At 67.2% G+C, this 56,493-nt stretch carries 50 protein-coding genes (2 of these 50 running past the window's edge); 22 read left to right on the top strand and 28 right to left on the bottom strand.

Translation table 11 applies throughout. The features are described from left to right. From AC3WR5_RS02445 to AC3WR5_RS02430, 4 genes are all read left to right on the top strand, one after another. A protein-coding gene (locus AC3WR5_RS02445) for a hydantoinase B/oxoprolinase family protein (RefSeq protein WP_492481570.1) crosses the window boundary here: on the top strand, nt 1-2,632 show its 3' portion. The gene continues 1,040 nt to the left of window position 1, outside the view; only the last 2,632 of its 3,672 coding nucleotides appear in the window; its start codon lies off the left edge, out of view; it ends in the stop codon at nt 2,630-2,632. A 110-nt stretch (nt 2,633-2,742) separates the two neighbouring features. Further along, nucleotides 2,743-3,315 (top strand): heme NO-binding domain-containing protein, encoded by a 573-nt coding sequence (locus AC3WR5_RS02440; RefSeq protein WP_141286140.1) that lies wholly within the window; start codon nt 2,743-2,745, stop codon nt 3,313-3,315. Further along, on the top strand, nt 3,315-4,961 hold the full coding sequence (locus AC3WR5_RS02435; RefSeq protein WP_492481568.1) for an ATP-binding protein: 1,647 nt from the start codon (nt 3,315-3,317) through the stop codon (nt 4,959-4,961). The genes AC3WR5_RS02440 and AC3WR5_RS02435 overlap by 1 nt, the downstream gene beginning before the upstream one ends. 249 nt (nt 4,962-5,210) lie before the next feature. Beyond that, nucleotides 5,211-5,717 carry a hypothetical protein gene (locus tag AC3WR5_RS02430; protein WP_492481566.1) on the top strand — a complete coding sequence of 169 codons (507 nt, stop codon included), beginning with the start codon at nt 5,211-5,213 and terminating at the stop codon, nt 5,715-5,717. 12 nt (nt 5,718-5,729) lie between these two features. Here AC3WR5_RS02430 and AC3WR5_RS02425 read toward each other — a convergent pair whose 3' ends face one another. Beyond that, nucleotides 5,730-6,029: a type II toxin-antitoxin system RelE/ParE family toxin gene (locus AC3WR5_RS02425; protein ID WP_141286146.1), complete on the bottom strand. Its 300-nt coding sequence runs from the start codon at nt 6,027-6,029 to the stop codon at nt 5,730-5,732. Continuing rightward, nucleotides 6,026-6,301, bottom strand: coding sequence for a CopG family ribbon-helix-helix protein (locus AC3WR5_RS02420; protein ID WP_492481564.1), 276 nt, complete (start codon nt 6,299-6,301; stop codon nt 6,026-6,028). Before AC3WR5_RS02420 ends, AC3WR5_RS02425 begins: the two co-directional genes overlap by 4 nt. Nucleotides 6,302-6,500: 199 nt before the next feature. Here AC3WR5_RS02420 and AC3WR5_RS02415 point away from each other — a divergent pair, with 199 nt between their 5' ends. Continuing rightward, a complete protein-coding gene (locus AC3WR5_RS02415) occupies nt 6,501-10,208 on the top strand; it encodes a leucine-rich repeat domain-containing protein (protein WP_492481562.1) in 3,708 nt (1,235 codons plus the stop codon). 81 nt (nt 10,209-10,289) lie between these two features. Here AC3WR5_RS02415 and acnB read toward each other — a convergent pair whose 3' ends face one another. The 6 genes from acnB to AC3WR5_RS02385 form a co-directional block, all read right to left on the bottom strand. Beyond that, complete coding sequence (gene acnB, locus AC3WR5_RS02410; RefSeq protein ID WP_492481560.1) at nt 10,290-12,887, bottom strand: bifunctional aconitate hydratase 2/2-methylisocitrate dehydratase; 2,598 nt, start codon at nt 12,885-12,887, stop codon at nt 10,290-10,292. 77 nt (nt 12,888-12,964) lie between these two features. Beyond that, nucleotides 12,965-13,363, bottom strand: coding sequence for a type II toxin-antitoxin system VapC family toxin (locus AC3WR5_RS02405; RefSeq protein WP_141286153.1), 399 nt, complete (start codon nt 13,361-13,363; stop codon nt 12,965-12,967). Nucleotides 13,364-13,376: 13 nt separating this feature from the next. After that, entirely contained in the window at nt 13,377-13,622 is a 246-nt protein-coding gene (locus AC3WR5_RS02400; protein ID WP_141286155.1) for an AbrB/MazE/SpoVT family DNA-binding domain-containing protein, read from the bottom strand. A 182-nt stretch (nt 13,623-13,804) separates the two neighbouring features. Next, the gene (locus AC3WR5_RS02395; protein ID WP_492481557.1) at nt 13,805-14,560 is read right to left on the bottom strand and encodes a hypothetical protein; all 756 of its coding nucleotides are present in this window, start codon (nt 14,558-14,560) and stop codon (nt 13,805-13,807) included. A 191-nt stretch (nt 14,561-14,751) separates the two neighbouring features. Further along, nucleotides 14,752-15,774, bottom strand: a complete 1,023-nt coding sequence (locus tag AC3WR5_RS02390; RefSeq protein ID WP_492481555.1) for an HpcH/HpaI aldolase/citrate lyase family protein — start codon at nt 15,772-15,774, stop codon at nt 14,752-14,754. Nucleotides 15,775-15,864: 90 nt separating this feature from the next. Further along, nucleotides 15,865-16,851, bottom strand: coding sequence for a malate dehydrogenase (locus AC3WR5_RS02385; protein ID WP_492481553.1), 987 nt, complete (start codon nt 16,849-16,851; stop codon nt 15,865-15,867). A gap of 324 nt (nt 16,852-17,175) precedes the next feature. On the opposite strand from AC3WR5_RS02385, the gene AC3WR5_RS02380 reads away from it, so the two are divergent. The 9 genes from AC3WR5_RS02380 to AC3WR5_RS02340 all read left to right on the top strand — a co-directional run bounded on the left by AC3WR5_RS02380 (nt 17,176) and on the right by AC3WR5_RS02340 (nt 26,728). Then, nucleotides 17,176-17,964: a GntR family transcriptional regulator gene (locus AC3WR5_RS02380; RefSeq protein ID WP_231012326.1), complete on the top strand. Its 789-nt coding sequence runs from the start codon at nt 17,176-17,178 to the stop codon at nt 17,962-17,964. 236 nt (nt 17,965-18,200) lie between these two features. Next, complete coding sequence (sdhC, locus tag AC3WR5_RS02375) at nt 18,201-18,629, top strand: succinate dehydrogenase, cytochrome b556 subunit (RefSeq protein WP_492481551.1); 429 nt, start codon at nt 18,201-18,203, stop codon at nt 18,627-18,629. Between the two features lie 16 nt (nt 18,630-18,645). Further along, on the top strand, nt 18,646-19,008 hold the full coding sequence (gene sdhD / locus AC3WR5_RS02370; RefSeq protein WP_141285939.1) for a succinate dehydrogenase, hydrophobic membrane anchor protein: 363 nt from the start codon (nt 18,646-18,648) through the stop codon (nt 19,006-19,008). Further along, complete coding sequence (gene sdhA / locus AC3WR5_RS02365) at nt 19,009-20,784, top strand: succinate dehydrogenase flavoprotein subunit (protein ID WP_141285937.1); 1,776 nt, start codon at nt 19,009-19,011, stop codon at nt 20,782-20,784. It begins immediately after the preceding gene. Nucleotides 20,785-20,801: 17 nt separating this feature from the next. Further along, nucleotides 20,802-21,503, top strand: a complete 702-nt coding sequence (locus AC3WR5_RS02360; protein WP_141285935.1) for a succinate dehydrogenase iron-sulfur subunit — start codon at nt 20,802-20,804, stop codon at nt 21,501-21,503. 36 nt (nt 21,504-21,539) lie between these two features. Next, nucleotides 21,540-21,821 (top strand): FAD assembly factor SdhE, encoded by a 282-nt coding sequence (locus AC3WR5_RS02355; protein WP_141285933.1) that lies wholly within the window; start codon nt 21,540-21,542, stop codon nt 21,819-21,821. A 25-nt stretch (nt 21,822-21,846) separates the two neighbouring features. Then, on the top strand, nt 21,847-23,157 hold the full coding sequence (gltA, locus tag AC3WR5_RS02350) for a citrate synthase (protein WP_141285931.1): 1,311 nt from the start codon (nt 21,847-21,849) through the stop codon (nt 23,155-23,157). A 123-nt stretch (nt 23,158-23,280) separates the two neighbouring features. Continuing rightward, on the top strand, nt 23,281-24,342 hold the full coding sequence (locus tag AC3WR5_RS02345; protein ID WP_492481547.1) for an OmpA family protein: 1,062 nt from the start codon (nt 23,281-23,283) through the stop codon (nt 24,340-24,342). A 223-nt stretch (nt 24,343-24,565) separates the two neighbouring features. Next, nucleotides 24,566-26,728, top strand: coding sequence for a winged helix-turn-helix domain-containing protein (locus tag AC3WR5_RS02340; protein ID WP_492481545.1), 2,163 nt, complete (start codon nt 24,566-24,568; stop codon nt 26,726-26,728). 1 nt (nt 26,729) lies between these two features. Here AC3WR5_RS02340 and AC3WR5_RS02335 read toward each other — a convergent pair whose 3' ends face one another. Then, the gene (locus tag AC3WR5_RS02335; protein ID WP_492481543.1) at nt 26,730-27,356 is read right to left on the bottom strand and encodes a hypothetical protein; all 627 of its coding nucleotides are present in this window, start codon (nt 27,354-27,356) and stop codon (nt 26,730-26,732) included. A 35-nt stretch (nt 27,357-27,391) separates the two neighbouring features. Next, entirely contained in the window at nt 27,392-30,433 is a 3,042-nt protein-coding gene (locus AC3WR5_RS02330) for a S8 family peptidase (RefSeq protein WP_492481541.1), read from the bottom strand. A gap of 226 nt (nt 30,434-30,659) precedes the next feature. Here AC3WR5_RS02330 and AC3WR5_RS02325 point away from each other — a divergent pair, with 226 nt between their 5' ends. The 3 genes from AC3WR5_RS02325 (at nt 30,660) to AC3WR5_RS02315 (ending at nt 33,204) form a co-directional block, all read left to right on the top strand. Next, nucleotides 30,660-31,562 (top strand): LysR family transcriptional regulator, encoded by a 903-nt coding sequence (locus AC3WR5_RS02325; protein ID WP_492481539.1) that lies wholly within the window; start codon nt 30,660-30,662, stop codon nt 31,560-31,562. A 98-nt stretch (nt 31,563-31,660) separates the two neighbouring features. Further along, complete coding sequence (locus AC3WR5_RS02320; RefSeq protein ID WP_492481537.1) at nt 31,661-32,284, top strand: glutathione S-transferase family protein; 624 nt, start codon at nt 31,661-31,663, stop codon at nt 32,282-32,284. An 8-nt stretch (nt 32,285-32,292) separates the two neighbouring features. Further along, nucleotides 32,293-33,204 (top strand): flavin-nucleotide-binding protein, encoded by a 912-nt coding sequence (locus AC3WR5_RS02315; RefSeq protein ID WP_492481535.1) that lies wholly within the window; start codon nt 32,293-32,295, stop codon nt 33,202-33,204. 4 nt (nt 33,205-33,208) lie between these two features. On the opposite strand, the gene bla is transcribed toward AC3WR5_RS02315, so the two are convergent. After that, nucleotides 33,209-34,099, bottom strand: coding sequence for a class A beta-lactamase (gene bla / locus AC3WR5_RS02310; protein ID WP_492481533.1), 891 nt, complete (start codon nt 34,097-34,099; stop codon nt 33,209-33,211). A 113-nt stretch (nt 34,100-34,212) separates the two neighbouring features. Between bla and AC3WR5_RS02305 the strand changes: the two genes are divergently transcribed. Then, a complete protein-coding gene (locus AC3WR5_RS02305) occupies nt 34,213-35,076 on the top strand; it encodes a LysR family transcriptional regulator (protein WP_231012257.1) in 864 nt (287 codons plus the stop codon). Nucleotides 35,077-35,130: 54 nt separating this feature from the next. Further along, nucleotides 35,131-36,291, top strand: coding sequence for an ATP-binding protein (locus tag AC3WR5_RS02300; protein WP_492481531.1), 1,161 nt, complete (start codon nt 35,131-35,133; stop codon nt 36,289-36,291). 17 nt (nt 36,292-36,308) lie between these two features. On the opposite strand, the gene AC3WR5_RS02295 is transcribed toward AC3WR5_RS02300, so the two are convergent. The 6 genes from AC3WR5_RS02295 to AC3WR5_RS02270 are packed head-to-tail and all read right to left on the bottom strand — an operon-like array spanning nt 36,309 to nt 42,105. Next, complete coding sequence (locus AC3WR5_RS02295; RefSeq protein WP_492481530.1) at nt 36,309-38,387, bottom strand: secretin GspD/PilQ domain-containing protein; 2,079 nt, start codon at nt 38,385-38,387, stop codon at nt 36,309-36,311. Next, the gene (locus AC3WR5_RS02290; protein WP_231012265.1) at nt 38,384-38,977 is read right to left on the bottom strand and encodes a hypothetical protein; all 594 of its coding nucleotides are present in this window, start codon (nt 38,975-38,977) and stop codon (nt 38,384-38,386) included. Before AC3WR5_RS02290 ends, AC3WR5_RS02295 begins: the two co-directional genes overlap by 4 nt. Further along, nucleotides 38,974-39,750, bottom strand: a complete 777-nt coding sequence (locus tag AC3WR5_RS02285; protein WP_231012267.1) for a hypothetical protein — start codon at nt 39,748-39,750, stop codon at nt 38,974-38,976. Before AC3WR5_RS02285 ends, AC3WR5_RS02290 begins: the two co-directional genes overlap by 4 nt. Beyond that, nucleotides 39,747-40,496, bottom strand: coding sequence for a PilN domain-containing protein (locus AC3WR5_RS02280; protein ID WP_492481527.1), 750 nt, complete (start codon nt 40,494-40,496; stop codon nt 39,747-39,749). Before AC3WR5_RS02280 ends, AC3WR5_RS02285 begins: the two co-directional genes overlap by 4 nt. A gap of 3 nt (nt 40,497-40,499) precedes the next feature. Beyond that, nucleotides 40,500-41,711, bottom strand: a complete 1,212-nt coding sequence (locus AC3WR5_RS02275) for a hypothetical protein (protein WP_492481525.1) — start codon at nt 41,709-41,711, stop codon at nt 40,500-40,502. A 1-nt stretch (nt 41,712) separates the two neighbouring features. After that, a complete protein-coding gene (locus tag AC3WR5_RS02270) occupies nt 41,713-42,105 on the bottom strand; it encodes a hypothetical protein (RefSeq protein ID WP_492481523.1) in 393 nt (130 codons plus the stop codon). On the opposite strand from AC3WR5_RS02270, the gene AC3WR5_RS02265 reads away from it, so the two are divergent. Beyond that, nucleotides 42,104-42,592 carry a YciI family protein gene (locus tag AC3WR5_RS02265; RefSeq protein ID WP_492481521.1) on the top strand — a complete coding sequence of 163 codons (489 nt, stop codon included), beginning with the start codon at nt 42,104-42,106 and terminating at the stop codon, nt 42,590-42,592. The two genes, AC3WR5_RS02270 and AC3WR5_RS02265, sit on opposite strands and share 2 nt — an antisense overlap. On the opposite strand, the gene AC3WR5_RS02260 is transcribed toward AC3WR5_RS02265, so the two are convergent. From AC3WR5_RS02260 to AC3WR5_RS02215, 10 genes are all read right to left on the bottom strand, one after another. Then, entirely contained in the window at nt 42,586-46,290 is a 3,705-nt protein-coding gene (locus tag AC3WR5_RS02260) for a LamG-like jellyroll fold domain-containing protein (RefSeq protein ID WP_492481519.1), read from the bottom strand. The genes AC3WR5_RS02265 and AC3WR5_RS02260 overlap by 7 nt on opposite strands. Nucleotides 46,291-46,299: 9 nt before the next feature. Further along, nucleotides 46,300-46,788: an agglutinin biogenesis protein MshP gene (locus AC3WR5_RS02255; RefSeq protein WP_492481517.1), complete on the bottom strand. Its 489-nt coding sequence runs from the start codon at nt 46,786-46,788 to the stop codon at nt 46,300-46,302. Continuing rightward, complete coding sequence (locus AC3WR5_RS02250; RefSeq protein ID WP_492481515.1) at nt 46,760-47,701, bottom strand: type II secretion system protein; 942 nt, start codon at nt 47,699-47,701, stop codon at nt 46,760-46,762. Before AC3WR5_RS02250 ends, AC3WR5_RS02255 begins: the two co-directional genes overlap by 29 nt. Next, nucleotides 47,688-48,281, bottom strand: a complete 594-nt coding sequence (locus tag AC3WR5_RS02245) for a type II secretion system protein (RefSeq protein ID WP_492481513.1) — start codon at nt 48,279-48,281, stop codon at nt 47,688-47,690. The genes AC3WR5_RS02250 and AC3WR5_RS02245 overlap by 14 nt, the downstream gene beginning before the upstream one ends. Nucleotides 48,282-48,327: 46 nt before the next feature. Continuing rightward, entirely contained in the window at nt 48,328-48,789 is a 462-nt protein-coding gene (locus AC3WR5_RS02240; protein ID WP_141290004.1) for a prepilin-type N-terminal cleavage/methylation domain-containing protein, read from the bottom strand. A 37-nt stretch (nt 48,790-48,826) separates the two neighbouring features. Then, on the bottom strand, nt 48,827-49,234 hold the full coding sequence (locus AC3WR5_RS02235) for a type II secretion system protein (protein WP_141290005.1): 408 nt from the start codon (nt 49,232-49,234) through the stop codon (nt 48,827-48,829). Between the two features lie 129 nt (nt 49,235-49,363). Continuing rightward, nucleotides 49,364-50,611 carry a type II secretion system F family protein gene (locus AC3WR5_RS02230; protein WP_141290006.1) on the bottom strand — a complete coding sequence of 416 codons (1,248 nt, stop codon included), beginning with the start codon at nt 50,609-50,611 and terminating at the stop codon, nt 49,364-49,366. Between the two features lie 4 nt (nt 50,612-50,615). Next, nucleotides 50,616-52,364, bottom strand: a complete 1,749-nt coding sequence (locus AC3WR5_RS02225) for a GspE/PulE family protein (RefSeq protein WP_492481510.1) — start codon at nt 52,362-52,364, stop codon at nt 50,616-50,618. 172 nt (nt 52,365-52,536) lie between these two features. Then, a complete protein-coding gene (locus AC3WR5_RS02220) occupies nt 52,537-53,121 on the bottom strand; it encodes a TMEM175 family protein (RefSeq protein WP_492481508.1) in 585 nt (194 codons plus the stop codon). A 49-nt stretch (nt 53,122-53,170) separates the two neighbouring features. Beyond that, nucleotides 53,171-53,971 carry a hypothetical protein gene (locus AC3WR5_RS02215; protein ID WP_492481506.1) on the bottom strand — a complete coding sequence of 267 codons (801 nt, stop codon included), beginning with the start codon at nt 53,969-53,971 and terminating at the stop codon, nt 53,171-53,173. A gap of 189 nt (nt 53,972-54,160) precedes the next feature. Between AC3WR5_RS02215 and AC3WR5_RS02210 the strand changes: the two genes are divergently transcribed. Beyond that, a complete protein-coding gene (locus AC3WR5_RS02210; RefSeq protein ID WP_141286862.1) occupies nt 54,161-54,820 on the top strand; it encodes a hypothetical protein in 660 nt (219 codons plus the stop codon). Between the two features lie 21 nt (nt 54,821-54,841). Here the strand turns inward: AC3WR5_RS02210 and AC3WR5_RS02205 are convergent, their stop codons facing one another. Then, nucleotides 54,842-55,495 carry a GntR family transcriptional regulator gene (locus tag AC3WR5_RS02205; RefSeq protein ID WP_492481504.1) on the bottom strand — a complete coding sequence of 218 codons (654 nt, stop codon included), beginning with the start codon at nt 55,493-55,495 and terminating at the stop codon, nt 54,842-54,844. 183 nt (nt 55,496-55,678) lie between these two features. Here AC3WR5_RS02205 and scpA point away from each other — a divergent pair, with 183 nt between their 5' ends. After that, nucleotides 55,679-56,493 carry the 5' portion of a methylmalonyl-CoA mutase gene (scpA, locus tag AC3WR5_RS02200; protein ID WP_492481502.1) on the top strand. It continues 1,348 nt past the right edge of the window, so 815 of the gene's 2,163 nt are visible here — the first part of the coding sequence; it begins with the start codon at nt 55,679-55,681; its stop codon lies off the right edge, out of view.

Below are 56,493 nucleotides of genomic sequence, written 5' to 3'. Positions count from 1 at the left end.
CAACCCCGGCCCGGCCAGCTACCGCCGCGGCGGCCCGCTGGCCACGACCGATGCCAACGTGATGCTGGGCCGCATCCAGCCCGAGTTCTTCCCGCGCGTGTTCGGCCCCAAGGCCAACCAGGCGCTGGACCGCGAGGTCGTGCAGCAGCGGTTTGCCGAAATGGCCGCCGCGATGACTGGCGCGACAGGCCAGGTCGTCAGCGCCGAGCAGGCCGCGGCCGGCGCGCTGCAGATCGCCGTCGGCGCGATGGCCAATGCCATCAAGCGCATTTCGGTGGCGCGCGGCTACGACGTGACCAGCTACACGCTGCAATGCTTTGGCGGCGCCGGAGGCCAGGCCGCCTGCCTGGTGGCCGATGCACTGGGCATGACGCGCATCCTCGCGCATCCGTTCGCCGGCGTGCTCAGTGCCTACGGCATGGGCCTGGCCGACCAGATCGCGATGCGCGAAGCCTCGCTGGAGCAGGCGCTGGACGCTGCCGGTCTGGCGCAGGCCCGCGCGCTTGCCGAGCGACTGCGCGAGCAGGCCGCGCAGGAGCTGGTCACGCAAGGCGTGGCAGCTGAAGCCGTGCAGGCCGTGGCGCGCGTGCAGGTGCGCTACCAGGGCACCGACACGACGCTGCCTTGCACGCTGGCCGCGCACGTCGGCAGCGAAGCCGCCATTGCCGCGATCCGCGCCGAGTTCGAGCGCGGCTACCGCCAGCGCTACGCCTTCCTGATGCCGGACCGCACGCTGGTCATCGAGTCCGTCAGCGTTGAATGCCTGGCTGCAGGCGAGCGGCCAGAAAGTGCACCCGCCGCCGCGATGGCCGTGGCGCACCAGCCCGCGCCGCGCGCCCGCATCCGCATGTACTGCCTGGCAGACGAGCGGCCCGCCGGCTGGCGCGAGGCCGAACTGCACCAGCGCGAAACGCTGGCCGCTGGCGCGCTGGTCACCGGCCCGGCGGTGATCGCCGAGAAAAACGCCACCACGGTGATCGACCCTGGCTGGCAGGCCAGCCTCAGCGCCCAGGGCGAGCTGCTGATCCAGCGCATTCGCCCGCGTGCTGCCCTGCGTGCGGCTGGCACCGTGGCCGATCCGGTGATGCTGGAGGTCTTCAACAACCTGTTCATGAACATTGCCGAGCAGATGGGCCTGCGGCTGCAGAACACCGCCTACTCGGTCAACATCAAGGAGCGGCTGGACTTTTCCTGCGCGCTGTTCGACCCGCAAGGCCAGCTGATTGCCAACGCGCCGCACATGCCGGTGCACCTGGGTTCGATGAGCGAGTCGATCCGCTCGGTGGTCGAGCGTAACCCCGAGATGCGGCCGGGCGACGTGTACGTGCTGAACGACCCGTACCATGGCGGAACCCATCTTCCCGACATCACTGTCGTCACGCCGGTGTACCTGGCCGAAGCCGACGTGAAGCCCAGCTTCTACGTTGCCTCGCGCGGTCATCATGCCGACATCGGCGGCACCACGCCGGGCTCGATGCCGCCGTTCTCGCAAAGCATCGAGGAAGAGGGCGTGCTGATCGACAATTTCCAGCTGGTCGAACGCGGCCGGCTGCGCGAGGCCGAGCTGGTCGCGCTGCTGCAGTCCGGCCCGTACCCCAGCCGCAACCCGGCGCAGAACCTGGCCGACCTGCGGGCGCAGATCGCGGCCAACGAGAAGGGCGTGCAGGAGCTGAAGGCGATGGTGGCGCAGTACGGCCGCGAGACGGTGCTGGCCTACATGCAGCATGTGCAGGACAACGCCGAGGAATCGGTCCGCCGCGTGATCACCGCCTTGAAGCCCGGATCGTTCACGCTGCCGATGGACAACGGCGCCGAGATCCGGGTGGCGGTGACGGTGGATGCGAAGCAGCGCTCGGCCCGGGTCGACTTCACCGGCACCAGCGCGCAGCAGCCCAACAACTTCAACGCGCCCAGGTCCATCACCATGGCTGCCGTGCTCTATGTGTTCCGCACGCTGGTGGACGACGCCATTCCGCTGAACGCCGGTTGCCTGAAACCCATCGAAGTCATCGTGCCCGAGGGCTGCCTGCTGAACCCGCGCTTCCCGGCTGCCGTGGTGGCCGGCAACGTGGAGACCTCGCAGTGCGTCACCAATGCGCTGTACGGTGCGCTGGGCGTGATGGCCGCCAGCCCCTGCACGATGAACAACTTCACCTTCGGCGACGACGAGCACCAATACTACGAGACCATCTCCGGCGGTTCCGGCGCGGGGCCGGGTTTCGCCGGCACCAGCGTGGTCCAGACCCACATGACCAACTCGCGGCTGACCGACCCCGAAGTGCTGGAATTCCGCTTCCCGGTTCGGCTGGATGCCTACGAGATCCGCTCCGGCACCGGGGGCACCGGCCAGTGGAACGGCGGCGATGGTGGCGAGCGCCGCGTCCGCTTCCTGCAGCCGATGACGGCGTCCATCCTCAGCAATGGCCGCACGCATGGCGCGTTTGGCATGGCTGGTGGCCAGCCTGGCGCGGTGGGGGAGAATTTCGTGCAGCGGGCCGACGGGCGCACGGAGGTGCTGGGCCACATCGGGCAGGTGGAGATGGGCGTGGGCGATGTGTTTGTGATCCGCACGCCGGGCGGTGGCGGGCATGGCCAAGCCAGCCGCCAAGCAAAGGCAGCGGGCCAAGCGTGAATTGATGCCGCCGATGGCCCCGGAATAGGGCGCTTACGGATGGCCCGAAGGGGCTGGGCGGCTGATGATGGACCGGCGGGCCGCTGTTCCGGGCCCGCGGAGAGGCGTCCATGTACGGATTGGTCAACCAGGGCCTGGAAGATTTCGTGGTCCAGCGGTTCGGCGGCGACACCTGGCGGCAGGTTCTGCAGCGGGCCGGCGTGGCACAGGAGATGTTCATCTCGATGGACAGCTACCCCGACGAGTTGAGCTTCAAACTCGTCGGTGCCGCCAGCGAGTTGCTGGGCATGGATGCCGATGCCCTGCTGGAAGCCTTCGGCCAGCACTGGGTGCTCTACACCGCGCAGGTCGGCTACGGCGAGATGCTGGCGATGGCCGGCTCGGACCTGAAGACCTTCCTGCTCAACCTCGACACCCTGCACAGCCACGTCGGCATGACCTTTCCCGACTTGCGGCCGCCATCGTTCGAGGTCGAGTCGCTGCCAGCAAGCGAGCAGGGTCTGCTGCTGCATTACCGCAGCGAGCGCCAGGGCATGGCGCCGATGGTGATCGGCCTGATCGAGGGCCTGGGGCAGCGCTTCAGGCAGCCGGTGACGGTGCGGCAGATCGCGTTCCGAGGGCCGCAGGACCACGACGTCTTCCGCATCGAGTACATCGAGGTGCCCGCACACCCGGCCGCGTGATGTCGGCTGCCTCGCTGAACCTCACGCCGGCGCAATTCGCTGCAGCGTTTCCTTTCCACATGGTGCTGGACCGGCAGCTTCGGTTGCTGCAGGTCGGCACAGTGCTGGGCCGCGTCTGCCCGGAGATGGTGCCGGGCGCGGCGTTGGCGCAGCAGTTCAGGCTGGTGCGGCCGGTGCTGGCCCTGGTGGATTTCGAGGCCATCGCCGCGCGCGAGAAGGCGCTGTTTGTGTTCCGCCACCGAGAAGGGTTGCTGCAACTGCGCGGCGAGATGGTGGTGCAGGGCGAGCAGGTGTTTTTCCTCGGCTCGCCCTGGGTGGGCGCCATGGCCAGCCTGCGCCGCATCGGCCTGACGCTGAACGACTTCGCGGTGCACGATCCGGTGGTCGACCTGCTGTTCCTGCTGCAGACCAAGGACAAGGCGCTGGCCGATGCACAGGAGCTTTCCCGCCGGCTCAGCGCGCAGAAGGACAGCCTGAATGCCGCGCATCTCGCGGCCGAGGTGGCGGTGGCCGCCAGCCGCACCAAGAGCGAATTCCTGGCGGTGATGAGCCATGAGATCCGCACGCCGCTCAATGGCGTGCTGGGCATGCTGCAGTACCTGCTGGCCAGCGACCTGCGGCCCGACCAGCGGCTGTGCGCCGAGACGGCCGCGCGCAGCGGCAAGACCCTGCTCAGCATCATCAACGACATCCTGGACTTCTCCAAGGTCGAGGCCGGCAAGCTGGAGCTGGAGCAGATTCCGCTGGACCCGCAGCAGCTTGCGCAGGAAGCCGTGGAACTGGTGGCCTTCCAGGCGAGCGACAAGGGCCTGGCACTGGCCTGCGAGGTGGCGCCCGGCGTGCCGCAGCTGTTGCTGGGCGACCCGGGCCGCATCCGCCAGGTGCTGGTCAACTTCCTGGCCAACGCGATCAAGTTCACCCGCGCCGGCCAGGTGACGCTGCGTGTTGGCCTGGTGGCAGAGACCGACACGCACGCCACCTTGCGGCTGGAGGTGCAGGACACTGGCATCGGCATCGAGACGGTGCGGCAGCAAAGCATTTTCGAGCCCTTCACGCAGGCCGATCTGTCGACCACGCGCCAGTACAGCGGCACCGGCCTGGGCCTGGCGATCTGCCGCAAGCTGGCCGAGCTGATGGGCGGCGAGGTGGGCCTGCAAAGCCAGGCCGGCCAAGGCAGCAGCTTCTGGCTCACGGTGAGCCTGGAGAAGGCAAGGCAGGAGGACGGGCCGGCCGCCTTGCCGCTGAAGCTGCCCAGCCGCTTCTCCGGCCACCTGCTGCTGGGCGAAGACGATCCCGTCAACCAGCAGATCGCGATGCTGCACCTGGCCGCGCTCGGGCTCACGGTGGATGTGTTCGGCAACGGCGCGGACGCGATGCAGGCCGCCGCGCACGGCGGCTACGACATGGCGCTGATGGACTTGCGCATGCCGGTGATGGACGGCCTCACCGCCTGCCGCGCCATTCGCCAGTTGCACGGGCCGGCAGGCCGGTTGCCCATCATCATCTGGACCGCCAGCATGCTGGATGTGGACCAGCAGCGCATCACCGAGGCCGGCGCCAATGGCGTGCTGGGCAAGCCGTTCGAGCTGGATGCGCTGAAGCGCGTGCTGGCCCGCTTCCTGCCGGCGGACGGTGCCGCCTCATGAGAAAACGCAGGGCCGCCCCAAGTTTTCTCATCCCCCTCGGGGGGCCTCACGCGAAGCGGCAGGTCTGGGGGCGCTCCGCTCATCAGGCACCGAAATCCGCATAAGGTCGCGCGAGGACGCTTCATCAAGACAGGCGATCCCGCCGTCTCGACGCCTTCACACCGCCGCAGTAAGCTCGTCGCAGAGGATGTCGATCTGCAGTACGTGGCGCGCGCTTTCGCGTCTGGATGCATGGAGAGGAACCTCAGCATGTCTCAGCCTTCCGCAGTTCAATCCCGGACCCCGCAACACTTCCTGCGCGACAGCAAGATCAGCGCACCGCAAGCCGACCTGCTGCACGGCGCGCACGCCAGGCACGTCGCCGAGCTGGCTTCCAGCCAGGCCGGCTGGCATGGCTCGGACGACATCGAAACCCTGGTCGGCCTGGCCGGCGATTTCCTGTGGTCCGAAAACCCGTTTGCGATCGCGCGCATCAGCTTCGTGTTCGACGCCGGCCACGTCGGCAGCCAAGGCAGCTACCAGATCATCAACGGCCTGCTCACGGTCGAAAAAGGTGCCTTTTACAGCGTGCCGAACAACCCGGCCATCGGCTGGGCCGCCATCTCGCTGGCGCCCTCCGGCTCCTCCGAGCTGCGCTCATTTGTCGTCGCCGGCATGTTCACCGACGCCAACTGGACCATCGAAACCCTGATGCTCCAGAAACTCGGCCCCAGCGGCCCGCTGCTGCCGCCGTTCTCGGCGGTGCGCCTGGCCTGAGGCGCTTGTGCCTCAGTCGGCACGCGTGTAGCCGGCCTCTCGCTGCGACCTGATCGCCAAGACCAGGATCAGGTCGTCCCCTTCCTGGTAGCGGTACAGCGCGACGTAGCCTCGCGTGCGTTTGCCGATCACCAGCTCACGCAGGCCGCTGGTGGTCAGGCGGCCAATCATCGGATGCTGGGCCAACACGTCCAGCGCCGAAATGATCTCGTCCGCCCTGTCGTCGAGGTCACTGCCTTCGTGCGCTTCCAGGTGGGCGACGATGCGTTCGAGGTCCTCGATGACCTCTGGCGCCAGCTTGACCGCCGTCACTTCTTGCCGCGCCTTGCCTGCCCAGCCGTCGTGCGTGTGCGGGACTTCAGCCAGCTGCGCGCGTCCGCCCAGTCCAGTGCGTGCCCGGTGGCTTGCACGGTCGCTTCGCGGGTGAGCGCTTCGGCGACAAAGCTGGCTTGCTGCTCGGCCCGCTCTGCCTTTTCCGCAATGGCTTCGAGGATGAAACTGTGCGGTGTCATGTCGGCCTGCTCCGCGGCCTTCTGCACGCGCTGCTTCAAGGGATCAGGCAAACGGATCGTCGTGGTGGACATGGCGTTTCCTTAGGGTTGAAGTGAATGTAGCACCTGTGTGCTACACGGCTTGCGTGACCACAGCTGCCCGGCACCTTCGCTGTTCTTGCCTCCTGTCAATGGTCGGAATGAGGATGCAGCGGAGGGCGTGGGCGCCTGAGCAGCGCTTGCGCGCTCCACAATCCGCGCAGGGTCGGGAATCCAAGGGAGCTGGGGTCAGATGTCACGTCACGAAAAGGCGCATGCGATAGCCGAGGCCAGGATCCAGCACGCATTGGCCACCCAGGCAAGCAGCCTGTCATTGCACGGGCTGCGCATCAGCGACCTGCCACGCAGCATCGAACGCCTGGCTGCAAGTCTGAGAGAACTGGATCTGGGCGATTGCAGGTTTCTGCGCGATATCACGGCGTTGTCCACGTTGACGGGCCTGCAGACGCTGAACCTGAGGGGGGGCTACCAGCTTAGGGATGTGACAGCGCTGGCGGAGTTAAGCGGCCTGCAGGCGCTGAACCTGAGTGGGTGCGATCAGCTCACGGACATGACGGTGCTGGTGGGGCTGAGTGGCCTGCACACGCTGGACGTGAGTCGATGCTACCGGCTCAATGAAGTGACGGCGCTGGCGGGACTGGGTGGTCTGCACACGCTGGACATGAGTTGGTGCTACGGGCTCACTGAAATGACGGCGCTGGGGGGACTGAGCGGCCTGCAGACGCTGAACCTGAGTGGATGCGGCCAGCTCACGGACTTGATCACGCTGGCGAGGCTGAGCAGCCTGCAGACGTTGAACCTGAGTCGATGCAATCAGCTCACGGAAGTGCTGGCGCTGGCGGAGCTGAGGGGCTTGCAGACGCTGAACCTGAGTGGGTGCCACCAGCTCACAGACGTGACGGTGCTGGCGGAGCTGAGGGGCCTGCAGACGCTGAACCTGAGTCGATGCAATCAGCTCACGGATGTGACGGTGCTGGTGGAGCTGAGGGGCCTGCAGGCGCTGAACCTGAGTGGGTGGGATCAGCTCACGGACGTGACGGTGCTGGCGGAGCTGAGGGGCCTGCAGACGCTGAACTTGAGCTGGTGCAATCAGCTCACGGAAGTGCTGGTGCTGGCAGAGCTGAGTGGCCTGCAGACGCTGAACCTGAGTGGGTGCGATCAACTCACGGACGTGACGGTGCTGGCGGAACTGAGTGGCTTGCAGACGCTGAACCTGAGTGGGTGTGATCGTCTCAAGGACGTGACGGTGCTGGCTGAATTGAGGGGCTTGCAGACGCTGAACCTGGGGTGGTGCAATCAGCTCACGGACGTGACGGTGCTGGCGGAGCTGAGCGGCCTGCAGAGGCTGAACCTGAGTGGGTGCAATCAGCTCACGGATGTGACGGCGCTGGCGGGAATGAGCGGCCTGCAGACTCTGAACCTGAGTTGGTGCAATCAGCTCACGGACGTGACGGCGCTGGCGGGAATGAGCGGCCTGCAGACGCTGAACCTGAGTGGGTGCGATCAGCTCACGGACGTGACGGTGCTGGCGGAGCTGAGGGGCCTGCAGACGCTGAACATGAGTGAGTGCGATCAGCTCACGGACGTGACGGCGCTGGCGGGGCTAAGCGGCCTGCAGACGCTGGACCTGAGTCTATGCGGTCAGCTCAAGGACGTATCGGCACTGGCCGGGCTGGACGAACTGGCAAGCCTCAAGCTTTTCGGCACCCATCTGAGCGGCTTCGTCCCTGCATTCCTGGCGACGAACTGGCCCATGCTGCGTGAGCTGATGGTCGATTCGTTGGCAGCCGTGCCGCGCGAACTGTTGTCTTCAAGCCAATCGCAAAGTTGGGGAGGCGATTCCTGTCTGATGACCGTGGTCGACTGGCAGGCCGATCTGGACACCCATGGCAGTGTGCCCATTGACGAGGTGAAGCTCTTCGTGCTGGGCAATGGCCGGGTGGGCAAGACCCAGGTGAGCCGGCGGTTGTGTGGCGAAGCCTTCGACCCGGCGGTGCCAAGCACCCATGGCGTGGTGGTGCGCCATTTCGAGCTGCCTCAGGCTCCTGCTCGCCCATCAGAGCAGGCGGCGCGTGAGGTGCAGCTCTGGGACTTTGGTGGGCAGGATTTGTTCTTGGGCACCCACAGCCTTTTCTTGGATGACCGCGCGCTTTATCTCCTGTTGTGGCACCCGGGCGCCGAGAGCGAAATGCCGGTGCTGGACAGCGGCCTGTGGATGCCCTCGCACCGGCTGGGCTACTGGCTGGACTATGTGAAGGCGGTGGCGGGGCCGCAGACGCCGGTCATCGTGGCGCAGGCGCAGTGCGACGAAGAGAGCCAACTCGTGGAGCCGCCGGTGCCGGCCGACCATGGCTTCGGGTGGTTGCGGCGCAGCGCTTGCAGCGCGAAGCTGGAAGAGGGGCTGGATCGCTTGCTGCCGGAATTGCGGGCGGGGGCCAAGCTGCTAGCCGAGCGGCATGGGGAGATCCTGATCCCACGCAACTGGGCCGCGCTGGGCGGCAAGCTGCGGGAGATGGGTCAGGCGCAGAAGGTGTTGGCACTGGATGCGTTTGACGCGATGTGTCGGGAACACGGCGTCAGCGCGCCGCGCACCTTGCTTGGCTACCTGCATCAGTCAGGGCAGGTGTTCTGGCGCGCTGACGTGTTTGGCGGTGCCGTCATCCTTGACCAGGCATGGGCCTTGGAAGGCGTCTACGCGCTTTTGCATCGGCAAAAGGTCTTGCCTACGCTGCGCCGCCAAGGCGGGCTGTTCACGCCGGAGCTTTTGGCTGCCTTGCTGTGGGACGGGGAATACGACGCCAGCGAGCAGGCGCACTTCCTGAGCCTGATGCAGGCCTGCAGGGTTTGCTTCAAGGTCGGCGACGGGCACTACATTGCCGCGGATTGCCTGCAGGAGCGCGCAGCGATGGCGAGCGAGGAGCAGGCGGTATGGCGCGGTGCGGAGCCCGATGCGGAAGTGCGGCTGCGCTACCCGTTGCTTCACGGTGGCTTGCAGCGTACGGTGCTGTGCGAAATGGGCGAGAAGGCGGGGCCGAATGCCGTGTACTGGCGATATGGCCTGTGCTATCACGACGCCAAGGCGCGGGTAACGGTGCGCCTGTCTTCCGAGCCGGGTGAAGACGCAAGGCGGCGGGGCGCGATGGTGTTGCAGGTCAGCGGCCCTGAGGCCTCAAGCCATGCGGGCGATCTGATCAACGCGCTGCTGGGAGAGGTTCGCCTGGGGCAGAAGCCCGAGGTTCAATGGATGAAAGGGCAGGCGGTCATGGACAAGGCCGACAAAGCGATGGGTGGCAATGAGGCCGAGGAGAAGGCAGCGCTGGTGAATGCAGCGCCCTTGCCCAGTGGTGTGGCAGCCACGAAGAAGAAACCGGTGGTCTACGTTTCCTATGCCTGGGGCGGAGACAGCGATGCGACCGTGGATGGCCTGCAGGCAGCGCTGGCGCCGTGGGTAGAAGTGCATCGCGACAAGGACAGGCTGCGCAACGGCGACAGCATTCGGCAGTTCGAGGAAGAGATTGGCCGCGGGCTGTGCGTGATCGTCGTGCTCAGCGCGAAGTACATGCGCTCTGTGGACTGCATGCGGGAACTGGGATTTGTGTGGGAGCGTGCGCAGCGCAATGCGGAGCGGTTCGCGGAACGGGTTGTCCCTGTCGTGCTGGACGATGCTGGCATCAGCCGAATGACGCAGCGCCTCGAACATGTGATTCACTGGCGTTCAGAAATGACAGCCTTGGAGGCACTCGTGGCCGAGATCGGCCCGGTGGACTGCGGGCAAAGCACGACGCAGCAACTGCAGGACATTCGAACCTTCACGGTGCATTTGGCAGACGCGCTGAATGCACTTGCAGACAGGGTGGTGCCGCGCGGGTGCGAAACCTTGGCTGCAGCGAGCTACGAGCCTGTGCTGGAACTGATCAAGCGGCGCTTGAGCCTGGGTTGAACACGCCATGAAAAAGGCCTGCCAGGTTTGCCTGGCAGGCCTTTTGGTTTCAGGCGCCCGAGGGTGGCGCCTGATCGGCGATCAGCAGGCTGCGGCCGTGCTCTTCGCGGCTTCGGTGTACTCGTCGATCTGGTCGAAGTTGAGGTACTTGTAGATCGCGGCGCCGTCCTTGTTCACCACGCCCATGGCTTCGTGGTATTCGGCCACGGTGGGGATGTGGCCGAGCTTGGAGGCGATGGCGGCGAGTTCGGCCGAGGCCAGGAACACGTTGCTGTTCTTGCCCAGGCGGTTCGGGAAGTTGCGGGTCGAGGTGGAGACCACGGTCGCGCCTTCGCGCACCTGCGCCTGGTTGCCCATGCACAGCGAGCAGCCCGGCATTTCGGTGCGGGCGCCAGCGGTGCCGAAGGCTGCGTAGTGGCCTTCCTTGATCAGCTCGCTTTCGTCCATCTTGGTCGGCGGTGCCACCCACAGCTTGACGGGGATGTCGCGCTGGCCGCCCAGCAGCTTGGCCGCGGCACGGAAGTGGCCGATGTTGGTCATGCACGAGCCGATGAAGGCCTCGTCGATCTTGGTGCCGGCAACTTCGGACAGGAACTTCGCGTCATCCGGGTCATTCGGGCAGCAGAGGATGGGTTCCTTGATGTCGGCCAGGTCGATTTCGATGACGTGCGCGTATTCGGCGTCCTTGTCGGCTTCCAGCAGATCGGGCTTGGCCAGCCAGGCTTCGACCTTCTCGATGCGGCGCTGCAGCGTGCGGGCGTCGGCATAGCCGTCGGCGATCATGTTCTTCATCAGCACGACGTTGCTGGTGAGGTATTCCTTGATCGGCTCGGGATTCAGCTTGATGGTGCAGCCGGCAGCGCTGCGCTCGGCCGATGCGTCGCTCAGCTCGAAGGCCTGTTCGACCTTCAGGTCCGGCAGCCCTTCGATTTCCAGGATGCGGCCCGAGAAGGCGTTGACCTTGCCGGCCTTGGCGACCGTCAGCAGCCCAGCCTTGATCGCGTACAGCGGGATCGCGTGCACCAGGTCGCGCAGGGTCACGCCGGGTTGCATCTGGCCCTTGAAGCGCACCAGCACCGACTCGGGCATGTCCAGCGGCATCACGCCGGTGGCAGCACCGAAGGCGACCAGGCCGGAGCCGGCGGGGAAGGAGATGCCGATCGGGAAGCGGGTGTGCGAGTCGCCACCGGTGCCCACGGTGTCAGGCAGCAGCAGGCGGTTCAGCCAGCTGTGGATCACACCGTCGCCCGGGCGCAGCGCCACGCCGCCGCGGCTGCTCATGAAGGCCGGCAGTTCGCGGTGGGTCTTCACGTCGACCGATTTCGGATAGGCGGCGGTGTGGCAGAAGGACTGCATCACCAGGTCGGCCGAGAAGCCCAGGCAGGCCAGGTCCTTCAGCTCGTCGCGGGTCATCGGGCCGGTGGTGTCCTGCGAGCCGACCGTCGTCATCTTCGGTTCGCAGTAGGTGCCCGGGCGCACGCCCTGGCCTTCCGGCAGGCCGACGGCACGGCCTACCATCTTCTGCGCCAGCGTGAAGCCGGCCTTGGACTCGGCTGGCGCCTTGGGCAGGCGGAACAGCGTGGAAGCCGGCAGGCCGAGGAACTCGCGCGCCTTGGCGGTCAGCGTGCGGCCGATGTTGAGGTTGATGCTGCCGCCAGCGCGCACCGAGTCGAGGATGACGTCCGTCTTCAGCTGGAAGGATGCGATCTCCGTGCCGTTCTTGGTGATCCTGCCCTCGTACGGGTAGACATCGAGCACATCGCCCATCTCCATGGCCGACACATCGACCTCGATCGGCAGCGAGCCCGAGCTCTCTTGCGTGTTGAAGAAGATCGGGGCGATCTTGCCGCCCAGCGTGACGCCGCCAAAGCGCTTGTTCGGCGCAAACGGGATGTCCTGGCCGGTGGCCCAGATCACCGAGTTGGTGGCCGACTTGCGCGAGGAGCCGGTGCCGACCACGTCGCCGACGTAGGCGACGATGTGGCCCTTCTTCTTCAGTTCCTCGATGAACTGCATCGGGCCGCGCTTGCCGTCTTCCTCCGGCACGAAGGCGGCGCCTTCGCGGGTGTTCTTCAGCATGGCCAGGTAGTGCAGCGGAATGTCCGGGCGGCTCCAGGCGTCGGGCGCGGGCGAGAGGTCGTCGGTGTTGGTCTCGCCAGGCACCTTGAAGACGGTGATGGTGATCTTCTGCTCGACTTCCGGGCGGCTGGTGAACCACTCGGCATCCGCCCAGCTCTGCATGACTTCCTTGGCCTTGGCATTGCCGGCCTTGGCCTTCTCCGCCACGTCATTGAAGAAATCGAACATCAGCAAGGTCTTCTTCAGGCCTTCTGCCGCCACGCTGGCGACTTCAGCGTCGTCCAGCAGTTCGATCAGCGGATGCACGTTGTAGCCGCCGACCATGGTGCCCAGCAACTCGGTGGCCAGGGCCTTGGGGACCAGGGGCACGCTGATGTCGCCATGCGCCACGGCGGCCAGGAACGAAGCCTTGACCTTGGCCGCGTCGTCCACGCCCGGGGGCACGCGGTGCGTCAGCAGATGCAGCAGGTAGGCGTCTTCGCCAGCCGGCGGGTTCTTGATCAGCTCGATCAGGTCGGCGACCTGCTTGGCGTCAAGCGGCAGCGGCGGAATGCCGAGCGTGGCGCGTTCGGCGGCATGTTGGCGATAGGCTTGCAGCATGGGGCTCTCCAGGAAAGAACGGTGGGTATCAGGGGGGCGCCCGCGAGGCGGGGCGCCGGTGTGAATGGCAGGCAGGGTCAGGGCACGATGACCTTCAGGCCCTTGAAATAGTCGCGGTAGAAGGTGGCGTCGCGGGTGATCAGGCCGTCGCACTGCAACATCGCGTGGGCGCCGACCAGGAAATCGGGGGCGGCACGGCCACCCGGGTGGCCGCTGCGCTGGCGGTAGCGGCGCTGCATCTCGCCAGCGCGCACGGCGGCCTTGGTTTCGGTGGCGCTGTAGCCCACGCCCATGTCTTCCAGCACTTCCAGCGCCTCGGAACCGTTTTTCAACGCGGTGCAGATTTCCGTCAGCACCACGTCGCAGACGACCACCGGGCCGATGCTGAGCGACTGGCGCAGGCAGGCCTCGGCCGCATCTGCTGCCGGGCCGTCGGCCAGCAGGTCGATCACGACGGAGGAGTCGATGGCGATCACGGTTTGGGGGCGCTCAGACGTCCAGCGGCTCGCCGGGGGCGCGGCCACGGATGGCGCGCAGGGCTTCATCGGTGTCGGCAAAGCCGTCCAGCTTGAAGCGGCCGCGGGCACGGGAGATGGCGTCGGACACGTCCTTGCGCAGGATGATGCGCGCGCCGTCCAGTTCGACCTTCAGCGTGGTGCCCTTGGTCAGGCCCAGGGCATCACGCACGGCCTTGGGCAGGGTGATCTGCCCACGCTCGGCAACAGTGGCTTCCATGCGTCGGTACTCCCAAAGCTTCCAAACCGGTATGCATGAATTATACGTACTTAATCGTGCATGCGCATGGCCGCGGGACGCCGGCCGCACAGGTTTGCCTGCAAAAATCCCGGCCACAAATGAACACAGGCCCCGAAGGGCCTGTGGCAAGCAAAGAACAGCCCCCTGAGGGCGGGGCAATCTCAGCGCTGAACCGGGGCTTGGCTGGGCGCGGCAGCCTCGATGGTCACCGGTGCTGCGGCGGCCGGAAGCGCCGGGGTGGGCGCAGCAGGCGTGGTGGACGGGGCGGTAGTGGCCGGCGCCACGGCTGCGGGTTCGACCGCGGCAAGCACCGGAGCGGGAGCAGGCGCTGCTGCAGCAGCTGCGGCTTGTGCGGCTGCAGCAGCCTGGGCTGCGGCGGCGACTTGCTCCGGGCTCATCAGCAGCGCCTGTTGGGGCTGGCCTGCCGCATTGTTCTTGGCTTCGAGCTGCTTGGGGTGCACGCATTCGTCAACGATGCGCCGTCCGGCCTTCACGTCCATCAGCATGGACTTGTAGGCGATCTGCAGCAGCAAGGCCTCACCCTTGACGTCTTCCAGGCGCAGTGCACCGGTGGTCGACAGGGTGGGTTTCATCGTGTAGGTGGTCTTGCCGAAAGTGACGTCAATGTAGCCGTCGTACTTCGGATTCATCGCCACCTGCATGCGCTGCGAGAACTCGCAGTCGTACTGACCAAAATGGGTCATGGCGGCGGCGGCGTTCTGCTCGCCTTCGGAGACCGGCAGCGGCACCTCGACAGGCGGGGGCGGCGGCTCGACGACCTTCTTGGCTTTTGTGCCCTTGCCGGCGGCCTTGGCTGTGGTGGTGGAAGATTTGGCAGAGGCAACAGCGGCGGGCTGGGCTGCTACGGCGGCTGCGCTGAGCAGCAGCGCCACGGACACAAAAGCGCGAATCATCAAGGCAGGGCTCCTTCGGAAAGAGGGCAGGCGTATTGTGCCTGCGCAAGCCGTGCCAAACCCTGTTACCAGCTGTGAGGCTGTTGGTATTTGCCCAGGACTTGGCGCGATTTAACGACAACGCGGAGCAGGTTCTGTTCCATCGACTGAACTGACGGAATTTGTCAGCGCTGTTCCGGCGAGTCCTGGGCAGTTCAGTGCGCGCCGAAAAACGCGAGCTGCACTTCGGCCGGCAGCTGCGCGCCGCCGGCAAACGAGGTGCGATGGGCCCGCTGCAGTACCTGCCAGAAATAGCGGTAGCTGGCCCGGTCGTGCAACTGGTCCCGGCCGGCGTGGCGATGGCGGATCGGCGCCCAGTCGGCCGCCTGCGCGGCCTGCAGGATCTCGACGGCCTGGTCGACCTCGGCAGCGCTGGGTGCAAAAGCGTCGACGATGGGGCGGATCTGGTCCGGGTGGATGCTCCACATGCGGGTGTAGCCCAGTTGCCGGCAGGCGCGTTCGGCGGCGCCCTGCAGCGCGGCGCTGTCCTTGAACTCGGTGACCACGCAGTGCGAAGGCACCTTGCCTGCCGCGTGGCAGGCCGCCGCGATCTCCAGCTTGGCGCGCAGCACCAGCGGGTGCTGGAACTGGCCCTGCGAGCCCATCGCCGATTGCGGAATCGCGCCGCGGTGCGCCGAGACGAAGTCCATCAGGCCGAAGGACAGCGATTCGATGCGCGGGTGCGCGGCCAGCGCGAACACGTCGCGCAGCGCACCGTGCGTCTCGACCAGCGCGTGCAGCGGGATCGGCTTTGCCAGGCCGGCCTGCGCCGACAGTGCATCGATGATGGCCACCGCCTGTTCCAGGTCCGCCAGGTGGCGCGGTTTCGGGATCATCAGGTAGGCCAGCTTTGCGCCGGCCTTGGGCAGCAAGGCTTCGAGCATGGTCGTGAAAGCCGGGTGCTCGACCGGCACGACGCGTGCGCCGACGCGGCCGAAGCGGTTTTCCGGCGAGGTGACCAGCTCGGCGATCAGGTGCGCATGCTCGACTTCACCGCCCACCGGTGCGCCGTCCTCGCCGTCCAGCGTGATGTCGAACACCGGGCCCATCTCGGCCTGCAGCGCCAGGCTCTTTCGCATGCGCGCCTCGACGCCGCAGTAGTGGTCGCACACCGGCAGCGCCGGCACGGCGTCGCCTTCTTCGAACAGGACATCGGCGGGGTGGCGCAGTGCAGTCATGGCGGGCAGGAGCAGGGGGGAGAAATGAAAAAGCCGGCGCCGCTTGCGCGGGCACCGGCTCATTGGCGCGGGCCGTTCAGGCCCGGCTCCTTACAGCAGGTGCTTGACGCCGTCCTGCTCGCCTTGCAGCTCGGCCAGGGTCTTGTTGATGCACTCCTGCGAGAAGGCATCGATCTCCAGGCCTTCGACGATCTTGTATTCGCCGTTTTCGCAGGTGACCGGGAAACCGAACATGATTTCCTTCGGGATGCCGTATTCGCCGTTCGACGGGATGCCCATCGTGACCCACTTGCCATTGGTGCCCAGGGCCCAGTCGCGCATGTGGTCGATGGCGGCGTTGGCTGCCGAAGCGGCCGACGACAGGCCGCGCGCTTCGATGATGGCGGCGCCGCGCTTGCCGACGGTCGGCAGGAACACGTCCTTGTTCCAGGCCTGGTCGTTGATCATGTCCTTGACCGAAGCGCCATCAATGGTGGCGTAGCGGTAGTCGGCGTACATGGTCGGCGAGTGGTTGCCCCACACGGCCAGCTTCTCGATGGCCGACACCGGCTTGCCGGTCTTGGCGGCAATTTGCGAGGCGGCGCGGTTGTGGTCCAGGCGCAGCATGGCGGTGAAGTTCTTGGCCGGCAAGTCCAGGGCCGACTTCATCGCGATGTAGGCATTGGTGTTGGCCGGGTTGCCCACCACCAGCACCTTCACGTTGCGCGAGGCGACGGCGTTCAGCGCCTTGCCCTGGGCGGTGAAGATCGCGCCGTTGATCGACAGCAGTTCGGCACGCTCCATGCCCGGGCCGCGCGGACGCGAACCGACCAGCAGCGCGTAGTCCGCATCCTTGAATGCGGTCATCGGGTCTGCATGGGCTTGCATGCCGGCCAGCAGCGGGAAGGCGCAGTCGTCGAGTTCCATCATCACGCCCTTGAGTGCCTTCTGGGCCTTCTCGTCGGGGATCTCCAGCAGTTGGAGGATCACGGGCTGGTCCTTGCCCAGCATCTCGCCGGAGGCGATGCGGAACAGCAGCGCGTAGCCAATCTGGCCTGCGGCGCCGGTCACGGCCACGCGGACGGGGGTCTTGCTCATGGTGGAGTTCTCCGAGAAAAAGAGAGAGCGATGAAGGAAGAAAACGGCGACGGCAGCGTGTGCAGATCGGGCAACAACAGAGGTGGGCTGCGAGGGGATCGGGCTGTGCGTCGGGTTCAGGCCTGGCAGGGCACCCGGTGGGGTGCAAAGCGGGCGCCAAGGCGGCGCCGGAGCTCAGGCGGAGAAGTGTAGCGCGGCAGTCTAGGCGTGCGGGCGGGCCGAGTCAATCCTCTTATGTCTTATATAAGACATGAGTCCGGGCATTTGGCGTTGGCATTGGACGCTTGACCACGGCCTGTGCTGCAATGCCGCCCCATGCCTGCGATGCCTGTTGATCCGCCCGAAGCCGCCCCCCCGGCCGAACGGGGCTCGGAGCGTCCGGCGGCCGCGCAGGAAGGCCCGGCGTTCAGCCCGCTGTACCAGCAGATCAAGGCCTTGCTGGTGAAGAGCCTGCAAGGCGGCGAGTGGCGGCCCGGCGAGGCCATCCCCAGCGAGATGGAACTGGCAGTGCGCTACCGCGTCAGCCAGGGCACCGTGCGCAAGGCGATCGACGAGCTGGCGACCGACAACCTGCTGGTGCGCCGGCAGGGAAGAGGTACCTTTGTTGCCACCCACGCCGAAGAAAACATCCAGTACCGCTTCCTGCGGCTGGCGCCCGATGAGGGGCCGCCCACCGGCATGGCCAGGCATTTCCTCGACTGCCGCCGCATGCGCGCGCCGGCCGACGTGGCCCGTGCGCTGGCGCTGAAGGCCGGCGACCCCGCGGTGCAGGTGCGCCGCACGCTGTCGCGCCAGGGCCGGCCCGTGGTGCTCGACGAGATCTGGCTGCCGGCCGCGCCGTTCAAGGGACTGACTGCCGAGCGCCTGTCCCAGTACGCTGGCCCGATGTACGGCCTGTTCGAGACCGAATTCGGCGTGCGCATGATCCGCGCCGAAGAGAAGATCCGCGCCGTGGCGGCCGACGCGGCGACCGCCGTGCTGCTGCAGGTGCCCGAAGGCGCTCCGCTGCTGAGCGTCGAGCGGCTGGCGCATACCTATGGCGATGCACCGGTCGAGCTGCGCCGCGGCCTCTACAACACCGAAAGCCACTACTACCGCAACGAACTGAACTAGTCGAGGCGCCCGATTGCTTAGGTGCGCGGCCGGGAACGCTTTGCGCATCACCTCCGCGCAAATCTGTTGCATTGCAATAAAATCATCGGGTTTCACCTTGGGTACAAACCAGGGTGATGCCTAGCCACCTCAGGGTGTCGCCTAGCCACCTCCCTGCTTCCAAGAACGCTTCCCTGAGTTCAGAAGAGCTTTTGCAGAGCCATTCCAAGAGCGCCCACAACGAGGACATACAAGCCATGGCAGATACGCTCAAACCACGTCCAGAGTTTCGCAACATCCATGTGACAGACCTTGCCGGCTACCGGCTTCCGCCGGCCGGCTGGGTTTCCATCCTGCATCGCATCAGCGGCCTGCTGATGTTCCTGTTGCTGCCCTTCATCATCTGGTTGTTCGACACCAGCGTCACCTCCGAAGTCTCGTTCGAGAGCTTCCGCAACGCCTTCGTGGCCGGCATCGGCTTCGTGCCGGGCTGGTTCATCAAGCTGGTCAGCCTGGGCCTGATCTGGGGCTTCCTGCACCACTTCATCGCCGGCGTGCGCCACCTGTGGATGGACATGACGCACAGCGTCAGCAAAGAGCAGGGCAAGAGCTCCGCGCTGGTCACGCTGGTGCTGGGCACGCTGCTGACCTTGCTGCTGGGCGCCAAGCTCTTCGGCCTGTACTGAGCGAGGAATTCAACAAATGGCAATCAACTACGGCAGCAAGCGCCTCGTCGTCGGCGCGCACTACGGTTTCCGCGACTGGCTGGCCCAGCGCGTCACCGCCATCCTGATGGCGTTGTTCACGGTCGTCGTGCTGGTGCAGGTGCTCCTGCCCGGCGAGCTCGGCTACGACAAGTGGGCCGGCATCTTCTCGCACCAATGGATGAAGGTCCTGACCTTCGTCGTCATCGTCTCGCTGGCATACCACGCATGGGTCGGCGTGCGCGACATCTGGATGGACTACATCAAGCCGGTCGGCCTCCGCCTGGCGCTGCAGGTGTTTTCCATCGTCTGGCTGGTCGGCTGTGCCGGCTGGGCTGTTCAAGTGCTCTGGAGGCTGTAAATGGCTGTGGCCAACCAAATTACCAAGCGCAAGTTCGACGTCGTCATCGTCGGCGCTGGCGGCTCTGGCATGCGTGCCTCGCTGCAACTCTCGCTGGCCGGCCTGAACGTGGCCGTGCTGTCCAAGGTCTTCCCGACCCGCTCGCACACGGTGGCGGCGCAGGGCGGCATCGGTGCCTCGCTGGGCAACATGTCGGAAGACAACTGGCACTACCACTTCTACGACACCATCAAGGGCTCCGACTGGCTGGGCGACCAGGACGCCATCGAGTTCATGTGCCGCGAAGCGCCCAAGGTCGTCTACGAGCTTGAGCATTTCGGCATGCCGTTCGACCGCAATGCCGACGGCACGATCTACCAGCGCCCGTTCGGCGGCCACACCGCCAACTACGGCGAAAAGCCGGTGCAGCGCGCCTGCGCCGCAGCCGACCGCACCGGCCACGCGCTGCTGCACACGCTGTACCAGCAGAACGTCAAGGCCCGCACCAACTTCTTCGTCGAATGGATGGCGCTGGACCTGATCCGCGACCAGGACGGCGACGTCTGCGGCGTGACCGCGCTGGAGATGGAAACCGGCGACCTGCACATCCTGGAAGCCAAGACCGTGCTGATGGCCACCGGCGGCGCCGGCCGCATCTTCGCGGCCTCGACCAACGCCTTCATCAACACCGGTGACGGGCTGGGCATGGCGGCACGCGCCGGCATTCCGCTGGAAGACATGGAGTTCTGGCAGTTCCACCCGACCGGCGTGGCCGGTGCCGGCGTGCTGCTGACCGAAGGCTGCCGCGGCGAAGGCGCGATCCTGCGCAACGCCAATGGCGAACGCTTCATGGAACGCTACGCCCCGACGCTGAAGGACCTGGCACCCCGCGACTTCGTCTCGCGCTCGATGGACCAGGAGATCAAGGAAGGTCGTGGCTGTGGTCCGAACAAGGACTACGTGGTGCTGGACATGACCCACCTGGGCGCCGACACGATTGCCAAGCGCCTGCCCTCGGTGCTGGAGATCGGCCACAACTTCGCCAACGTCGACATCACCAAGGAACCGATTCCGGTGGTGCCGACCATCCACTACCAGATGGGTGGCATTCCGACGAATGTGCACGGCCAGGTCGTGATTCCGAAGAACGGCATCCCGAACGAGGTCGTCAATGGCCTGTACGCGGTGGGCGAATGCTCCTGCGTCTCGGTGCACGGCGCCAACCGCCTGGGCACCAACTCGCTGCTGGACCTGGTGGTCTTCGGCCGCGCGGCTGGCAACCACATCGTGGCCTCGGCGCTGAAGCAGAAGAACCACAAGCCGCTGCCAGCCGATGCGGCCGACAAGACGCTCGCCCGCCTGGCCCGCCTGGACAGCGCCAAGGACGGCGAATACGCCCAGGACGTGGCCAACGACATCCGCAGCACCATGCAGCGCCATGCCGGCGTGTTCCGCACGCAAAAGAGCATGGACGAAGGCGTGGTCAAGATCCGGGAAGTCGCCGAGCGGGTCAAGAACATCGGCCTGAAGGACAGCTCCAAGGTCTTCAACACCGCGCGCATCGAGGCGCTGGAAGTCGACAACCTGATCGAAGCTGCCCAGGCAACCATGATCTCGGCTGCGGCCCGCCCGGAAAGCCGTGGCGCGCATGCGCATGATGACTTCCCGAACCGCGACGACGAGAACTGGATGAAGCACACGCTTTGGTATTCCGAAGGCAACCGCCTGGACTACAAGCCGGTGAACCTGCAGCCGCTGACGGTCGAATCCGTGCCGCCCAAGGTCCGTACCTTCTAAAGAATCGAGAGCCTCCCATGAAGCGCGTTTTTCAGATCTACCGCTACGACCCGGACAAGGATGCCAAGCCGTACATGCAGACCATCGAGATCGAGCTCGACGGCCATGAACGCATGCTGCTGGATGCCCTGATCAAGCTGAAGGCCGTCGACCCGACGATCTCGTTCCGCCGCTCATGCCGCGAAGGCGTCTGCGGTTCGGACGCGATGAACATCAACGGCAAGAACGGCCTGGCCTGCCTGACCAACATGCTGACGCTGCCTGGCGTGATCACGCTGCGTCCGCTGCCCGGCCTGCCGGTCATCCGCGACCTGATCGTCGACATGACCCAGTTCTTCAAGCAATACAACTCGATCAAGCCTTACCTCGTCAACGACGAGCGGCCGCCCGAGAAGGAACGCCTGCAGAGCCCGGAAGAGCGCGAAGAGCTGGACGGCCTGTACGAGTGCATCCTGTGCGCGAGCTGTTCGACCAGCTGCCCGAGCTTCTGGTGGAACCCGGACAAGTTCGTCGGCCCGGCCGGCCTGCTGCAGGCCTACCGCTTCATTGCCGACAGCCGCGACCAGGACACCGCGGGCCGCCTCGACAACCTCGAGGACCCGTACCGCCTGTTCCGCTGCCACACCATCATGAACTGCGTCGATGTCTGCCCCAAGGGTTTGAACCCCACCAAGGCCATCGGCAAGATCAAGGAATTGATGGTTCGGCGCGCGGTCTGAGGAATTACCCTCAGACCGACCCGAGCAAGCCAAGCCATGGACACTGCTGACACCACCGACCTGCTGGACGCTGGCGACATCAACCGCCTGAAATGGCGTTGCCGGCGCGGCTTGCTCGAAAACGACTTGTTCGTCGAGCGCTTCTTCCAACGCCACGAGACTGCGATGACGCCGTTCATGTTGCGTGGGCTGCAAACGCTGATGGACCTGTCAGACAACGACCTGCTGGACCTGCTGCTGAAGCGGCGAGAGCCCGAGGGCGAACTGAACTGCCCTGAAGTTCGGGATGTGCTGGCCCGCATGCGGCTGCCTGCTTGATGGATTCGTGCGAAAGGAACTTGAGATGACCCCCTCCGACGTGAAAGCCACGCTGTCGTTCTCCGATGGCAGCCCCAACATGGAACTGCCGATCTACAAGGGCACCATCGGGCCCGATGTGATCGACATCCGCAAGCTCTACGGCCAGACCGGCAAGTTCACCTACGACCCGGGTTTCCTGTCGACCGCTTCGTGCAACTCGACCATCACCTACATCGATGGCGACAAGGGCGAACTGCTGTATCGCGGCTACCCGATCGAGCAGCTGGCGGTCAATTGCGACTACCTGGAAACCTGCTACCTGCTGCTGTACGGAGAGCTGCCGAACGCCTCGCAGAAGCAAGAGTTCGAGCACCGCGTGACCAATCACACGATGGTCAACGAGCAGATGCAGTTCTTCCTGCGCGGCTTCCGCCGCGATGCGCACCCGATGGCGGTCATGACCGGCCTGGTCGGCGCGCTGTCGGCCTTCTATCACGACAGCACCGACATCAATAACCCCGAGCACCGGGACATCGCCGCGATCCGCCTGATCGCCAAGATGCCGACGTTGGTGGCGATGGCCTACAAGTACACCATCGGCCAGCCCTACATCTACCCGAAGAACGACCTCTCGTACGCCGGCAACTTCATGCGCATGATGTTCGCCACGCCGTGCGAGGAGTACAAGCCCAACGATGTGCTGGTGCGCGCGATGGACCGCATCTTCACGCTGCATGCCGACCACGAGCAGAACGCTTCAACCTCGACAGTGCGTCTGTGCGGTTCGTCTGGCACCAACCCCTTCGCCGCCATCGCTGCGGGCGTGGCCTGCCTGTGGGGCCCGGCGCACGGCGGTGCCAACGAGGCGGCGCTGAACATGCTTGGCGACATCCAGAAGAACGGCGGCGTCGAGAAGATCGGCGAGTTCATCAAGCAGGTCAAGGACAAGAACAGCGGCGTCAAGCTGATGGGCTTTGGCCACCGCGTCTACAAGAACTACGACCCGCGCGCCAAGCTGATGCGAGAGACCTGCCACGAAGTGCTGGATGCGCTGGGCCTGCACGACGACCCGCTGTTCAAGCTGGCCATGTCGCTTGAGAAAATCGCGCTGGAAGACGAATACTTCGTCGCCCGCAAGCTCTACCCGAACGTGGACTTCTACTCCGGCATCGTGCAGCGCGCCATTGGCATTCCGGTGCCGCTGTTCACCGCGATCTTCGCGCTGGCCCGCACGGTCGGCTGGATTGCCCAGCTGAACGAAATGATCGGCGACCCCGAGTACAAGATCGGCCGCCCGCGCCAGCTGTTCGTCGGCTCGGCCGCGCGCACCGTCAAGCCGCTCGGCGAGCGTTGAACTGAAGCTGTATTGAACCTGGGCGCACCCGTCGCGCCTTGATACAAACAAAGGCCCTTCGGGGCCTTTGTCGTTGATGGCGGCGTTGTAGCGTTCGGTTTCCCCTGAACCCTCGCGCCCATGATGAAGAACCTGCTCGCCTCGCTCCGTTCCTTTGGCCATGCCATGGCCCGCGCCGCGGTCTGCGCGCCGCTGCTGCTGGCCTTGGCCACGCCCGCGCCGGTCCAGGCGGCCAAGCCAGCCAAGCCTCAGGTGGACGCGCCCGGTGCCAAGGATCATCCGCTGATCACGCGCTTCACCGGTTCATGGCTGTTCGGCGCCAAGACGGCGGAATGGGAGCAGACGCAGTTCCCGGTCGGCATGGGTGTGGCCCATGACCGCTGGAGCCAGACCGTGCCGGTGGAAGGCCGCCTGACGCGCCTGTTCTACCTGGCGCCGCGGGGCAAGACACCGCTGGAGGTGCATCGCAACTACCAGCAGGCACTGTTGGCGGCAGGCTTCAAGCCCAGGTTCAGCTGCGAGCAGGCCTGCCAGGACCTGTACTTTGCGATGGACAAGACCATCGACTTCGACGGTGGCGTGCAGTGGGCCGAAGGCGATGTGGCCGGGCAGGACGATTCGACCTACAGCATCGAGCACGGCGCGCTGAGCTTCGACGGCCGCTTCCTCTACGGCACCCTGTCCAAGGGCGGCCAGGAGGTGCACGTGATGGTCTACACCTCCACCGCGGTCAACAAGACGACCAACACCGCGGCCACCTTCATCCAGATCGTCGAGCCCAAGGCGATGGCCACTGGCCAGGTGCAGGTCAATGCCGCAGCGCTGCAGCAAGGTCTGGCGGCAGACGGCAAGATCGCGCTCTATGGCCTGTTCTTCGACACCGGCAAGTCCGAAGTCAAGCCAGAGTCGCAGCCGCAACTGGCCGAGATGGCCAAGCTGCTGCAGGCCCAGCCGGCACTGAAGGTCTACATCGTCGGCCACACCGACAACCAGGGCGCACTGGACGCCAACCTCGCGCTCTCGCAGGCCCGCGCGCAAGCGGTGGTGCAGGCATTGGTCACGCAGCACAAGGTGGACGCCAAGCGCCTGGCCGCCAAGGGCGTGGCCAACCTGGCACCGGTGGCCAGCAACACGGCCGAAGACGGGCGCGCCCGGAACCGCCGCGTCGAACTTGTCGTGCAGTAGGTGGTAGCGAATCGGCGATGGGCAAGGGCGCGGGCCGATCGGGCGCCCCGCTGAACTCGCTGCATGGCGGCCCGCAACGGGCGGGTTGCGCGTTGCTTCGTGGATTACTTGGTTTCGGAGTGCACAAGGATCGGCGACCATTGGCAGGCGTTTTGCGTGAGGCCCAGTTGCCGGCGCGTGAGCGCCTGCACCGCTTTTCAGCTCCGGAGCCCCCGACCCTTTCATGCCTCTTGCCGACACCCTGCGATTTGCGCGCTGCGAGCTGAGCGTGCCTCGACGCGAACTTTGGCTTGACGGACAAACCCAGGCCGTCGCGCCAAAGGTTTTCGACTTGCTGCTGCACCTGATCGAACATTGCGGCCGGGTGGTGGGCAAGGATGAGTTGCTGAACCACTTGTGGCATGGCCGCGTGGTGTCCGAGGGCGTGCTGGCACGCAGTGTGATGCAGGCGCGCAAGGCCATTGGGGACGAAGGGGGCGAAGAGGCCCTCATCAAGACGATCCACAAAGTGGGTTATCGCTTTGTTGGGAGCCTGCTGCCTGCTGCCGCGGCGCCTCTGCCGAGCGCCACGCAGCAGCGCCGGGTTGCGGTTCTTCCGATTGAAAATCGCACGGGCGAAACCCGGTTCGACTGGATCAGCCTGGGGCTGGCGGCGCTGGTCTGCAATGCGCTGAGCGGCCGGGTTGCGCTCGCGGTGGTGGACCTGAACCTGATGTTGTTCGAGCTTGGCCAATTGCCTGCCGACATGGGTTCACGCGAAAAGGCGGACGCACTTCGGCAGCGCCTGGGCGCGGATTGCGTGCTGCAATCCGTGCTGCGATGGCAGGGTAATGCCTTGTGGCTGGCGTATCAGTGCACGGGGGAGGTCGAGGCCGGTCCGGCAGGCACCTTGCGAGGCGATGAGCCCAGTGAGATGGCGCTTCGCATGGCCGCGGAAGTGGCGCAGGGTCTGTGCCCTCAGGGCGCGGTGCCGTTGGTGCCCGAGTCGCAAGATCCTTTCGTCAACCAAGTCATCGGGCGCGGCACGCAATTGGCCGCCCAGTATCAATTCCGTGCGGCTGCCAAGTTCTTCGAGGTGGTGCTGGAACTGGAGCCGCGGAATTCAGCGGCGCAACTGGAATACCTGCGCAGCCTCACCAATGGTGAAGATCCCCGGGCGCTGGAGGTCGGCACGGCCCTGTTGAGCCAGGCCCGCGAGGTCGGCGACGAGCGCTTGCAGGCCACCGTGCATCTGGCGCTCGGGCACGCACTGTTGATGGGCGAGACCCGGGGCGCGATCCCGAATGCCGTCGATCATCTGGCGCAGTCGATCAGGTCAGCGAGTGCCGTCGGCGCCCCCGACATTCTGGTCCGGGCGCGGTTGGGGCAGGCCATGGCGCTGCGCCTGCAAGGTGACGTCCCCAAGGCCGAAGCGGCGCTGAATGCGCTCCACCATGAACTGAGCACGGTCGGCGGCAGTCGTTTGCACCTGAGCCTGGTGAAGGACAATCTGGCCGTCGTCGAGGCGGAGCAGGGGCACCTGCTCAAGGCGCGCAATCTGCTGGACGAGGTCTTGCTTCTGAACCGCGCCCACGGACTTCGCAGCGCTGCCTCGCTGACGCTGATGAACCTGGCCCGGATCAACGCGGGCCTGGGCTGTCTTGCGCTGGCGCGCAGCCAGGCAGCGGAGTCCGAACAAGGCTTCGACAGCCTGCAGCAGCCGCATGCGGCGGCCAGCATTGCGGAAGCGGCGGCAGAGGTCTATGGCGAACTGGGGCTGGTGCGCGATCTTGATCGTGTCCTGGAGCGCCTGGCGCCCTTGTGTGAGCGCGCCGGACTGCCGCCCAAGTCACAGTGGCTGATGGCGCGGGCCAGGCGCGAAATGTGTGCAGGCTGCGCAGAGGCTGCCGGCGCGCTTTTCAAGCGCACCGTGGCCATGGCGCAGCGCAGCCAGGCGCATTTGCGGCTGCGGTATCGGCAGCTGTGGTGGCTGGAAATGTCACTGCGATTCGGCGACGTCGTGGCGGCCGAAGCACGGCTTGCCCAGCTTGCCGAGCTGCCGGCCGTGCTCATCAACGGGGAGTTGCAATCCGCCATGGCGCGCGCCCGGGCCGCGCTGGCTTTCAGGCTTGGCCATGCCGAGCAGGCGCTGAAACATCTGGAAGACGCGGTGAGCCTCGCGCCTGCAGGTCGCTGGCGCGCCATGGCCTTGATGGATGCCGCCTGGATGGACTTGACAGCAGGCCGAACGGGCCAGGCGCAGATGCGATTGAGAGCGCTTTCTCCCTGGCTGGATGAGCACCCACTGGGAAGGGCCCTGAATGGGCAATCCTCGAATGGGCGCTTTGTTTTGCCTCACACATCGACCCTAGCAGACATCGAGTGGTTGTTGCCTTCGCTGCGCTGACTCACTGCGGCTTGTTGCGCTTGCTGACAACCGCCGAACTGGCGTTGCTGTCTGGCCGGGTGACCTTGAACACCAATTCATCGTTGGGGTTGCCGCTCAGATAAGCATGCCCATCGGGGTAGGGATTGGAGTTGGACGAGTTGATCCAGAACCGGGGTTGCATCGCGAACACCTGGAAGGTGTAGGTCTCACCCGGCGTCACGTCGACAGGCGGAGAGAAGTGATAGGCCACCATCGCCGAAGCACCTGGCGCGTCACCCAGCTTGCCGGCGACGTTGACCACCACTTGCCGCAGTGCTTTCGAGGCGTCATTGATGGTGTCGCCCCTGTACAGCACCATCGTCACATGCTTCTCGTCCTTGGAGTTCCCGAGGGATGAGAAGCTGGAGTTGGAAAGACTGACCGAGATGGAATCGATCTGGGTGCTGTTGGCGACGAAGGTTTGCGCCGCCGGCATGTAGTACGGCAGGCTGTAGTTGCCGCCGTTGGCCACGGCCTGCTTGATCATCACTTCACTGGCATTGCTGCCCTGCGCGGCGCCGAAAGCGCCCAGTGCGATCAGCCAGGATAGGCACCTGGCCGCCGCGCGGAAGGCAGCGGACAACGAGAACTTTGCGTTTGACAACATGATGGAGATACTTTCTGTGTCGGTTGGGCAGGGCATCAGCGCGTCTGGAGGCCGGGGTCTTGGTGGCGGGCATTGCCGCGCACCGTGTTCACCGTGCCGACGGACTGCGGGTCCACCGAAATGCTGGTGGTCGCCAGGGTGTTGCCCTTGCCATCACGGAACTGAACTGCGCCCATGTAGCGCTGCGCGTCCGGCACGCTCCAGGCCAGCTTGATCTTTCCGTTCTGCCCGGCCTTCACCTGGGTGGGAGCGGTGGTGCTCAGCGGCAGGCCGGCCGACCCGCTGCCAGGAAGGTCCCAGGACCAGACCGTGTAGCTCGATGCATCGCCCACCAGGCTGAGGGCCAGCACACAGGCCTGGTAGCTGCCTTGGGCAGGCTGCGCCACGTCAATGGCCTGATTGGCACCTGGCTGACCACTCCAGTAGCCGTTGCCGTCAGGCCCCGTCACGCTGAGTGCGAGGTTGTCCTGGCCTGGGTGGCTGGTGTCGCTGTCAAACATCTGCAGGTGAAGGGCCAGGCTGCCGGCGGCCACCGGGATGTTGACGCAACTGGAAAAGTCCTGAGCAGTCACCGTGCCTGCGAGGGCCTGGCCCGCGATCAAACCCGTGCTGCGGGTGTCGAGTGCCCCGCTGTAGCCGGCGGTGAAGGACAGCGCCGTCTTGAAGCTGGCGCTCTGAGAGCTCAGATTGGTTGCGATCTTGAACGACTGCTGCAGCGCCGAAAGCGGACTTGTGATGGGCTGGCCGCCCTGGCTCGACTTCCACGTCAGCGAACCGTACTGCCACGAAGCTTCAGGCGCATCGGTGCGCGACAGCACCACGGTGAATGGCGCGCTCTCGCCCGGAGCCAGCGTGAGCTGCGCTGGCTTGACCTTGACATCGAAGCCCACGAGCTGCGCCTTCGCGCTGTAGGTGACGGCATGTTCCGAGACGTTGGTCAGCCGGCGCTCGATCTTGGTTTGACCAGGCACCACTGCCGTCAGGGAGGGCAGATTCAGGTTCTGGCTGCTCACCGAGCCTGCATTCGCGCAGGTGTCGGCGTCCGCCAGGCCTTTGCCGCACAGGTAGGCGTCGTAGTCGCTGCGGCTGGTGTCGTACACCAGTTCGACGGCGGCGGCAGCCTTCGGCCGGATTTCGCCGCTGCCGTAGCCCATGCGGTCTGCATCGGCGCTGCCATCGGCCTGCAGCACGGCGCTGGTGGTGGTCATCAGCGCTGAGCGAATGGCGGCAGGTGACCAACCCGGGTGCAGCTGCCTGAGCAGCGCCGCCGTGCCAGCCACGTGCGGGCTGGCCATGGACGTGCCGTCATGGGTGGCGTAGTAGGTAGGCGGGGTCAGGCTGCCGTTGACGATGGCGTCGTGCTCGGCCTGCGTTGCCGAGTAGGAGTCGGCCCCCAGGATGTTCACCCCTGGGGCTGACAAGTCAGGCTTGAGGATCTCGATGTCCGCCAGATTCGGGCCGCGGCCGGAAAAGCTGGCCACGACGGGTGCGGTCACCTTGTGATTGGTGGCCATGCCGATGGAAGCCGAGGAACCACTTGCCGTGGCCTTGAGCACGGCCTTGCGCGAAGCCACCGGCAGATGCACCGTGGGTACCGCATGGACGTCGGCATACAGGCTGTCCGCGTAGTCGCCCACGTTGAGCAACACCATGCCGACGCCTCCGGCGCGCAGCACCTCCGCGCTCTTGTCCACACGCCCGTTGCTGCCCCGGTCGCAGACCACGACTTTGCCCGCCACCTTGGCAGGATCGAGCGAGTTGGCCGCGCAGAGCCGGGCGAGGATGTTGGTGTCGTCAAACGGCGCCGTGGCTGCTGCGTCCGCGCCACGGATCAGCTGGCCCTGGACAGTGGCGGTGGCCATCGAGGGTCCGCAGATGACCTTGCCGTCCTGGCCCAGCGTCAGGCGCGCCTCGAAGTTCTTGTCGGTGGTCGAGGCACCAGCGGTTGTGACCCAGGGGCTGGGGTGATTCACCGTGTTGCCGCCGCTGTTGCCTGCGGCGGTGGCCACGAACACGCCCGCAGTGGCCGCGTTCAGGAAAGCTTGTTCGACCGGGTCCTCGACCGAAGTCTGGGAGCCGCTGATCGAGAAATTGATGACGTCCACGCCGTCTTGAACGGCTTGATCGATCGCGGCCACGGAGTCGCTGTCGTAGCAGACATTCCCGTTGGCCTGTCCGGTCCAGCAAACCTTGTAGACCGCGATCCGTGCGCGCGGCGCCAAGCCGGAGATCTCACCGATCACCGCATCGCCCTGCAGCGTTTCCACCTTTGAATTGCCAGCGGCGATGGACGCCGTGTGGCTGCCGTGTCCGCTCAGGCCACGCGCCGAAACGTACTCGTCGGGCACCAATGGATCGCCGACGGCATCGAAACCTGCCTTGAAGATGCGGGCGCCGATCAGCTTCTGGTTGCAATTGCTGGCCGTGAACCCTGGCCCTGTGTCGCAGCTGCCATGCCATTTCGCCGGCGGGGCTGCGTAGACCTGGGTGCCCGCGCTGGCGGGCAGGCCGTTTGCGTCGACTCGGTCAGTGAACGAGAGGTCTTCGGGCCAGATGCCGGAGTCCACCATGCCGATGATGACGTCTTCTCCAGTCACCGGATGGCCGGCGGCGTCTCGCTGCGTCCACAAGCCCTTGGACGTGCTCAGCTGCAGAAAGCCGGGTGTGCGGTTGGTGCTGAGCGTGCGGGCACGGTCCGGGCTGACAGCACGCACGCCGGGCTGCTTGGTCAACTGCTTGGCCTCTGCGTCGGTGAGCATCAGTGCCATGCCATTCAGGGCGAACTCGTAAACCCGCAACGCACGGGCCTGACCGATGGTGGCCAGCACCTCCTGTCGCCGACTCGCCAGTTGGCTGCGGTACTGGGCCACGGCATTGCTGCGCAGGTCCAGCCGCGTCGCTGCTCGGCTGTTCGGCGCAGCCAGGCTTTGCTGCTTGGCGCTGAAACTGGCAACGGGCGCATCGGTCAACTGCACGATGTAGGCCCGCCGGAGGGGCTGAGAAGCGCCAATGACCGGCAGTGCAGCGGCGATCAACAAGGCCGCCACGGCCTGTTGAATGAGGGTGGGCTTGAGCAAGGTTCGCTCCAAGAAGGGAACAACAACAGAGGAGGACGCTCGTTGCCGCGCCGATCAAGGGAGGAACAGCTTCGAGACCGTGACAAGTCTATGAACACGCTTCTTCACGGTCCTGATGGATTCATGATCAATCTCCGATTTTGTTATTCCCGGGCCGCGGCCCGCACTGCTGGCCTCGCGCAGAATCCTTGTCGGTTCGAAGGCCGCATTTCATTCGGAGGAATGATTGGACCGTGTTCACCTGATGAGCGTGTTCGTCGCGGTGGTCGACACCCACAGCCTGGCCGGCGCCGCGCGCAAGCTCGCGCTGTCGCCGCCGGCGGTCACGCGCGCCGTCACCGAGCTGGAAACCCTGCTCGGTGTTCGCCTCCTGACCCGCACCACGCGGGTCGTGCGCGTGACCGATGCCGGCGCGCGTTATGCGGAAGACTGCCGGCGCATCCTGGCCGACCTGGCCGAGGCCGATGAATCGGTCAGCGGCATGCACGCCGCGCCGCGCGGCCGGCTCACGCTGACGGCGCCAGTGATGTTCGGCGCCCTCTACGTCACGCCCATCGTGACCGAATACCTGCAGCGCTACCCGGAGGTCAATGCCGAATGCTGGTTCCTGGACCGCATCGTCAACATCGTCGACGAAGGCATCGACCTCGCGGTGCGCATCGGCAAGCTGGCCGACTCTTCGCTGCAGGCGATCCAGGTCGGCCAGGTGCGGCGGGTGATCTGCGCCGCGCCGAGTTACCTGGCACAGCACGGCACACCCGCCACGCCCGACGAGCTGGCCCGGCATTGCATCGTCGCCTCCACCGCGGCGTCCACTTCCGAATGGCGGCTGCACGACAACGGCGAGTCGCGCCTGGTCAAGGTCCAACCGCGCATGACGACCACCACCAACGAATCGGCGTTGGCCGCGGCCGTGGGCGGTTTCGGTCTCACGCGGCTGATGTCCTACCAGGCCGCGGCGGCGGTGGCCGAAGGGCGGCTGAAGATCGTGCTGGGCGAATTCGAAGGCCCGCCGCTGCCCATCCACCTGGTGCACCGCGAAGGCCGGCATGCCTCGCAAAAGGCGCGCGCCTTCCTGGACCTGGCGATGGACAGGCTGCGAGCGCACCCCTTGCTGCAACCCGGCTGATTCTTCCAGTTGGCAGAACAGAGTCTTGGAATCCGCGCGGATTCCGCTTGGTGGATGGATCAGTGACAGTTCGGGCCTCACTTCACGAAAGCCCGAACATGTCTGCCATCAAGCTCTACACCTTCTCCCTCTCCGGCCACGCCCACCGCGTGCAACTGGCGCTGTCGCTGCTGAACCAGCCGGTCGAGCTGATCGAGATGGACCTGCGCGGCGGGCAGCACAAGCGGCCCGAATTCCTCGCGCTCAACCCCTTTGGCCAGGTGCCGGTGATCGACGACAACGGCTTCGTGCTGGCCGATTCCAACGCCATCCTGGTCTACCTCGCGCGCCGCTACGGCAATGCCGACTGGCTGCCGGATGACGCCGCGGGTGAAGCCGCGGTGCAGCGCTGGCTGTCGGTGGCCGCCGGCCTGCTGGCCTTCGGCCCGGCGGCGGCCCGGCTGGTGACGGTCTTCGGTGCCGGCTTCCGGCCGGAAGAAGTCATTGCCCGCGCGCACGGCTTGCTGAAGGTCATGGACGCCGAGCTGGCTGTCAGGCCCTTCCTGATCGGCGCCAGGCCCAGCATTGCCGACATCGCCAACTACAGCTACATCGCCCACGCGCCCGAAGGCAATGTGTCGCTGGCCGACTACCCGAACGTGCGCGCCTGGCTGGCCCGCATCGAAGCCTTGCCAGGCTTTGTGCCGATGCCGGCCACCGCCGCTGGCCTGCGCGCCGCCTGAGGACCGTCATGGACACCGCCCTCACCACCTCGCCCTGGCACCGCGGCGAACAGGCGTTGCAAGCCCATGTCGGCGTGGCCGAACGCATGGCCGAAGTTGGCCCCCGCGTGATCCGCGACTTCATGCCGGACCAGCACCGGCAGTTCTACGCCCAGCTGCCGTTCATCGTGGTGGGCGCGGTGGACGCGCAAGGCAGTCCCTGGGCCGGCGTGATCGAAGGCGAGCCCGGCTTCCTGCGTTCGCCGCAGCCCCAGCGCGTGGTCGTGGGCGCGCTGCCGGCCGAGGGGGACCCGGTGCGCGCGGCGCTGGCAGACGGCGCGCCGCTGGGCCTGCTGGGCATCGAGCTGCACACCCGGCGCCGCAACCGGGTCAACGGCCGCGTGGCCGCGCTGCATGCCGGTGGCTTCTCGCTGGCGGTCGGGGAGTCTTTTGGCAACTGCCCGCGGTACATCCAGCAGCGCGGCTTTCGCTTTGCGCGCGCGCCGGGCTCGGCATCGAGCGCTGCCACCCAGCACCTGCAGGCGCTGGACGACGAGGCGCGCGCCCGCATTGCCGCGGCCGACACCTTTTTCGTCGCCAGCCATTTTCCTGGCGACGAGAAGCGGCCAAGGCCTTCGGTCGACGTCTCGCACCGCGGCGGCAAGCCCGGTTTCGTCAAGGTCGAGGGCGACCTGCTGACCATCCCGGATTTCGCCGGCAACCTGTTCTTCAACACCTTGGGCAACCTGCTGGTGAACCCGCGCGCCGGCCTGCTGTTCATCGACTTCGAGACCGGTGAGCTGCTGCAACTCAGCGGCCCCACCACACTGGTGCTGGACGGCCCCCAGCTCGCCGCCTTCCCGGGCGCCGAGCGTTTGTGGACCTTGCGCGTCGAACAGCTGGTGAGGCGGCGCGGCGCACTGGCGCTGCGCTGGTCCTGAAGCCTCAGCCCAGCAGCTTGGGCAGCATGCCGGCCACCTGCGCCAGGCACTGCTCGCGGGCCTTGTCGGCTGCGTGGCTGCGGCCGATGTAGGCGGTGACCAGCACTGGTGCCCGGCCGCCTGCGGGCCAGACCACCGCGATGTCATTGGTCGACTCATCGCCGGTGCCGGTCTTGTCGCCCAGCGCCCAGCCTGCCGGCAGGCCGGCTTTCAGGCGGTGGTCGCCGGTGGTGTTGGCGCGCATCCAGCCGACGAGCCGCTCGCGCTGCGGCGGTGGCAGAGCCCCGCCCAGGGTTACGGCCTGAAGCGAGACGGCGGCGGCCCGCGGCGTGGTGGTGTCGAGCAGGCCGGTCGGGTCAAAGTTATTCAGTTCGGGCTCGGTGCGGTCGAAGCGGCTCATTTCGTCGCCCAGCGTGCGCACCCAGGCGGTCAATGCTGCCGGGCCGCCATAGGTTGCCAGGATCAGGTTGGAAGCGGTGTTGTCGCTCCGGGTCATCATGGCCTGGCTCAGTTCGCCCAGTGACAAGCCGCCGCGGCCCAGGGCCTTCTCGGTGACCGGCGAGTAGCCGGCGAGGTCCGCCTTGCTGAACGGAATCACACGGTCCAGCCGTTCCTCGCCGCGGGCCACGCGGTCCAGCAGGCGGGCGCTGGCCAGCAACTTGAAGGTGCTGCACATCAGGAATCGTTCGTCAGCCCGGTGGCTCCAACTGCGGGAGCTGCCGGTGTCCTGGATGAAAACGCCCAGGTGGCCACCGCTGGCTTTTTCGATGGCCTGGAAGCGCGAGCTGACCCAGTCGTCGAGAGAACCTGTTGGGGCGGAAGCTGAAGTTTTCGCGGAGGCGAGCAGTGGTGTGGCGGCGAGGGCCAGGGCTTGCAGACAGTGGCGGCGTTTCATGGGCAATGAGCTCAATGGGTTGAAGTGCATGGGACGCGACGATAGGGGCCGGGCCGCCGCCTCACAATCGCGAATATTGCAGCTCTGACCCAAGGAAAACTTGGGACTCTCTCATGGACCTGCCGCTGAACGCCTTGCGCGCCTTCGAGGTGTCTGCCCGTCACCTGAGCTTCACCCGCGCAGCCGGCGAGCTGAACCTCACGCCCACCGCAGTGAGCCAGCATGTGAAGAACCTGGAGTCGCGCTTCGGCATGGCGCTGTTTCGCCGCTTGCCGCGCGGGCTGGCACTGACCGAAGAAGGCCAGGCCTTGCTGCCGGTGCTGGCCGAATCCTTCGAACGCATTGGCGGCACGCTGGCCACCTTGCGCGAAGCTCGCCCGCGCGAGGTGCTGGCGCTGGGCGTGGTGGCCACGTTTGCCATCGGCTGGCTGCTGCCTCGGCTGCAGGGCTTCCAGCAGGCTCATCCGTACATCGACCTGCGCCTGTCCACCCACAACAACCGCGTGGACCTGGCCGCCGAGGGCCTGGACGCCGCGGTGCGCTTCGGCGACGGCCACTGGCATGGCACCGAGGCGCTGCCGCTGATGCGCGCGCCACTGGCGCCGGTGTGCGCACCGGCTTTGGCCACGCGCATCCGCACGCCACGCGACCTGGGCCGCGAAACCCTGCTGCGTTCCTACCGGGCCGATGAATGGCAAACCTGGTTCCGTGCCGCAGGCGTCGAGCCACCGGTCGTGCGCGGCATGGTGTTCGACGCTTCACTGGCGCTCGCCGAAGCGGCGGCGCTGGGCGCTGGCGTGGCGCTGCTGCCTGTGGACCTGTTCATCCGCGACCTGCGCAACGGCCGCCTGGTTCGCCTGTTCGACGTGCAGATCGACAGCGGCCGCTACTGGCTCACGCGGCTGGGTTCGCGCAAGCGCAGTGCGGCTTTGCAGGCCTTCGAGGCCTGGATCAGCGCGGAGTGTGACGTGCTGTAGAGCCCTATAGTTTTCTATAGAGCTCTATAATCGACTCTAAAGCTGAAGCCCGAAATGGAAATCTTTCACCGTACGGCACTCGCCGCGGACATGGCGGGCAAGGTCATGTTCTTGTCACCCACGTCGGCATCGAGTTCAGGCCTCTTCCTGGCCGCGCCTCGTCGCACCGGCAAGTCCACCTTCCTTCGTGAGGACCTGCGCCCTCAATTGGAAGCCAAGGGTGCACTGGTCGTCTATGCGGATCTGTGGGAAGACCGCAAGGCCGACCCGGGCGATGTGATCGTGCATGCCGTCAGGGCCGAGCTGGCCAAGCATGACGGTGTCGTCAAGCGACTGGCCAAGGCCGCTGGCATGGACAAGGTGGCGGTGGGCGGGGTCTCCTTTTCGCTGGATCGCGTCGGCCTGGGTGACGGCGTTTCGCTCTCGGCCGCGTTTGCGGCCCTGTCCGACGAGAGCAAGCGCACCATCGTGCTGATCATCGATGAGGCGCAGCACGCCATCACCAGCGACAAAGGCAACGATGCCCTGTTCGCGCTCAAGGCGGCCCGCGACGAACTCAACAGCAGCCGGCATCACGGTCTTCGCATCGTGGCCACTGGTTCCAATCGAGACAAGCTGGCCATGCTGCGCAACAGCCGTGACCAGGCCTTCTTTGGCGCGCCACTGGTGAACTTTCCGGCACTCGGTGCCGACTACGTGCAGTGGTTCTGCGAACGCACCGATCTGCCCGCCGAGCTCGACGCTGCCAAAGTGCTGGAATTGTTCAGCCGGGCATCCTTCCGCCCGGAATTGCTGGGCGCAGCCGCAGACATGCTGCGTTTTGCTTTTGATCTCCAGCCCGCAGACGTGTCCGCACAGTTCACCCAGGCCGTGGAGGCGCAGATCGAGGCCAGCAGCCATGAACTGCTGCGCGTGGTGCACAGCCTGACGCCGCTGCAATCGGCCGTGTTGCGGGTGCTGGCTGCGCGCGGCACCGACTACGCGCCGTTCGAGGCCAACACGATTGGCGCCTACCAGGCCGTGCTGCAGGCGACAGGACAGTCCGCAGACGCCAAGGCAGACGTTCCCGGTGTGCAGCAGGCCTTGCTGGCGCTGCAGGAAAAGTCGCTCGTGTGGCGGGCCGCGCGAGGCGTGTATGCGCTGGAGGAAGCGTCGCTCAGCGAGCTGATGGCAGCCGACGGCCTGTTGGCCGTTGTGCCTGCGGCGGCTAGCTAGCTGGCGGGCTTGTCGGTTCAGCCGGCGCGGGCGACCTGCGCCGCGCTGTCCTTGACCGTTGGCTTGGCCGTGGCGCGGTGGCGCGTGGCGGTCTTGCCGGTGCCGGTCCTGGCGGGTTCTGCTGGCGTTGTGTCCGCCGGGGCGTCGGCGTCCAGGCTCAGGGCCAGCGCGCCGGGTGTGACGGCTGCCTTTGCGGGTGCCGCGGTGGGCGCTGCGCCGGCAGGGGTGGCCGCGCCGACCTTGCTCGCCGGGGTGGCGGGCACCGGCGGGCCGTCCAGGCGGATCACGCGGCTGGGCGCTTCGCGGTTGTCCAGCGCTGCCCAGGCGGCCTGCGTGTGTTCGGCCCAGTCGTCGGCAGAGCGGATGATGCTGGGTTTGATCAGCACCACCAGTTCCTTCTTCTTGCCAGCGTTGTTGCGGTTGCCCAGCACGGTGGCGGTCAGCGCGTTTTCGGCGCTGCCCGGCAGGCCGGAGGTCTGGCGCGTGGTCTCCATCTGCATCAGGCCGCCGATGGCGACGATCTGGCCGTCCGGAATGCGCACCACGGTATCGGTCTCGTTGGTGCTGCTGGAGGCCAGCGGCAGCTTGTAGGCGCCCAGCGAGCCCAGGTCGATCTGCTTGGAGCGTTCGGCCACGCTGCTGACGGAGGGGTGCACGTGCAGCGTGATCATGTTGCCGGCGTCGATCTGCGGCGTCACGTCCAGCGCAATGCCGGAGAAGAAGGGCGTCAGCGTCAGCGTGGGCAGCGTGGTCTGGCCGGCACTGGTGCCGGTGGACGTGGTGACCGTGCCGCCGGAGACGCCGGTGACGAAGAAATCGTCCGTGCCGACCTTCAGCACCGCCTTCTGGTTGTTCAGCGTGGCCAGGCGCGGGCTGGACAGGGTCTGCACCTCGCCATGGGTTTCGAGGAAGCCCAGCACCGCGGCAAAGCCGTTGGTTGCCAGTGACAGGCCGAACAGCCCGCCACCCGCGCCGGGCAGCGCCATCGCGTCGGTCGCCAGGTCGGCGGCCTGGGTCAGCGTGGGCAGGCCGTTGTTGTTGACGAGCAGCGGGTTGCCGCCGTAGCCGCTGGTGTTGCCTGCCGCACCGCGGCCGCGCAGCACCGACCAGTCGATGCCGCTCTGGTAGCCCTCGCGCAGCTCCACGGTGACGATCTTCACGTCCAGCATGACCTGGCGTTCGATGGCCATGCGCGCGGCGCTCAGCATGGTTTCGACCTGGCGAAGTTCGTCGGGCATGGCCCGCACCGCGACCATGCCGGCCTGCGGGCTGAGGATCACGCTGCGGCCACCGGCCGTGCCGATCATGGTCTTGATGGCATCGCCCAGCTCGCCCCACAGGTCGCTGTGCGACTGGGTCGTCAGCTGCGTGCTTTCCATCTGCGTGCTGCTGTTGCTGCCGTTGCCGTTCGAACCGTTGTTGCCGTTGGCATTGCCGCTGTTGCCGCCGCTATTGTTGTTGTTGTTGTTGCCGCTGTTCTGCGCGGTCGAGCTGCCCGAGCTGACGCGCACTTCGCTGCGGCCATTGCGCTGGGTCGGCAGGTAGTTGACGACGAACACCCTCGACTGCATGGTCGGCGGGTAAACGGTGATGCGCCGGCCATCGACCTTGATGTCGTAGCCGTACACATCGCGCAGCGCTTCCAGCGCCTCGCGCATGGTCACGCGGCGCAGCGTCACCGAGATGCTGCCGGCCAGCTCCGGATGCGTCAGCATGTTGTAGCGCCCATCCGCGGCCAGTGCCAGGAAGACGTCGCGCGCCGGGGCGTTGTTGACGATCAGGTCGAAGCGCGGCTCGCTCGGGGCGGCGGCCACGGGCGGCGCTGCCACCGGCGCGGCAGGCGCCGGTGCGACGGCCACCGGTGCGGCAGGGCGCGGCGTGGTGGCGGCTTCATTGGCCGGGTTCTGCAGCACCGCCTGGAGCGGGGTGGTGCGTGGCAAGGCGGTGGGCCCGTCGGTGGCCACGCTGGCGCAGCCACCAAAGGCCAGCAGTTCGGCCATCAAGCCAGCCAGGCCCAGCAGGCGCGGCAGCGCGGCAAGCCGCGGCGGGCTGGCCTTGGCCGGGTGCAGGGGCGAGGGCAGGGCGGGCGATTTCATCGGGTCTCCTCCAGGGCGGTGCCCGGCGGGGTTTGCATGGGGTCGGCGGCCGGTGCGCTTTGCGCGCCGGTGGCGGATTTGCGGCCGGCCTTGAGGCCATTGATCGAGGCGGTCTTCACCGGCGAAGCCGGCAGCACCTGGACCTGGGGGTACAGCGGCAGCTTGCGCAGCACGCCGGCTTCGCGCAGCCACACCGCCGTCGGCTCGATCTTCTCGATGCGGGCCTCGCCGACGTAGTCGCCCACGCCGCGCAGCCAGCCGCGGTCCACCAGGAAGGGCTTGTCGTTGATCACCAGGCGCTGGGCGAGTGCGGCGCTGAGCAGGTCGCCGCTGCTGGCGGGGCCGGCATCTGTGCTGGCCGAAGCGGGGGCGGCCGGTGCGCGGGCTGCGGCGGGCGCAGCGGTCGGGTCGCGTTCGGCGGTGAGCTCTTCGGCGTGCAGCGGCTGGCTGGCCAGCGCATTCAGCAGCACCAGCGTCGACAGCGCAATCGCCCAGCCCCAGGCCCAGCGGCTGGACAGCTTGGGCACCACGCGGCGGCCCTGTTGCGGATGCACATGGCGCAGGCGTTGCAGTTCGTTGGTGTGGCTCATGCGTTGCTCCCGGCCAGCCACAGTTGGATGGACATGACCGGCGGGCTGGTGTCGGCGTCCAGGATCAGGGTGCCCCAGCGCAGGCCGGGCAGTTCGTGTTCAAGTTCGATCAGGAAAGCGCGCAGGTCGGCAAAGCTGCCTGACACGCTCAGCTGTGCGCCCTGCCAGGCCGGCAGGCCTGCGGGCGCGGAAGGGGCGGCGGCAGGCGCCAGCGGCGCAGCGGCGGTGGGTGCCAGCGCGGCGGAGGCGCTGGGCGACATGGCCATCACCAGCGCGGTGGCGTCCAGGCTGCGGCCGCCGGGTTTGGCGGTGGCGCCATCGCTGCTCGGCCGGGTGTTCAGCCGCACCAGCGTCACGCCGCGGTGGTGCTGCAGCACTTCGGCCAGCAACTCGGGCAGGGCGACGCGGGTGTGGGCGCCTTCAGGCGGCTGCAACTGGGCGCTGAGGCCGGCCTGAGCGGCGCGGGCTTCCGCCAGTGCGCGCTGCAACTGGGCCAGCTTGCGCCCGGCGTCATCGGTGGCGCCTGACAACTGGCCGGGCAGGTGCGGCAGGCTCAGGCGGGCCAGTTCCTCGCGCTGCACGGCCAGCTCGGCCTGGGTGCGCTGCAGCTGGCTGCGCCAGCCGGCCTGCTGCTGCAGGCTGGGCGCAATCACGGCCTGGTCGGCAATCGCCATCATCACCACTGCCAGCGAGCCGAACAGGAAGGCCCGCTCGCGCAGGCTCATCGCGTCGATGCGCGAGGCCAGCTTTTGCAGGCGCTTGGGCGTCTTCATGGCTGGGCTCCGGTGGCAGGTGTTCCGGCTTGCACCGGGTTGTGCGAGGCGTTCAGGCGGAAAGCCCAGCCCGGGCCGCCGCTGGGCAGCGGCTCGCTGCGCAGCGGGCTGTCGGCACTGCCGCCCAGGGGCGCGAGCGCGCTGGTGGCGGCGTCCAGGCTGTTGCCGGCCTGCAGGCCGGTGGCGCCGCCGGTCGGCGCATTCGCCAGCTTCTCCACCCGCACCTGGGCCAGCGGCTGGCCGGCCAGCAGCGGCTCGGCCGAGAGGCGGCGAATCCAGCCCTGCAGCGCGTTCGGGTCCAGCGTCAGGCCGTTGATCTCCAGCTGGCTGGGGGCCACCTGCAGCCGGGTGATCCAGGCCGGGCCGGGCACCGTGCGGGCCATCAGGGCCAGCACGGCAGAGTGGCTCTGGCCGGGGCGCAGGTAGGTGCCTTCGGTGGCGGCCAGCTGTTGGCGCAGCAGCAGCGTGTCGGCCTGCACGCGGGCCAGTTCACGTTCCAGCTGCGCCGGGTCGTTGCGGCCATGGGCCGTGCTCAGGGCCTGGTCCAGCTGCTGTTGTTCCGCGCTCAGCCACCGGCGGTTTTCTTCGTAGCTGTGCTCGCGGGCCTGGGTCTGCCAGGCGACCCAGCCGCAGAAGCCGGCCAGTGAAACGGCCAGCACGCCCAGCGCCTGGGCCATGGCCCTGGCCGAGAAGTGCAGCCTGGGCTTGAGCAGGATGGGGGTGTAGAGGTTGATCTGCTGGACCATGGCTCAGGCCTCCGGGCGGTCGCGCAGCAGCGCGCCCAGCAAGCTCAAGGGCGGCAGCGTGCCGGCCGGGCGTTCGCCCAGGTCCAGGCCGGCAGACAGGTCCAGCGGCAGCACGCGCAGGCCCAGCTGTTCCTGCAGGAAGCTGGCGGCGACCACGCTGGCCGCGTGGGTGGCTTCGCCGGGCGGCTGCAGCATCAGCAGCGAAAGCGGCAACTGTGGCCACGAGCGTTCCCACACGTCGAACGAGCGCTGCAGCTCGATCACCATGCGCGGCGTGTCGTCGGCCGCGAATTCGATGGCGGCGCTGGCTGGCGTGTAGGCCGCGGTGGCGGCCGGCGAGAACGCGGCGAGGCCGTCGTCGGCGCTGAGCAAAGGGTCGTCGAACGAGAAGCTGCGCGGGGCGTCATGGGGGAGGTCGGCTGCGATGTCGCTGCCAGCGGCCACCATTTGCGCGTCGCCCAGCATGTAGTGATGGGCCGTGCTGTCGGGCGTCGCTGGCAAGGCCGGTGCAGCGGTGGCCGCGGGCGCCGCGGCGCGCTCGGCCCGGGCCAGCAGGGCCGGGTCCCATTCCAGGCGGCGGCTGTAGTACAGCTCGCCCCCGGCGCAGATCGTCAGCAGGCAGGTCTTGTGGTCATGCACGGCCAGGCAGGCGGTGGCGCGGTCGGCTAAGTCCATCTGGGTGGCGGCGGCATGCTGCAGGTTGCGCTGCGCGTTGTCGGCCACGTCCACCACGGCCAGGCGCCAGCCGGCGCCGGTGGCCAGCGCGGCCGCGGCGGCCACTTCCTTGTTCGGCGCGGCCACCACGAACATCTGCTCATGGCCCTGCACCTGGCTGCCGGGCTGGCCCAGGCGCATGACGTCCAGCGTCACGTCGTCGATGTGGCCGTTGACCATGTCCTTGGCGCGCCAGCGAGCGGCTGCGCGCAGTTCGTCGGCCGGCACCACCGGGGCTTCGATCTGCAGCAGCTGGTAGGCCTGCAGCGGCAGCACGGCGGTCGCCGGCGAGCCATTCGGCAAGCCCAGCTGGCGCACCGCGCGGGTCCATTCGGCGTCGGTCTGGCCGTCGCGGGCCAGCTCGCCATGCGAAGCCAGGCGCAGCCGGCCGCCTGCCGGCTCTGCGCGCAGCCAGGCCAGGCCTTCAGGCGTGCTGCAGAACACCAGCCGGTCTTGCCGATTTCCGCGGGCGTTGCGTTGCCAGGGCCAGCGCAGCTTCATCTCAGGTGCTCTCGTCCGTGGAAAGCGCTTGCATGGCGCCGCCATCCGGGCCTTCCCCGGCCATCACAGGCGTTGGCATCATCCACAGGCACAGCCAGCCGACGATGGCCGCTTGCAGCGCGTATTCCAGCCAGCGCGCGGACGCGCGCGGCCGGGCCGTCGAAGGCAAGCGGGCAGGGCGAAAAACCGAAAGGGCGCGGAAGGCAGGCATCACGAGGACCGGGTTGACTGCATGAAGGAAGTGCGCGCCCAGGGCGCCGCACGAGAGGTACTGCTTTCCCGGAATTTTGCGGACCGGCCGCGAAAGCGAAGCCCTGAAAAGGGGCGCGAACGCGGGCAGATCCGGGCCTTGGGGGCTAGCATCAAGCCCTTGCCGATCACGGGGAAAACCCATGTCCAAGCTCAAGTTCCTGCGGCTGGCGGCCAGCAGCATCGCGCTGACTCTTGGCGCCTCGGCGCACGCACAGTCAGCCGCGGCCGTTGCACCGCCAGCCTACGACCCGGTGCTCGCCGCCAAGCTCGGCGGCAACGACAATGGCATGCGCCAGTACGTCCTCGTGATCCTGAAGACCGGCCCGAACCGCGTGCCAACTGGCCCGGAACGCGACGAGATGTTCAAAGGCCACTTCGCCAACATGAAGCGCCTCTCAGACGCCGGCAAACTCGCCATCGCCGGCCCCTTCGACGGCGCCGACGGCTGGCGCGGCATGTTCATCTTCGCCGTGCCCACCGTCGAAGAAGCCAGAAGCCTGGTCGCCACCGATCCGGTGGTCATCCAGGGCGAAATGGTCCCGGAATTTCACGCGCTGTACGCCTCGGCGGCGCTGATGCTGGTGCCGGACGGGCATCTGAGGCTTTCGAAACCGGCGCCAGCTCAGTAGTTTTCGCGCGAGAAGATCAGCGGGTCCGCGCCGCGATACAGCCCGAAGCTGGCGCGTGCGGTGGGGTCCTTGTCGGTGCCCGCGCCGCACCAGGCGCCGCGCAGGTAGGCCAGGCTCGCGCCTGTGCTGGCGGCGTCGCCGGTGCCGGGCGTCCAGGGTTGCAGGCAGGAGACGTCTGCTGCTGTGCTGCCCAGGCTCAAGGCCACGTCGACGCTGCCGCGGTGGGTGGCGGTGGGCGCGTTGAGCACCAGGCTGGCCTGGCCGGCAGACAGCGTGATGCTGGTCGTGGCAAGGTTGGTGTCGGCGGCGGTGAGGGTCTTGCGGTAGTTGCCGAAGTTGACCGCGGTGGCCGGCACTTTGGTGCAGCTGTCCAGCGTGTTCGGTGCCCAGGCGCTGCCGTTCCAGTACTGGGCCTGCAGCGGCATGCTGAGTGCGCGGTCTGCCGCGCCAATGGCATTGAGGAGCCTCAATCGGCCGTGGCGCAGCACGATGCTGGCCAGCTGCGTGTGGTCGCTGGTCCCGTCGGCGGGCAGGTTGGTGTCCAGGTCGTAGGCGAGCATCTTCACGCCGTCGCTGTCGACCGGGGCGATGCCGAAGCTGGCGCTGAACGGGCCATCGGCCGGTGTGGTGCGGCTGACCTGGGCGCTCAGCTGCACGTTGCTGGCCACGCCGTTGCTCCAGCTGCCGCTGCCGGCCGAGACGCTCAGGCGCGCTGGCGAGCCGGTGGTGGCGAAGGCGGCGCTGTTGCCGCCACCGCTGGCGCTGGCCACGCCTGCCAGGTTCCAGCTGCCGGCACTGCCGGGGTCCAGCCTGGCGAAGCTGCCGGTGTAGTTGGCGGTGGTGGCGCCTTGGGCGTTCTGCGCGGTGAGGGTGAAGCCCAGGCGGAAGGGTTCGTCCAGGTAGTTGAAGCCGGCGGCCGGGCTGCAGGCGGCGGCAGGCCGGTAGCCCAAGCTGCCGCCGCTGAGGGCAAAGCCGGCGGGCACGAAGCGGCCGATGCGGGCGTTCTGCGTGCCCGCGTTGTTGACCACCACCGCATCGAGGTTCAGCGCACTGCCCAGGAAGCCGGTGACCACGCCGACGGTGTTGAGCAGGAAGCTGCCCACCTCGCTGTAGCGCAGGTTGCCGGCGGTGGCGCTGCCGCCGCTGAAGTTGCCGGCGGCGAGCGCCCCATTGCCGAGGCTGCCCAGCGTGCCGCCAGCGGGGGTCTGGCTGGCAGCGGCCGGGCTGAGCGTGACCGGGCTGGCAAAGCTGGCGGTGCGGCCGCCGGCGGTGAGCTGGGCCTGGGTGGCCGAGCTGGCGGGCGAGCCGGTGTTGCCGGCATCGGTGCCGTTTGCTGTCATGCTGCCGTCCCAGGCGTAGGCGGCCACGGTGGCGGCGAACGCGGCGCCTGCGGGGGCGAAGACGGCATCGGTTGGCGCGGCGCCATTGGGGTTGTGCAGGCTGCCGTAGTCCAGGCCCGAGACCAGGATCACGAAGGGCCGCACGGTGAGGATGTTGCTGGCGCCGGTGATGGCAGTGGCGGCATGGCTCAGCGAGTCGTCGCGCACGTTGAGGCTGTAGCGGCCGATGTCGGTGCTGCCCAGGTTGAAGCTGGCCACGCCGCTGGTGAAGTTCAGTGCGAGGTTGCTGGCCGCCGGTTGGGTGGCAGGGATGCTGAGGGCTGGCGAAACGATGCTGGGCGCCGTCCAGCTGCCGGTGGTGCCGCTGTCGGTGCGCCAGAGCTTGAGGTTGCGGCTGCCGCTGAAGTCGGTGGCCACGCCGCAGCTGCCGGTGGTGGGGTCCTTCTTGAACAGGCTCAGCGTCATGTCGTGCGGCCGGCGGGCCACGGCCACGTCGCTGCCGGCCACCTTGTTGGCCAGGTCCTCGGCGAAGACGAAGGCGTTGTCGCGGAAGGCGATGGGGCCCACGCTGTTGGCGGTGGCCGGCAGGGTGCTGTCCACCGCGCCCAGGCTCACGTCCTGCGCCAGCGAGTGGCTGAACTGCAGGGTCGCCTGGCCGGTATCCGCGGTGCTGAACATGTAGCTGGCGGTGCCGTCATTGGCCGTGCCGTTGGCCAGCGTGCCTTGCGGCGGGCTGATGCTGCCGGCCGACCAGTCGCCGCGGTTGCTGCTGCTGCTGAGGTTGACGGTGCCGGTGTAGCTGGTCAGCAGTGCGCTGCAACTGGTGTTGGAGCAGGCACGCAGCGTGATGCTGGCCGGCGCGCAGGTGGAGCCGCTGCTGCTGCCCGCGGTGATCTCGATGTGGTCCAGCGGCGGCGGGCAGCCGTGTGTGGCGTTCATCGTGAGCAGCACCTCGGCTGCACTCAGCTCGTAGTTGTAGACCTGCACCTCGTCGATCAGGCCGGCAGCCGAGTTCGCGGTGGCGCCAGCGGGCAGCGCGGTGCTTCGGTTGTCGCCAATGAACAGCGAGTTCAGCGTGGTCGAGAGGCTGCCATTGGTGGTGCCGTTGGTGGTGGCGCCCAGCGTGCCGTTGACATAGATGCGCAGCGTGCTCTGGTTGGTGCCGCTGGCCAGGCGCCAGGTGATGACCACGTGCACCCAGGTGTTGGCCGCGGTGGTGCGGGTGGCGGTGGTGGCCACCAGCGCGGTGCCGGCGTCATCGGCCACCGCGAAGCGCAGGCTGCCGGTGCCGTTGCGCATCAGGTAGAACGGGTAGCTGGCGGAGGCGGTCGCATCCATCAGCATCGCGGCGGTGCCGTTGTTCCACGCGGTGTCCTCGCGCAGCCAGAAGGCGATGCTGCCGCTGGCACCGACCGCGCTGTCCACGTCCAGCGCGGTGTCCACCGCGTTCACCGTGCTGCTGGTGTTGGCCGGCACGTCCAGCGAGCGGCAGACCTGCGCGATCGAGCTGGTGGCGGTGGCGCTGCCCACGCGCACGCCGTTGTAGCCATGGCCGGTGCTGTCGGCCACTTCGCCTGCGGTGCCGTTCCAGGTGCTTTCGTCCATGCGGTACTCGGCCAGCTTGGTGGGCGTGCCCGAGGGCAGGAACCAGCGGATGGCCGAGCCGTTGGCGTTGTAGCCGCTGTTGAAGGAGTACAGCGTGTAGTCGCTGCTGTTCACTTCCACGCCGATGGTGGCGTTCGAGCCCGAGGCGTTGGCATTGCCGTACTGGTACTTGAACTCGCCGCTTTCGTAGAGCACGGCCTGGAAGGTGTAGGGCGTGGTGGTGTTGTACTGGTAGACGTTGTTCCAGCTGACCACCAGCCGGCGGTTGGGCGCGCTGCCCTTGAGCTCCCAGGTCACGCCGCCACTGGTGGAGCGGCCGGGGTCCAGGTCGGTCCAGTAGACCAGCAGCACCGCCGTGGGGGTGGCAGCGGCGCAGCCGGAACCGTAAGCGGCGGGCGCGGCCACCGGCAAGGTGGTGTTGGTGTAGGTCCGGTGCAGGCCGGCATCCGGGCCGAACTGCAGCATGCCGTTGGCCAGCACGCGCACGCTGCCGTAGCTGCTGCCGGCGAAGGGGAAAGTGAATCCCCCGGTGAAGCTGATCGTGGCCTTGTCGTCGTCGTTGGGATAGCCGGTGCAGCTCTTGTCCCAGGTGATGGTGTTGGCCGCCGATTCCCAGCTGTAGGTGTCGCTCCTGAAGGTGTACGTGGCGGCCTGGGCAGGCATCAGCGCCAGGCAAAGCCAGGCCATCGCCAGCCACCGCGCCAGCCCGCCACAACGCGGGAGGAAGAGGAAACCGCCTGGTGTCATGGGCATGCCTTGTCCTCAGGGGCGGGCCAGCGTCCAGCTCAGCTGGCGCTCGACATAGACGGCATTCGGCGTGCCGGTGGCCGGGCAGGCGCCGCCGCTGGGCAGGTTGCAGGCGGTGGCGGTGAGCTGGTAGAAGGCCAGGTTGGTGGCGCCATCGCTCACAGTGCCGCTGGTGGGCGTGCGGCTGCAGACGACGGTGACCGTGAAGCCCGAGAGCGTGCCGCCGGGCACGAAGCTGGTGGTGACCGGGCAGGCCGGGGCGGCGGCCGGCGCTGCCGGGTTGCGCATGACCTGCCAGGCGCCCCATTCCAGCCCGGCACGCGCGGCCTGCATGGCCCGTGCGCTGTTCAGGTCCATGGCCGAGCCCAGGGCCTGGCGCTGGCTCAGCGCGGCCAGCGCGGTGCCCAGCGCGGCGAGGATCACCAGCACGAAGATCATCGTGACCATCGTGAAGCCGCGCTGCGCAGCTTCGCGCTCAGGGCAGGTTGTCGATGTGGACGGCATGGTGCAGGGAGACGGTTTCGGTCCCGCTCGTCGTGGTCGTGCTGAGTTGCAGGCGCAGGCTGACCAGCGCCGCGCGGGCGGCCACGGCCACCGCGTCCATGCTGAACTGGCAGGCGGTGACGCCGCTGGCCAGCAGCGCGCTGCTGCCGCCGCTGGGAGGGTCCGGCTGGGCGGCGTTGAAGCCGTAGCCGCTGTAGCGTGTCAGCGTGCCGGCGGAAAGATCACAGCGGAAGGTGACGGGGGCGTTGACGACGAACCCGCGGAACGGGGCAGCGTAGTCGGACACCGGCAGGCCGGCCACTGACGAAATCGTCAGATGCGAGACAGAGCCGGCGCCGGAGCTGATGCTGCGGCGGTTGGACGCGGCCTGTTCGGCGGCGCTGCTGCTGGCGGCGTAGGCGTCCGAGCCGGTGATGCCGGCGCCGAGGTTGTAGACCACGAACCACTGGTTGGCGGCCAGCGCGATGGGCGGGCCCATCAGGTCGAAGTCGGTGTCGGTGACGCCGAACTCCAGCGCGCCGCTGCCTTCGGTCATGAAGCGCGCGGCGGCCGTCACCGGGATCAGCTCGACTTCGGTGCCGGCGCTGTTGACGCGCACGCTGTTGGGCAGCGAGGCATGCAGCTCGCGGCCGATGCGGCGCAGCGCGCCATCGGCGGTGTCGGCCAGGTTGGCGCGCGCATTCGCCGAGAGGTAGCCCAGCACCGGCACCGCGATGAACTTGGCAACGATGCCGACGATGATGCCGCTCAGCACGATGACCATCACGGCTTCGATCAGCGTAAAGCCACGTTGGGCATGACGGTGGATCGTGCGGCCACAAGGAAGCGCCGGGCCGCCCCAAGCTTCCTTGACCCCCTCGGGGGGCGGGCCGAGCGCAGCTCGGACCTGGGGGCACTGTTCAAAGGCCGGCATTGGGAGAGTGGCGGGTGCGGAAGCCGTCCAGCGTGACCTGCACGCCGTTCGGTCCGGTGACGGTGACGGTGATCTGCAGCGCCTCGCTGCTGGCCACGCTGCCCAGGGCTGCGTTGGCCACCTTCACTGCCGCGGTGTAGGTGGACAGCCCGGGCACGGCGTTGCCGCTGATGTCGGTGATGCCGCTGAGCGTCAGGCCGTTGTAGTCGTTGACGTTGTCGAACTGTGGCGTGCCCGAGCGCTGCTCGCCGCCTTCCGGGCCGATGACCTCGACCACGCTGGCGCAGCCGGTGGTGCTGGTGGCGGTGTCGACGTTGGCGTCGTCCGGGTCGCACCAGGTGAAGGGCATCAGCTGCACCTCTTCCATCAGCGACTCGGCCACGGCCAGCGCCTGGCGCTGCAGTTGCGGGTCCGCACTGGCGCGGGTGGCCTGGATGAAGACCTGCAGGATGGCGGTGAGCGCAATGCCCAGCACCATGATCAGCATCACCAGCTCGATGAGCGACAGCCCGCGCTGGCCCGTCTGCAGCTGCAGGCGGCCGGGGCGGTCGGCATGGCGGAGGGCGGAATGGGCAGGCAAGCGCACGGTGCCAGCATGCTAGGGCGGCAGCCGCTGCGGCAGTGCCTCAAGAAAGCACGCGAACCAGGCCTGTTTCGGTCTCGATCTGCAGCACGCGGGCGGTGCCGCTGCCGAGCGTGAAGGTCATGGTCAGCGTGCCGCCGGTGGAGCTCACCGAGGCGCCGCTGTTGCTGGCGTTGAAGGTGATGCTGCGGGTGCCGGACTCCAGCATGCAAGGGCTGTACGCAGCTGGGCACGCGAGACTGGCAATGCTGCCGCCAGCCACGTAGGCCACGGTCACGCCGGTCGAGGTCAGCGTGGCCACCACCGGCCGCCGCTGGGCCAGTGCCACGCGGCGCGCGCTTTGCAGTGCGCTGGCCACGTTGTCGGCATAGGCCATGACCTGCCAGTTGCCCACGTCAGGGAACTTCGGCAGCGCCACCACGGCCAGGGCCGCGGTGATCACCATCACCATCACCAATTCGATCAGCGTGAAGCCGGCGCTGCGGATGCGCGATGCAGGGCGCATGGCAGTCAACAGCGGGCTTCGTTCAGGCCAGGACCAATCAGAGGATGCCGATGGCCTGGAAGGTCGTGGTGTTGCTGGTGGAGGTCTGGGTCAGCGTGCAGTTGACCGTGGTGTCCACTGCCACGGCAGCAGCGGTGATGGTGTAGCCGGTCGGAAGGGTGTTGCCTTGCATCGAGGTGGCCACGTCGGTGCAGTTCGCCACGGCGTTGCCGTTGGTCGCCTTGGCCTTGCGGCTGGCGTAGTTCACAGCCGAGGCCGAGCTCAGCGAGCCGGCCACGCCAGACAGCGCGGCGGCCTTGGCGTCAGAGCCCAGGTCGATGAACTTCGGGATCGCGACCGAGGCCAGCACCGACAGGATGACGATGACCATCACCAGTTCGATCAGCGTGAAGCCGGCGTTCAGGCGCAGCGGTTGCAGGTTGCGGGTGCGATGGCGGGTGTGCATGAGTGAGACCTTTCGAGTCGCGCGGCGGGCGGGCCGCAAAGGGTTTGGATCGCCGACCTCGCCCAGGGTTGATGGCAGCGTGAGCCTGTTATCGGCGGGCCTTTGCCCGGCTTGAGGGCGCGCTTGCATTCAGGATGAATGTCCCATGGCGGCCTGGCCCATGCCCCAGAGCGGCATGAAAACGCCGAGTGCCAGCACCAGCACCATGGCACCGATGACCAGCAGCAGGATGGGCTCGATCGCCGAGGACAGGCCCTTGATCGCATGGTCGGTCTCGCGTTCGTACATGTCGGCAATCTCGACCAGCAGCGTGTCCAGCTCGCCGGTTTCTTCGCCCACGGCGATCATCTGCAGCACCACCGGGGTGAACACGCCCGCGGTGGCTGCGCAGCGCGAGATGCTTTCGCCGCGCTCCACGCCGTCGCGCATCTGCTCGACACGCGAGCCGATCCAGGCGTTGTCCACCGTGCGGGCCACCACTGTCATGGCCTGGCTGATGGGCACGCCGCTCTTGGAGGCCATTGCGAAGCTGCGGGCGAAGCGGGCCAGCGTGGCCTTCAGCACGATGGGGCCGATAATGGGCAGGCGCAGTTTCTTCCGGTCCCAGAGGTAGCGACCCTCTGGCGTGGCGAGCCACTGCCGCAGCAGCATCACACCGCCGACGCTGCCGGCCAGCAGCAGCGGCCACCAGTGCACCGTGAAGGACGACACGCCCAGCAGCACGCGCGTCATCAGCGGCAGCTCGGTCTTGAAGCCGGCGAACATCGTGGCGAAGGTGGGCAGCACGAAGATGTTGATCACCACCAATGCCGCGACGATGGCGATGCCGACCATCATCGGGTAGCGCAGCGCCTGCTTGATGCGGGCGCGGGTGTCCAGCTCGAATGCCATGTGGTCGGCCAGGCGCTGGAAGACCTCGGTCAGCTTGCCGGTCATCTCGCCCACCTGCACCATGGCCACATAGAAGGCGCTGAAGATGTCCGGATGCCGGGCCAGCGCGGCCGAGAGTTCGCGGCCCTGGTCCAGGCTGGCGCGCAGGTCGGCCAGCAGCCGGGTCAGCGCCGGCTTGTCGGACGAGGCCTGCAGGCCGTTGAGTGAGCGCAGCAGCGGCACGCCGGCCTTCTGCAGCGTGTAGAGCTGGCGCGACAGCACGAGGGTGTCTTCGCCGGTCACCTTGTTGCCCAGCAGGGCCTGCAGCGCGGGCGAGCCGGTGGATTCGCCACTGACGGCGGCGGCCAGCTCGGTGAGGGTGACGGCAATCGGCGTGACGCCGCTGGCCAGCAGCTGGTCGGCGACGATGTTGTCGCTCTCGGCCTCGCTGTTGCCGGTGATCAGTTCGCCGCGGCTGTTGCGGCCGCGCCAGGCATAGGTGGCCATGGGTTCAGTGGCCCGAGTTGTCCACGTCCGAGGCCATGCGCATGGCCTCGGTGATGGAGGTGCGGCCCAGGCGCAGCAGTTCCAGCGCATGGTCCACCAGGCTGCGGCCGGCCATGCGCTTGCGCGCGGCGGCGAGGAAGGCGGTCGGGTCGCCCTGGGTGGCGGCCTGGGTCAGGTCGGCGTCCATTTCCAGCATCTCGTAGACGCCGTGGCGGCCGGTGTAGCCGGTGCTGTTGCACTGGGTGCAGCCGCGGCCGCGCTTGGGTGCGATGCCGGCCGCACGTTCGCCCGCCACCGCGTCCAGCCAGGCCTGCTGCTGCGGGGTGAGGGCATGTGGCTCGGCGCAGTGTTCGCACACGCCGCGCACCAGGCGCTGGGCGATCACGGCCTGCAGCGAGGTGGCGACCATGAAGGCCGGCACGCCCATGTCCAGCAGGCGGAAAGGTGTGCTGATGGCGTCCTTGGTGTGCAGCGTGGAGAGCACCATGTGGCCGGTCATCGCGGCGCGCAGGCCGATCTCGGCCGTCTCCGGATCACGCATTTCGCCGACCAGGATCACGTCCGGGTCCTGCCGCAAGCAGGCGCGCAGCACGCGGGCGAAGGTCAGCTCGATCTTGTCGTTGACCTGCACCTGGGTCAGGCCCGGCAGCCGGTATTCCACCGGGTCTTCGACGGTGATGATCTTGTTCTGCTCGGCGTCCACCTCGGCCAGTGCGGCGTACAGCGTGGTCGTCTTGCCGGAACCCGTGGGGCCGGTGACCAGCACCATGCCGGAAACGCGGCCGAGGATCTCGGTGAAGCGGCGCAGCATCGCCGAAGGCATGCCGATGCTGTCGAGCCGGCGCACCGCGCTGTCCTGGCCCAGCAGCCGCATCACCACCGATTCGCCATGCTGGCTGGGCAGCGTGGACAGGCGCACGTCCAGCGTGCGGTCCTTCAGTCGCAGCGAGAAGCGGCCGTCCTGCGGCAGGCGCTTCTCGGAAATGTCCAGCGAGGCCATCAGCTTCAGGCGCTGCGTGAGGGCCGCTGCAATGCGCTTGTCGGCCTGCGCCTGGGTCTGCAACACGCCGTCCACGCGGTTGCGGATCAGCAGCTCGCGCTCCTGCGGCTCCAGGTGAACGTCGGACGCGCCGACGTTCACGGCGTCCTCGAACAGCGATTGCAGCAGCCGCACCACGGGCGCGGCTTCCTGGCCCAGGCTGGCCTGCAGCGTGCCGAAGTCCACCGCATCGCCCACGTCCTTTTCCAGCGCCTTGGCCAGGCCAGTGATCTCGTCGTTGCGGCGGTAGTGCTTGTCGAATGCGGCCGGCAGCTGGCTCTCGGCCGCCACCGCGATCTGGATCGGCTTGCGCAGCAGCCGCACCAGCTCGTCATAGGCGAACAGGTCCAATGGGTCCGCCACGGCCACGGTGCAGAAGTCGCCCTTGTCTTCCAGCACGATGGCGCGGTGGCGCCGGGCGGGGGACTCGGGCAGCAGCTTGACCGTGTCGCTGCGCAGCGGGAAGGTCTTCAGGTTGACAAACGGAATGCGCAGCTGAGTGGCCAGGGCCTGTACCACCGCCTCTTCCGTCACCAGCCCACGCTCGATCAGCAGGCGACCGAGGCGCTTGCCCGTCTGCTTGCCTTCCTCCAGCGCCTGCTGCACCTGGGCCTCGGACACCAGCTTCTGCTGCACCAGCACGTCCCCCAGCCGCAGCTTGGGCGGCTTGGCAAAGGTGGTCGGGCTGGCGGGGGCGGTCGGATCGGCACTCATGGCAGGCAGCCGCGCGGGAAAAGCGCAGCGCAATGTCGGGTACCGAGGATGCTAGGAGCTGGGCGAGAAAGCGATGGATGGATGAAGCCGGGGTTCAAGGCCCAGATCGAGTCTTGCAACTTGCCAGCTGCTGGTTGTGCCGGTCACGGGCGCTTGGCCCCTGCCGCCAGGGTCAGGTCTCGGCGCTGTTGACCACCCGCTCGATGCGCCTGTCCGGCACCAGCCAGATCAGCGCCGACAGCACGTAGAACGACAGTGCCAGCCAGGTCATCCAGAACGAGGTGGCGATGCCGGCGATGTAGAGGAAGGGCGAGAACTTGCCTTTCCAGTCGCTGCCCAGCGCGCGCTTGAGCATGGACTCGTTGCCGTCCACCGACATGATGCAAAGCTGCAGCAGGTACCAGGCGACAGCGCACATCAGCAGCACGAAGCCGTAGACCGCGCAGGGCAGGGGGCCGAAGTGGTTCTCGCCCAGCCAGCCCGTGACAAAGGGCAGCAGCGACAGCCAGAACAGCAGGTGCAGGTTGGCCCACAGCACGCCGCCGTTCACGTGCCTGGCCGCGTGCAGCATGTGGTGATGGTTGTTCCAGTAAATGCCGACGTAGATGAAGCTCAGCACGTAGCTGAGGAACACCGGCGCCAGCGGCAGCAGCGAAGCCAGGTCTTCGCCGTGTGGCACCTTCAGCTCCAGGACCATGATGGTGATGATGATGGCCATCACGCCATCGCTGAAAGCTTCAAGCCGGGTCTTGCCCATCGTGGGTTCCTTGTGCTGGTTCGATTGATGGCGTGAGCATGGGCGGGTGTCAGTCGCACCAGGGCGTTTGCACCACGGCCAGCAGCTTGCCGTCTGCGTCCCGGTGGCGCAGCCAGCCGGTGCGCAGGAAGGGGCTGGGCTTGGGGTCCAGGCCGTTGCCCTTGGCGGACCAGGCCCAGGTCTCGGCGAGTTGCATCCACAGGCCGTCCGGCAACTTGGCAAAGGCCAGGACCTGCACTTCGCGCGACCAGTGGTCCGACGCCTCCTGCCCGCGCAGCGTGGCTTGCAGCTTGGCGCGCGGGGTTTTCTTGTCCTGCTGCTGCATGAAGGCCAGCACGGCCTTTTCGCTGGCGGGCGTGGACTTGACCGGCTCGGCCTTGGGGTTGTGCGCGACGAGCAAGGGCGCGTCTTCGGGGTTCACCAGCTCGCCGCGGCGGCCCATGGCCATCACCGGGGTGCCGCTCTGGCCGTCGCTGGTGTCGACCTGCAGCCAGACCGGCTCGCCGCTGGCGTTGCGGGTCTCGACGCGAGGGGCGGTCGGGTTGCCCCACAGCGGCACGTAGGCGTATTCGTCCTGGCATTCGCCGTTGAAGGTCTTAATCTCTTCGCAGCGCAGCGGCTTGGCCGGCTGGCCATCGCGGGTCCAGGTGGGCACGGCGTCCGGCGCGGCGGGCTTGGCGCCAGCGTCCGGGCCTTGCGCCCAGAGCTTGTGGGCGCGCACGTAGCCGGTCGCGCTGGTGCCGATCAGCTTGGCTTCGGGCCAGCAGGCGGAATCGGCGATGGCGCTTGCGCAAGGCAGGGCCAGGGCGAGCACGAGGAGCAGGGATGAGCGTTGAGGTTGGCGTGACATGCGCGGCAGCATAGCGGGGGATCGGGGTTCGGCCACGCTGGGGCAGGCCTGGTGTTCAGCTTTAGGGGGGTTGGCTGGTGGTGTGTCGGCAGCGTCCTGCCCGCTGACAGAATCCCCCCGCGTTGCTTTGCGGCGGCGCCCGAGGCCGGTGTTCGCCGGCCCGGCATTCCATCAAAGGGAGAAAAATTCATGAACGGTTTCCAATTGAAGTCCGCCTGCCGATGGCTGGGCCTCGCAGTGGCTGGGCTGGCCTGTCTGCCCGCCATGGCGCAGACGGCACCGCAGGTCTACCTGGAGCGTGGCCTGGTGCTGCCCACCGGCAACGTGATGCACGCCTACCGCGTGCCCATCACCGACTCGACCGGCAAGCTCGCCTATTGGGACCTGACGATGACCGTGACGGCCAACGATGCCGGCAAGCCGGTCAAGGTCGACGTGGTGTCGGTCAAGTCCATCAAGGTCAACGGCAACAACTTCGTCGCCGGCACCTACAAGAATGCGCTGGGCGAGGTGTGCAGCGTGGCCACGTCCATCCTCAGCAGCGGGCGCCAGCAGGCTTCGATGAGTTGCAACGCGGCGAATGGCTATGTGATCAGCGGCAGCTGGACCAGTGGCGCCATTGCCGGCCATCCGTTCGAGCTGGACCTGCTGGCCGCCGGCATCGACAAGATCCCCAACCAGACCGACTACAGCTGGGGCGAAGTCGGCTACGCGAACGGCACCTTCTGGGGCTGCGCCAACACCGGCGAGATCCTCAGCGCGGTGCAGGCCGGGGACCAGCTCACGCTGAGCGGCTACAACAGCAGCAACAGCCAGGCCTGCGGCATCACGTTCACGCTGCAGCCTTGAAGCAACGGCCGCCGCCGGGGCTCAGTTTCCCGTTGCGGCGGCCAGGCCATTGGAGAAATGGCCTTGCATCAGCGATGCGGCACCCGCCGCATCGCGCCGCCGCAGCGCCGCCACCAACGCGCGGTGCTCGGCCAGCGACTCCTCGATGCGGCCCTGCTTGAACAGCGAATGATGGCGGTTGAGCTTCATCATCTTGCGCAGGTCGTCGACGATCTGGATGGTCCAGCGGTTGCCCGCAGCTGCCAGCAAGGCCATGTGGAACTGCTCGTTGGTGCGGAAGAATGCGTCGCGCTGGCCGGTCTGGCTTTCCAGCCGGTCGTGCAGGGCCTGCAACTCGGCCAGTTGCGCGTCGCTGGCCTTGCGCGCCACCTGTGCTGCAGCGTCGCTCTCTAGCAGGCCCAGCAGGTGATAGACCTGGTTCACATCGGCCACCGACATCTCGGTGACATAGGCGCCGCGCCGCACCTTCATCGTCACCAGGCCTTCGACCGCCAGCACCTTCAGTGCCTCGCGCAGCGGCGTGCGGCTGATGCCGTAGTCGACCGCCAGCTTCTGCTCGTCGATCCAGCTGCCTGGCTCCAGCTCGCGGTTGAAGATCTGCTCGCGCAGTTTTTCTGCCACCTGCTGGTACAGGGCCCGCGGGGAGAAGAGGGTGGCGGTGTCGTCAGCGGTCACGGTCGAATCGGTCAGCGATGGAAAGAGGTCAGGGCGCACGGCGGACCTAGGCGGGCCCGGCGGCGTTGCGTACGCAAATCTCACGCCTGCTTGAATATTGCATCCATAATTATGAATCACGTATGATGGAAAACGTGGACCCGCGCTCATCTGCGCTCATGGCGGGCCCCGTCTGGAGCCCGCATGTCGTCAAGTTCTTCGCCCGAGTTCAAGCCTGCCAGCCTGTCGCAATGGGCGCAGGCCGCTGCCAAGTCCGCGCCGAATGGCAACCTGGAAGCCTTGAACTGGCAGACGCCAGACGGCATCACCGTCAAGCCGCTCTACACCGCGGCCGACCTGCAAGGCCTGGCCTACACCGACACGCTGCCCGGCTTCGAGCCCTTCCTGCGCGGCCCTCAGGCCACGATGTACGCAGTGCGCCCGTGGACCATCCGCCAGTACGCCGGCTTCTCCACCGCCGAGGCCAGCAATGCCTTCTACCGCAAGGCGCTGGCCGCCGGCGGGCAGGGCGTGTCGGTGGCCTTCGACCTGGCCACCCACCGCGGCTACGACAGCGACCATCCGCGCGTCACCGGCGACGTGGGCAAGGCGGGCGTGGCGATCGACTCGGTCGAGGACATGAAGATCCTGTTTGACCAGATCCCGCTGGACAAGGTGTCCGTCTCGATGACGATGAACGGCGCGGTGCTGCCGGTGCTGGCCGGCTACGTGGTGGCCGCCGAAGAACAGGGCGTGGCGCAGGATCAGCTCTCCGGAACCATTCAGAACGACATTCTGAAAGAGTTCATGGTGCGCAACACCTACATCTACCCGCCCGAGCCGAGCATGCGCATCATCGGCGACATCATCGAGTACACGGCGAAGAACATGCCGAAGTTCAACTCGATCAGCATCTCCGGCTACCACATGCAGGAGGCCGGCGCGAATCAGGCACTTGAATTGGCCTTCACGCTGGCAGACGGCAAGGAATACGTGAAGACCGCCATTGCCAAGGGCAT

The organism is Ideonella sp. FW305-24 (assembly GCF_058788035.1).
The sequence above is the reverse complement of the archived record's forward strand: the minus strand, read 5'-3'. Positions and strand labels throughout refer to the sequence as shown.

Bases quoted from the DNA above. Each gene is read 5' to 3' on its own strand.
- AC3WR5_RS02210 (WP_141286862.1), top strand. From the start codon at position 54,161: ATGAACGGTTTCCAATTGAAGTCCGCCTGCCGATGGCTGGGCCTCGCA.
- AC3WR5_RS02320 (WP_492481537.1), top strand. From the start codon at position 31,661: ATGTCTGCCATCAAGCTCTACACCTTCTCCCTCTCCGGCCACGCCCAC.
- AC3WR5_RS02265 (WP_492481521.1), top strand. From the start codon at position 42,104: ATGTCCAAGCTCAAGTTCCTGCGGCTGGCGGCCAGCAGCATCGCGCTG.
- AC3WR5_RS02340 (WP_492481545.1), top strand. From the start codon at position 24,566: ATGCCTCTTGCCGACACCCTGCGATTTGCGCGCTGCGAGCTGAGCGTG.
- gltA (WP_141285931.1), top strand. From the start codon at position 21,847: ATGACCCCCTCCGACGTGAAAGCCACGCTGTCGTTCTCCGATGGCAGC.
- AC3WR5_RS02300 (WP_492481531.1), top strand. From the start codon at position 35,131: ATGGAAATCTTTCACCGTACGGCACTCGCCGCGGACATGGCGGGCAAG.
- sdhD (WP_141285939.1), top strand. From the start codon at position 18,646: ATGGCAATCAACTACGGCAGCAAGCGCCTCGTCGTCGGCGCGCACTAC.
- AC3WR5_RS02390 (WP_492481555.1), bottom strand. From the start codon at position 15,774: ATGACTGCACTGCGCCACCCCGCCGATGTCCTGTTCGAAGAAGGCGAC.
- AC3WR5_RS02230 (WP_141290006.1), bottom strand. From the start codon at position 50,611: ATGGCCACCTATGCCTGGCGCGGCCGCAACAGCCGCGGCGAACTGATC.
- AC3WR5_RS02360 (WP_141285935.1), top strand. From the start codon at position 20,802: ATGAAGCGCGTTTTTCAGATCTACCGCTACGACCCGGACAAGGATGCC.
- AC3WR5_RS02215 (WP_492481506.1), bottom strand. From the start codon at position 53,971: ATGTCACGCCAACCTCAACGCTCATCCCTGCTCCTCGTGCTCGCCCTG.
- AC3WR5_RS02255 (WP_492481517.1), bottom strand. From the start codon at position 46,788: ATGCCGTCCACATCGACAACCTGCCCTGAGCGCGAAGCTGCGCAGCGC.
- AC3WR5_RS02235 (WP_141290005.1), bottom strand. From the start codon at position 49,234: ATGCACACCCGCCATCGCACCCGCAACCTGCAACCGCTGCGCCTGAAC.
- sdhC (WP_492481551.1), top strand. From the start codon at position 18,201: ATGGCAGATACGCTCAAACCACGTCCAGAGTTTCGCAACATCCATGTG.
- AC3WR5_RS02275 (WP_492481525.1), bottom strand. From the start codon at position 41,711: ATGAAGCTGCGCTGGCCCTGGCAACGCAACGCCCGCGGAAATCGGCAA.
- AC3WR5_RS02385 (WP_492481553.1), bottom strand. From the start codon at position 16,851: ATGAGCAAGACCCCCGTCCGCGTGGCCGTGACCGGCGCCGCAGGCCAG.
- AC3WR5_RS02225 (WP_492481510.1), bottom strand. From the start codon at position 52,364: ATGAGTGCCGATCCGACCGCCCCCGCCAGCCCGACCACCTTTGCCAAG.
- AC3WR5_RS02305 (WP_231012257.1), top strand. From the start codon at position 34,213: ATGGACCTGCCGCTGAACGCCTTGCGCGCCTTCGAGGTGTCTGCCCGT.
- AC3WR5_RS02355 (WP_141285933.1), top strand. From the start codon at position 21,540: ATGGACACTGCTGACACCACCGACCTGCTGGACGCTGGCGACATCAAC.
- sdhA (WP_141285937.1), top strand. From the start codon at position 19,009: ATGGCTGTGGCCAACCAAATTACCAAGCGCAAGTTCGACGTCGTCATC.
- AC3WR5_RS02415 (WP_492481562.1), top strand. From the start codon at position 6,501: ATGTCACGTCACGAAAAGGCGCATGCGATAGCCGAGGCCAGGATCCAG.
- AC3WR5_RS02280 (WP_492481527.1), bottom strand. From the start codon at position 40,496: ATGGTCCAGCAGATCAACCTCTACACCCCCATCCTGCTCAAGCCCAGG.
- acnB (WP_492481560.1), bottom strand. From the start codon at position 12,887: ATGCTGCAAGCCTATCGCCAACATGCCGCCGAACGCGCCACGCTCGGC.
- AC3WR5_RS02270 (WP_492481523.1), bottom strand. From the start codon at position 42,105: ATGGGTTTTCCCCGTGATCGGCAAGGGCTTGATGCTAGCCCCCAAGGC.
- AC3WR5_RS02240 (WP_141290004.1), bottom strand. From the start codon at position 48,789: ATGCGCCCTGCATCGCGCATCCGCAGCGCCGGCTTCACGCTGATCGAA.
- AC3WR5_RS02220 (WP_492481508.1), bottom strand. From the start codon at position 53,121: ATGGGCAAGACCCGGCTTGAAGCTTTCAGCGATGGCGTGATGGCCATC.
- AC3WR5_RS02440 (WP_141286140.1), top strand. From the start codon at position 2,743: ATGTACGGATTGGTCAACCAGGGCCTGGAAGATTTCGTGGTCCAGCGG.
- AC3WR5_RS02400 (WP_141286155.1), bottom strand. From the start codon at position 13,622: ATGGAAGCCACTGTTGCCGAGCGTGGGCAGATCACCCTGCCCAAGGCC.
- AC3WR5_RS02285 (WP_231012267.1), bottom strand. From the start codon at position 39,750: ATGAAGACGCCCAAGCGCCTGCAAAAGCTGGCCTCGCGCATCGACGCG.
- AC3WR5_RS02295 (WP_492481530.1), bottom strand. From the start codon at position 38,387: ATGAAATCGCCCGCCCTGCCCTCGCCCCTGCACCCGGCCAAGGCCAGC.
- AC3WR5_RS02315 (WP_492481535.1), top strand. From the start codon at position 32,293: ATGGACACCGCCCTCACCACCTCGCCCTGGCACCGCGGCGAACAGGCG.
- bla (WP_492481533.1), bottom strand. From the start codon at position 34,099: ATGAAACGCCGCCACTGTCTGCAAGCCCTGGCCCTCGCCGCCACACCA.
- AC3WR5_RS02290 (WP_231012265.1), bottom strand. From the start codon at position 38,977: ATGAGCCACACCAACGAACTGCAACGCCTGCGCCATGTGCATCCGCAA.
- AC3WR5_RS02260 (WP_492481519.1), bottom strand. From the start codon at position 46,290: ATGCCCATGACACCAGGCGGTTTCCTCTTCCTCCCGCGTTGTGGCGGG.
- AC3WR5_RS02430 (WP_492481566.1), top strand. From the start codon at position 5,211: ATGTCTCAGCCTTCCGCAGTTCAATCCCGGACCCCGCAACACTTCCTG.
- AC3WR5_RS02420 (WP_492481564.1), bottom strand. From the start codon at position 6,301: ATGTCCACCACGACGATCCGTTTGCCTGATCCCTTGAAGCAGCGCGTG.
- AC3WR5_RS02335 (WP_492481543.1), bottom strand. From the start codon at position 27,356: ATGTTGTCAAACGCAAAGTTCTCGTTGTCCGCTGCCTTCCGCGCGGCG.
- AC3WR5_RS02435 (WP_492481568.1), top strand. From the start codon at position 3,315: ATGTCGGCTGCCTCGCTGAACCTCACGCCGGCGCAATTCGCTGCAGCG.
- AC3WR5_RS02345 (WP_492481547.1), top strand. From the start codon at position 23,281: ATGAAGAACCTGCTCGCCTCGCTCCGTTCCTTTGGCCATGCCATGGCC.
- AC3WR5_RS02380 (WP_231012326.1), top strand. From the start codon at position 17,176: ATGCCTGTTGATCCGCCCGAAGCCGCCCCCCCGGCCGAACGGGGCTCG.
- AC3WR5_RS02250 (WP_492481515.1), bottom strand. From the start codon at position 47,701: ATGCCGGCCTTTGAACAGTGCCCCCAGGTCCGAGCTGCGCTCGGCCCG.